We start from the raw sequence: 53,221 nt of genomic DNA, 5'->3' as shown, positions 1-53,221 counted from the left end.
TTTTTTTTGATACTATTAAAAATAATTTTTGCTTTTGCAGATTTGTCTTAACTTTAAGCACTTTAATGTAATTGAAAAAATAAATGAACTATATACTTTTTGACGGAACTGTACGCAATGCGTTATTACCGTTTACGTTTACCCGTCCGGTCGCTGATATTCGTGTAGGTATCCTGACCATCAGAGAAAAGTGGGAAAGGTTTTTAGGCTATACAACGACAACTTTAACAGAGGAGTATTTAATGGATAAATACCCGATGGTAGAAATGGAGGAGAATATCATGATTAACGCTTCTTTTTTTCCGAATGATGTTTTAGTTGAAATGATTCTGAATTTAGAACGCAATCAAGCCATAATTGCCGGAGAAGAGATCATAGCATTTTTTACAGATGATACTCAGGAGGAGATTGATTTTGATGAGTACGAACTATTGGATTATGAGGAAGATTTTATTCGTATTGAAAATACATGGGATATTTTTGCTAAAAATGATTTAGCAATTCGTGAAGACTTTGAACTTTTAACAGAAGGCAGGGTTTCTCAACCTATTCCTAAAAGTGTTAACGTCATTGCTCCGGAGAATATATTTATTGAAGAAGGAGCACAATTAGAATTTGTGACTTTGAACGCTTCGTCCGGGCCAATTTATATAGGTGCTAATTCAGAGATCATGGAAGGATCATTAATTCGTGGACCATTTGCCTTGGGTGAAGAAGCACAGGTAAAACTCGGGGCTAAAATTTATGGGGCAACGACTGTTGGTCCGCATTGTAGAGTGGGAGGAGAAGTAAATAATTCGGTCTTATTCGCATATTCAAACAAAGGTCATGATGGGTTTTTAGGAAATTCTGTTTTAGGAGAATGGTGTAACATTGGAGCAGATAGTAATAATTCAAACCTGAAAAATAATTATGAACCGGTGCGTTTGTGGAGTTATGAGACAGAAAATTTTGCAAAGACCGGCTTACAGTTTTGTGGTTTAATGATGGGAGATCATAGTAAATGTGGTATCAATACAATGTTTAATACCGGAACAGTTGTAGGTGTTTCTACCAATATTTTCGGGAGTGGATTTCCTCGAAATTTTGTGCCAAGTTTTTCTTGGGGTGGAGCTTCAGGTTTTACTACTTATTTGACTAAAAAAGCTTTTGAAACGGCTAAAATAGTTATGGCACGTCGCCATATAGAATTTACAGAACAAGATGCGGCAATTTTAGAACACGTATTTGAAGAAACTAAGAAATACAGAAAAGAATAATGTTTGGGCTTATTTTAATTTATTGGGTAGGAAAATATTTTTACCAATTAGCAGAAAAATATAGCCAAAACAAATGGTTGTATGCTATTTTAGGAATAGTAGTCTACTACGCAGGACAGGCAATTATAGGTTTTACAATAGGACTGGTAACCGTTTTTTTCGATATTTCAATAGATTGGGATAATAAGATAATGATGGCGCTTATCGGCGTACCGGCCGGAGCTTTGTCTGCGTACTTTTTTTATATTCTTTTAGAGAAAAAATGGAAAAATGAAGAAGTAAAAGTCGACTCGATCCAAGATATAGGTAAAGAGATAGAAGATCAACACTAATCAGTTGTAAATGCTGATTAGTGTCGAAATAAGTAGAATAGCTGATAAATATATTACAATAAATAAAATTCTGATTTTATTTCTCTTTTTATTTTCTTTCTGTTTTTGTGATCTTATGGATTCTAATAATTCCGGTGTGGCCTTTATAGAGTCACGTCCAGGTACTTTTTCTTGTCCCGCATAATCTTTCCAGTCTGACTTTTTTGATCTGCGTTGTGCTTTGTTAAATTTTAAGCTCTGAATTGCATTCATCATAAAACCTTCTCCTGCCATAATCTTTTTTGGTAATTATACGCAAGAAATTTTTTAAAAGTTACAGAATTGTTTTAGAAACAACATCAGATTTAAAAATATCTAAGCTTTACAATAGTCTAGATATCTAATTTAATCTTATCTTTGCACTCCTCAATTTTTTGACAACGATTTCATTAATTGAGAGTTATATATGGAAAATAAAAATAAAGTAGCATTCTACACTTTAGGGTGTAAATTAAATTTCTCAGAAACCTCTACAATTGCCAGAAATTTTCAAGACGAAGGCTTTGACCGCGTTGACTTTGATGAAGTAGCTGATATTTATGTGATAAACACTTGTTCGGTTACGGATAATGCCGATAAACAATTCAAACAAATAGTACGTAAAGCGCTAAAAAAGAATGAAAAAGCCTTTATAGCGGCTGTGGGATGTTATGCCCAGTTAAAACCGGAGGAACTAGCCGCAGTTGATGGTGTGGATTTAGTTCTGGGAGCAACCGAGAAATTCAAGATTACAGATTATATCAACGACCTGTCTAAAAACGATATGGGTGAAGTACATTCGTGCGAAATTGAAGAAGCTGATTTTTATGTAGGGAGCTATTCTATTGGTGATAGAACACGTGCGTTTTTAAAAGTGCAGGACGGTTGCGATTATAAATGCACCTATTGTACTATTCCTTTGGCGAGAGGTATTTCTCGTAGCGATACCATGGAAAATGTATTGAAAAATGCTGCTGAAATTTCTGCAAAAGGAATTAAAGAAATTGTATTGACCGGAGTAAATATCGGGGATTACGGAAAAGGAGAGTTTGGTAATAAAAAGCACGAACATACTTTTCTGGAATTGGTTCAGAATTTGGATAAAGTAAAAGGGATTGAACGTTTGCGTATTTCGTCTATTGAACCTAATTTATTGAAAAATGAAACGATTGATTTTGTAGCAAACAGTCGAACTTTTGTGCCGCATTTTCATATTCCGTTGCAAAGCGGAAGTAACGACATTTTAAAGAAAATGAAACGTCGTTATTTACGGGAATTGTATGCAGAGCGAGTGGCGAAAATTCGTGAAGTAATGCCACATGCGTGTATCGGAGTAGATGTTATTGTGGGCTTTCCGGGTGAAACAGATGAACATTTCTTGGAAACCTATCATTTTTTAAACGATTTGGATATTTCTTATTTACACGTGTTTACTTATTCTGAGCGCGATAATACGGAAGCTGTTGCAATGGAAGGAGTGGTGCCAATGAACGTGCGTTCTAAAAGAAGCAAAATGCTTAGGGGGCTTTCGGTTAAAAAGCGTAGAGCTTTTTATGAAAGTCAGATCGGGACAGCGAGAACAGTATTGTTTGAAGGCGAAAATAAAGAAGGCTATATTCATGGATTCACAGAGAATTATGTAAAAGTAAAAACTCCTTGGAATCCGGAATTAGTGAATACACTTCGCCCGGTCAATTTGTCAAAAATTGACGAAGAAGGTGCTGTCAGAATTGAATTTACGGATACTTTAGTATAAAAAAGACAAAACACGCTTTAAGCGTGTTTTTTTATATTTTAATTCCCGGAGGTAGCATATTCTGGTATCTTCTGTTCTTTCTGAAAAAACTGATCAGTTTAGCATGGGTAGGAACAACTCGTAAATTTCGCTCCTCTACCAGGTCTAAAACAGTTTTTATAAATTCTTGATGTACTTTTTCATCTTCACAATCATTTGGGCAGAATTTGGTTAAAAAAATCTTTCTTTCCTGAAGTGAGTATTCAATGGTCAGTAGGCCTTCGTCAGTTTTAACTTCGAATTGTCTTAACAGTTCGTTATCTTTTATTTCCATCTGAAAAATATTTTATGGTAGAACGTGTGTTGATTTCGTTGCGAATCAAAAAAATAATTTTCAATTACTTCTGCAAAGTTAGTGATTTGATTGTCAAATTCAAATCAATATGGCGTTAAACTTTTAAAGTTTCTAACAGAAAGTTAAAATTTATAAATTCTATTTTGAAAAATACAGAAAAGAAAAATAAAATGGTATTTTTATAGTGACTTTACAAAACAGATATAGATTGTATGGCTAAGATTCCTGTTTATTTTATGCCCGGTCTGGCTGCAAGCCCGGCTATTTTTGAGAATATAAAGTTACCGGAAGAGCAATTCGAAATGTTTTTTTTGGAATGGATGGTACCGTTGCCGGAAGAAACTTTGGAACAATATGCCAAGCGAATGAGTGAAAATGTAAAGCATGATAAAGCAGTTTTGATAGGAGTATCTTTCGGAGGGATTTTAGTTCAGGAAATGAAACGGTTTTTGAATGTTTCTAAAGTAATAATCATCTCAAGCGTTAAAACCAATAAAGAACTCCCGAAAAAAATGCAGTTTGCAAAAAAAACTTTGGCCTACAAATTGATACCTACCGGTTTGTTGGCTAATACGGATAGTCTGGTGAAATATTCGTTCGGGAACAGTATTGTTGCTAAACGGATTAAGCTTTATGAAAAGTATTTAAGCGTCAGAGATAAATACTATCTCGACTGGTCAATACAAAATGTTGTCAATTGGTCACGAACAGAGCCGGATGATGAAGTTGTTCATATTCACGGAGATAAAGACGAAGTGTTTCCTATACAATATATTTCAGATTGTATAGTTGTAAAGGGAGGAACACATATTATGATTATAAATAAATTCATGTGGTTAAATCAAAATTTACCCTCAGTAATATTAGAAGAAAAAACAAGAAAACAAGTAGTATGAAAAAGATCGGTGTAATTTTAGGAGTTGTTTTAGTGGCAAGTTTATTTGTTTATGCTACAGCCACCGTTGTGAAAGAATCTGTTTATGTAGACTATCCTAAGCAAATGAATTTTGCTGATGAAGTAGTTCCTTATAAAATAATGGATGTTCAGGAGCGCTTGGATCGTGAAATGGTAACCAATATGAATTATCATTCCAATACCACTTTGGTTATCAAAAGAGCCAATAAAGTTTTTCCGGTGATCGAACCTATTTTGAAAAAAAACGGAGTGCCGGATGATTTTAAATATTTAGCCGTAATCGAAAGTAGCTTGGTCAATGCGGTTTCTCCTGCCGGAGCAAGAGGAGTATGGCAATTTATGCCGGCAACGGCCAAAGAGAACGGGATGGAAGTGAATAGTTATGTAGACGAACGTTATGATCTGGTAAAATCTACCGAAGCTGCCTGTGCTTATTTAAAAGAGGCTTATGCTAAATTCGGAAGCTGGACATTGGCAGCAGCTTCTTATAACGGTGGAATGAATGGGGTTTCCAGAAGATTGGAGGAACAACAAGTTGGCGATTTTTATGATTTACTGCTGCCTGAAGAAACCTCTCGTTATGTTTTTCGTATTCTGGCATTAAAAGAGATCATGCAGAATTCAGCTAAATACGGATTTGCGATCCCTCAGGAAGCATTGTATAAAGAAGTACCGTTTAAGACCATTCAGGTTGATAGTACAATTAATGATCTGGCAGATTTTGCTAAGTCTCAGGGAATCAATTATAAAATCCTAAAATTACATAACCCTTGGCTTCGTGATAAAAGTTTACCGAATAAATCAGGGAAAATGTATGAGTTAGTTATTCCGACAGCCGGTTACTAAAATGAGTAGAATGACACTGCAAATAATACTCTTTTTAATATGTATAGGACTTTTAGCAGGGATACTGAGCGGATTAATAGGTATAGGAGGAGGGATTATAATAGTACCTCTGCTGCTGCTGTTGGGATTTACTCAGCAGGAAGCACAGGGAACCAGTCTGGCAGCGCTATTACCACCGGTAACACTTTTAGCGGTTCTGAATTATCATAAAGAAGGTTTTGTTGATTGGCGTTACGCCGTGATGATTTCTCTCTTTTTTATTGTAGGCGGATTTTTAGGTAGTAAAATTGCCGTTGGTTTAAATGAAAAAGTACTACGCAAAATATTCGGAGTGATACTTTTACTGATCGCCGGAAAGATGATATTCACAAAATAAAAAAATCCCCTGAGTACTCAGGGGATTTTTTTATTAAATCTTTTTCATTTGCTGTTGCATCATTTTAATCTGATCTTTCAGCATATTGTGCTTATCTAACTTCTTTGCTTCATTCAGTAAATTGGTTGCTTCCATTTTACGTCTCTTGGTCATCGCAATTCCGGCCAATTGTAATTTAGCTAAGGCTAAGTCCTGATCCATAGACAAACCTAATTCAATGGCTTTTTTAAAGAATTTTTCAGCCTGAGTTAAATTGGTCTGCGAAACCATGATACCATTAAGATAATTGTAATATCCTTGTTGTTTTTTCACTAATGCAGTTTCCGGATTTTTAATTTTATCTAACCAAACTTTAGCGCCTTCTAAGTCTTGTTTACGTAACTTTAAAAAGGCTAATAAGATTAATTCGTTTTTGAAATATAAAAAGATAAAAATGGAAGAAAATAATAATAAAAATATTCCGTTTCCGATATTGCTTTCAAAGAATTGGTAAATTCCAAAAGCAATAATTAGTCCGGCAATGATTAATTTGATATTTTTGTTAAACATATTCGTATTTTTTAGTGAGTTGCAAAGGTAATAAAATCAATTAAAAATATTTTTAAAAAAGTACTTGCTATTGAAAAAAGTCTTTGTATATTTGCACTCGGTTTTCCAAAAACGGTAACCGCTTATTTTTTTGAGTTTCGATTTTAATTATAGATTTTAAAAATACAAGCAATGAGTAAGAGAACATTTCAACCATCAAAAAGAAAAAGAAGAAACAAGCACGGTTTCATGGAAAGAATGGCTTCTGCTAACGGAAGAAAAGTGCTTGCTCGTAGAAGAGCTAAAGGAAGACACAAATTAACTGTTTCTAGCGAACCTAGACACAAAAAATAATGTTCTTTTACCTAGCAATAATATAAAGGTGTTACTTCTTTTGGGTAACACCTTTTTTTTATATTTTTATGAAGACTTTTTTGTCTAATTATTTGACTACTAATAACACAACAACTTTATAATGCCAAAAGACAATTCAATCAAATCGGTTTTAATTATAGGCTCAGGGCCTATCATCATCGGACAAGCATGTGAGTTTGATTACTCCGGTTCGCAAGCTGCTCGTTCCTTAAGAGAAGAAGGTTTGGAAGTAATTTTAATTAATTCTAATCCGGCAACCATCATGACTGACCCAAAAATGGCAGATCATGTATACTTAAAGCCACTTACAACTAAATCAATTATTGAAATCTTAAAAGCACATCCTCAAATTGATGCAGTTTTGCCAACTATGGGAGGGCAAACAGCTTTGAATTTATGTATCGAAGCGGATGAAAAAGGAATTTGGGATGATTTTAATGTAAAGATTATCGGAGTAGATATCAATGCGATCCAGATCACGGAAGACCGCGATAAGTTCAAACAACTTTTAGCTCAGATCGATATTCCGGTTGCACCTGCAAAAACAGCCAATTCTTTTTTGAAAGGAAAAGAAATAGCGCAGGAATTTGGTTTTCCTTTAGTAATTCGTCCGTCATTTACCTTAGGAGGTACAGGAGCTGCTTTTGTTCATAAAGAGGAAGATTTTGATAAATTATTAACTCGTGGTTTAGAAGCTTCGCCTATTCATGAAGTTTTGATTGACAAAGCTTTGTTAGGTTGGAAAGAATACGAGTTGGAATTGTTACGTGATAAAAATGATAACGTAGTCATCATTTGTACGATTGAAAATATGGATCCGATGGGAATCCACACAGGAGATAGTATTACAGTAGCTCCAGCTATGACATTATCAGATACTACTTTCCAGAGAATGCGTGATATGGCTATCAAAATGATGCGTAGTATCGGAAACTTTGCAGGTGGTTGTAACGTTCAGTTTGCAGTTTCACCGGACGAAAAAGAAGATATTGTAGCTATTGAGATCAATCCTCGTGTATCACGTTCGTCAGCCTTAGCCTCTAAAGCAACCGGTTATCCTATTGCTAAAGTCGCATCAAAATTGGCATTGGGTTACAACTTGGATGAATTGCAAAATCAGATTACAAAGTCAACTTCAGCATTATTTGAGCCAACGCTTGACTACGTAATTGTTAAAATACCACGCTGGAATTTTGATAAATTTGAAGGTTCAGACAGAACTTTAGGTTTACAGATGAAATCAGTAGGGGAAGTAATGGGAATCGGGCGTTCGTTTCAGGAGGCTCTGCATAAAGCAACTCAGTCATTAGAGATCAAGAGAAATGGTTTGGGTGCAGATGGAAAAGGATATAAAAATTACGAGCAGATCATTGAAAAATTAACGTATGCCAGTTGGGACAGAGTATTTGTGATCTATGATGCTATTTCAATCGGTATTCCGTTAAGCCGCATTCATGAGATCACTAAAATTGATATGTGGTTCTTAAGACAATATGAAGAACTTTATCATCTGGAAAAAGAAATTTCGACTTATACTGTAGAAACTTTACCAAAAGAGTTGCTTTTAGAAGCTAAGCAAAAAGGTTTTGCGGATAGACAGATTGCTCACATGATGGGATGTTTGGAGAGCGATGTTCATAAATTACGGGAAGAGAAAAAGATCAATAGAGTATTCAAATTAGTAGATACTTGTGCGGCAGAATTCAAGGCACAGACACCATATTATTATTCAACATTTGAAGCTGAAATTGAAACAGCAGACGGAACTCGTTATGTGGCTAATGAAAGCGCTGTAACTGATAAGAAAAAAGTAGTGGTTCTGGGGTCAGGACCTAACCGAATCGGACAAGGTATTGAATTTGATTACTCATGTGTTCACGGAGTTTTAGCAGCAAAAGAATGCGGTTATGAAACGATCATGATTAACTGTAATCCGGAAACGGTTTCTACCGATTTTGATACGGCTGATAAATTGTATTTCGAACCTGTTTTTTGGGAACATATCTACGATATTATTCAACATGAAAAACCGGAAGGCGTAATTGTACAGTTAGGAGGTCAAACGGCTTTAAAATTGGCAGAGAAGTTATCTAAATACGGAATTAAGATCATCGGAACTAGCTTTGAAGCATTGGATTTAGCAGAAGATAGGGGAAGATTCTCAGAATTATTGACAGAATTGAATATTCCGTTCCCTAAATTCGGAGTAGCAGAAAATGCGGAAGAAGCTTCTGAATTAGCAGATACTTTAGATTTCCCGCTTTTAGTTCGTCCTTCGTATGTATTAGGAGGTCAGGGAATGAAGATCGTGATCAACAAAAAAGAACTGGAAGAGCATGTGATCGAAATCCTGAAGCACATTCCGAATAATAAATTGTTGCTGGATCACTATTTAGACGGAGCTATCGAAGCAGAAGCCGATGCTATTTGTGATGCAGATGGTAATGTGTATATTATCGGAATTATGGAGCATATTGAACCTTGTGGTGTTCACTCGGGAGATAGTAATGCTACTTTACCGCCATTTAATTTAGGTGAGTTTGTGATGCAGCAAATTAAAGATCATACAAAGAAAATAGCCGTAGCTCTAAAAACGGTTGGACTTATCAATATACAGTTTGCAGTAAAAGACGATACTGTTTACATCATTGAGGCTAATCCGAGAGCATCGCGTACCGTTCCGTTTATTGCGAAAGCCTATAACGAACCATATGTGAACTATGCAACTAAAGTAATGTTAGGAGAGAAAAAAGTAACGGATTTTAACTTTAATCCGCAATTGAAAGGATATGCGATCAAGCAACCGGTTTTCTCTTTCAATAAGTTTCCTAATGTTAACAAAGCTTTGGGGCCTGAAATGAAATCAACCGGAGAAAGTATCTTGTTTATTGATGATCTGAAAGACGATCAGTTTTATGAACTATATGCAAGAAGAAAAATGTATCTGACTAGATAATACATAAAAAAAGGAGCTTAATTAAGCTCCTTTTTTTATGTTCCTTATTCTTATTTTTTAATGAAGTTTTTGGTATACTTCTGGTTTTCGTTGGTTTCAATAGTTAAAATATAAACTCCTTTTTGCAATGGGCTAACATTGATAGAATTCGTTAATGAAGTATGGTTCATTACTTCTTGTCCCAATTGGTTGTATATTTTAATACTTTTGATCGTTAAAAGATCGATATTTGAAATATTTAGTACATTGTTAACCGGATTAGGGTAGATGTTGATCTGATCTTCATTGAAATCTGCTAAACTCAAAGGACTTGATCCTTCGACAACCATTAAAGATTGGTTGATGGCAGGGTTTTCAATGACATCAATTGTTCCGGAAGGCCAAATGATATGAACTTCGTCAATTGAGGTTGCCGTTCCTATCCCGAAATGAGCATTCAATGAGCTCATATATCTAAAGCCTTCGCCACTTCTTATGTCTCTGATTTGTTTTCCCCAACTTCCATAGATTTCAACGCGGGCACCGATACCGTTTTTATTACTTACGATACCGTCTAATGTTATTTTTATCCAATTGTTTCCATTAGGTATTGCGTAATGGATATTGTTGTTGTTTTGAATGTCTAGAAAGCCGTCATTGTTTAGGTCACCAATAGCTCCTACACTTAAGCCTGTGTATGGAATAGGATAAAAAGTTCCGTCTCCCTGATTGTTAAACATGATCTTGTTTCCACCTCCTAATACATCGACAAAACCGTCATTGTCAAAATCGTAAGCTACATTGTCTATGTTAGTACTGGAATTGGTGTCCCAGCCTGATCCGGATGTTATTTCTGTATAGGCTTCTTCGACTGAATTACCAGTGTCTAAATTGTTCTGAAAATAATGGTGAACTCCTGAACTTGCTGTAATAATGATATCCATATCACCATCATTGTCAAAATCAGCTACGGCAGACGACCAAGTTTGGATAGGGGTTATATTGATTTGCGCTATAGCGGAAATGTCCGTGTAAATCCCGTTACCGTCATTTCTGTGTAATTCACAAGGAGGTCCTGAACATTTAGAGATAAAGACATCTGTATCTCCGTCATTGTCAAAATCTGTAAATAAAGTAGAATAGTTTCCACCGCCGCTTCCGATGTTCATAGCTCCGGGAGTTACACTACTTTGATAATATGTCAGATTATTGCTGGAGTCATTCAGATAGTAAACATTCGGTGCGATATCATGGCACGAGAAAACATCTAGATTTCCGTCATTGTTGAGGTCAGAAAAGTTTGTTCTTTGGCAAAAAATATACTGACCGGGAGTAAAATTGGAATAAGCAGTGCCGGTATTGTTTGAAGTCCATACGCTTAATCCGTTTCCGCTTCCTAATACAATATCATTATACCCGTCTCTGTTATAATCTCCGGCAGCCATACTCCAGGAAGGCATTTTACTGGTGCCACTGATCGGAATATCTGTAATGGAGAATACCCCGGGAGCGGTTTGATAATGAATTCTAAGATTATTAGCACTGACTCCTACTATATCGTCTTTAAAATCTCCGTTCATATCCACAATACAGATATTATAGGTGCTGTTTAGTGTACCGACAGTTACATCTGAATATGAAATAGGGGAAGCAGGAGGAACGACTATAGGATTTTCAATTACTTCAAACACAAAGCCATTATTGCTCCATCGGTTATCCCAGGCAATATAATAAGTTTCGCCGGCTGAAACATTAAATGTAGCCATAGAAGAGTAGCCTGAACCGCTATCGTCATCACCGGAATAGCAAACTAAATTGTTGCAATCTCCGGTATAAACGTGAAAGCGCGTATCCACTAAAGGACTGTTTGCTGACAGGTAAGATGTTACTGTTACGGTATAATCATCTGACGGAGTATAAGCATACCATTCCCCACGAGGGTCTCCGTTGGTGATCGTTCCGTTTGGTGCACAGAAAATAGTGGGTGCGGTACCGTCAACAGCAGCTACAGTGTAGAAACCTGCTGTTGTAATAGGCAGAGCAGTCTGGCACGTGTCTTGAGCCTTTATGCTACTTACAATAAAAAATATTGAAAGCAGTTGTAAAGTAGTTTTTTTCATGTTGTTGTGGTTTTAGGTTAGTTTTATGGACAAGGCGTAAGGGAATTAATCCATTGCTCAATTAATTCAACACCTTCAGTATGTATAATAGTCCTGCCGTGTAAAGGCATTCTATAACTTTCATCTTCCGTATTTAAACGGTAATACATCATAGATCTGCCGATATTGCCCGGAGTTACAATTTTTGATAATGCCGGCGGAAAATCCTGCATGTCCTCAGTATCGACACATACACCCATATTAGTGTTGTTGTTATAGGTATCACTATAGGCAAAACGCATAGGTCTGTAACTACAATGACCACCAACACTATGGCAGTGAGCGCAATTGATGTCTACATAGGAACGGGCTCTCAGATCAATAGGTAGAGAAGTATCGTGATAATCTACTACAGTGTTTTGTACAGAGGGCAGATTAAAGTTGTTTTCGAGATAGTCTTCTTCTATCCATTTTAATAGTTGATTTTTAGTTCCGTCAGTATAATTGTAATTAAAATTCAGGTTCTGAGGTTTGATTCCTATAGGTGTGTGAGTAGTTATTAAAACATTGTTGACTTCTTGTTCTGATTTGTGGCAGGTTATACATTGTACCTCATTCGGGATCCTGTAGGTAGCATTTTTCAGATTGTTGTTTTCGTCAATCCAACTGATCGGGATATCACTACCGTCTAAATCGAAATAAGCTTCGGTTTGTTCATCGTTCCATACATAATTAGCAAAGATCCACCCGCTTTCTTTGCGAATCATTAGTCTTGTTTCTAAAATGCGGGTTGTGTTTGAAGGCTGTACATTGTCATAATAGAACGTTTTGATAAGTACAGCTCCTACAGGTAGTTCTAAAACTTTTCCATCGCCGTTAAAAGTAGCTTTTGTGTTTTTCGGTAGCCATACAAATCTCTTTTTAAGAGCATAATCTGTAAATAGGGTACTGGCCGGGGTGTAAGGCAGAACATTTAATGAAGGATTTTGGTTTTTTAAAGAACCTTCAAAAAAATGATAGTCAGAAAGTTTTTCATAAGGAACCTGAGTCAGGTCTACAGTTACCGGAGAAATAGGAGTGTACTCGCTACTACTTCCCTGATCGTCTGAACAGGCATAAAATCCTAAAAAAAACAGTAAAATTAAATTAAAAAAAGTGTATTTTTTTGTCATATTGATTGATTTGTTTCTAACAAAAATAACACTTTTTTTAACTTAATGTAATATTATGGTTAAAAATCCATTATTATGTTCTGGAATTTTAATTGTTCTAAGGCTTCTTCGCTTTTATAATCAAAAGTGACTTCCTGCATTTTATAATTTTTCTTGTGGTTGATACGCCTTAAAGAATCAAAAAAGCGACGGACTTCTATCCAACTGCTTAGAGCTAGCGTTGGTACTTTGACATTTTTGCCTTCATTGTCTTTGGCAACCATGGTAAAATAACTGGAATTGCAATGTTTTTCTATTCCGGTCTGTATGTTTTCGGAGGTTACTCTTATCCCAACGACCATAGAGCTATTACCGACATAGTTTACGGAAGCTTTCAGGGTTACTAATTCACCCACTTCGATAGGATTTAAAAAATCAACAGTATCAACAGATGCGGTAACGCAGTAACTCCCGGAATATTTAGAAGCACAGGCAAAAGCAATCTGATCCATTAGGTTTAACAGATAGCCGCCATGTATCTTTCCGCTAAAATTAGAGTGGGAGGGCAGCATGAGTTCCGTTAAAGTAATTTTGGAAGCTTCAACAGTATTAGTTCTCATCATTATTCGGGTTAAAATGCGGTGAATTTTCTTTTTCTACTTTAGTGATATAATAGCGGGTGTCTCCCCACCAGAAAAAGGTACGGTAACGCTCAATATATTCTACTTTTACGTATTTACCTTGGTAATCTTTCAATTGTTGAATAATGTCCTTGTGTTTGTCTTCTACAGAGAAACTAAAGATCTGAGCACCGGAGATCCCCTGACTGATCTCTCCTTCCCAGGTTTTAACTAAATAGCCTTTGTGGCTGATCTTTATTAATTCTCCGGAGCGTACTCCGTTACTGTAAGGGACATAGTAAATGAAACTGATATAGCCTATTGATCCTAGTGATAGTAATAATAGGGCATAGATCACAATTTTTTTTAGAATACTCATAAAAATTAATTTTCAATTAATGAATCGTCGTTATCTGCTCTTTTTAAAATATTTTCCGGTAAGGATTTTTTAGCTTTGGCCCCCATTTTTTTCAAACGTTCTACGCTGGATACCAGATTTCCTCTTCCATCTACCAGTTTATTCATGGCATTGCTATATTCTCCTTTTGCTTCGTCCATTTTTTTACCGATTTTAATCAGATCCTGAACAAAACCTTCAAATTTGTCATACAAAGCTCCGGCCTGACGTGCAATTTCAATAGCGTTTTCTTGTTGCTTTTGATTGGTCCACATGCTGTCGATCGTACGGAGTGTTGCTAAAAGGGTAGAAGGCGTTACTATAACAATGTTTTTTTCAAAAGCTTTATTGTATAAAGTATTGTCTTCTTGCAAGGCAATAGCAAAAGCCGGTTCTATCGGAATAAATAACAAAACAAAATCAGGGCTTCCCATGTGGTAAATATCCTGATAGTTTTTATCCCCCAATTGTTCTACGTGACGTTTAATAGAAGTAACGTGTTCTTTTAAAAAGTTGGTTTTTAAACTGTCGTCGTCTTCATTCACAAAACGCTCATAAGCAGTAAGCGAAACTTTTGAATCAACCACCATCTTTTTACCATCCGGAAGATTCACAATCACATCGGGCTGGATTCTGTTGCCTTCTTCCGTAGTAAAACTTTGTTGTACTTCATATTCACGTCCTTTTTCTAAGCCCGATTTTTCTAAAACGCGCTCTAAAACCAATTCGCCCCAATTTCCTTGCATTTTACTGTCGCCTTTTAACGCTTTGGTCAGGTTTATGGTTTCCTTGCTCATTTGCTCGTTCATTTCCTTTAAGCCTAAAATTTGTTGGCGAAGTGCAGCATGGTAATCAATACTTTCTTTATGGGTATCTTCTACTTTTTTCTCAAACAACTGAATTTTTTCCTGAAGCGGATTCAGGATAGTTTTCATATTCTCTTTGTTTTGTTCCGTGAATTTATTGGTTTTTTCTTCCAGAATTTTATTCGCCAGAAGTTCAAATTCTTTGGTGAATTTTTCCTGAACTTCAGTTAGTTCCTGCTTTTGTTCTTTGTTACGTTCCAGTAAATTATCGAAATCATTCTCTTTTTTAGCCAAGTGAATTGCTAAACTTTCCTTCTCTTTTTGAAGAGTCTCTTTTTCAGTAGTTAAGTTTTCTAAATTTCTTTCCAACTGATTTTTTTCTTGCAGAAACTGCTGCTTTAATTGATCTATTTGGCTCAATAAACCATTAATGCGTTCTTCCAAACCGGAAGTTGTGGATTTTGAGTTTGCTTGTGATAATATTTTTCCAAGATAGAATCCAATTCCAAGAGCAATAATAAACGCTATAATAACTATAATGGCTGTGTTCATTTTTTTAAATTTATTGTAAAGTTAAGATTCATTTTTAACATTTGAAAAATTATATTTTTCTAGAGTTTTTTGTAGAATCTTCCAATGATTTTTGATTTGTTTTTTAATTTCCGGAGCTTCAAGTTCTTCGGATGCTTTATATATATATTTTATATAATTACCTCTAAATTTTTTATCTATATCTTGAACTTTTTGGATACCATTTATATATTCCACTCTTTTAGTTTTCAGAAATCTTTTTTTTACTCCTTTATAGGAATATAGTCTATAAATTTTTCTTTTAAAAATTGGTGCGTCATCTAAAAGATATTTTTCCTTTATTTTTTCAACTCTTTTTGATTTTCTTCTAATTGCTTGCTTCATTTCTCTATAAAAATTTGCAAGGTTTTTAGATTTAACTAAAGTTTTATCGCCATAAAATTCAAAACCAAGATAAATTAAAGGAATATTTTTTTTAATAGAATCTTTTTTAAGATTATAACATTCCATTTTATTGTTATTTTCTTTAAATATTGTTTTTTCGGTCTTTTCTTTTGATATAACAAGTTTAATATCCTTAATTTGATCTAAGATAAAAGATTCAACGAATTCAGTTTGATTTTCTTCACAAATTACAATTATATCATCTGAGTATCTTCTATAGTAGACATTAGATTTTATGCACAATTCGTTATAAACTTCTTTATCAAAAGGTAGCATATACATGTTGGCTAAAAGTGCGCTGATAGGCAATCCTTGAGGAATACCAACAATTTTTCCATCTTTCTTTTTTTGATTTTTATGAATGATGATGTTAGACTCTAAAAGTTCTTTTATATCATTATAAAATGTATGTTTTCCACGTTTTTTTAACTGACTTAATTTCTTTTCATCAAAATGTTTTTGATTTACTTTTAAATCTTTGAGTTTTACATAAGAAAAAAGTGTAGCAGATTTAAAAATATTATAATGGTCTTTGGGTAATGATTTCGTCCCAATAATTTCAGACCAAATTAATTTTAATAATTTATGATTTAACGACGGAAAGAAATTTTCAATATCAAAAGCCAAAACAACACAATTTTTTCTTCTTTTAATTTCATCAAACACATCCTTAGCAAAATGAACATTGTTTTTGTATTTAATTCCATCTTCCGTTAAAATTTGGCGATATGCAGAAATACAATTTGAAAAATCTTTATTTTTATTTATATAGTTTTCATATTTAGGACCAATTATTTTTTGTGTGTAATACGAATAGATATGAGCATCAATATGCGTAGCATACATTATTTCTCTAATCTTGGTATTTGATGAAATAGTTCCTTTTCTGTCTATTTTCTTATGAGATCTTTTTAGTTCTCCGTTAAAATCCGATAGTTTATATCTCCTTTGTTTAATTTCTTTAAAAACTAAAGGTGAAAAGGAATGTTTTGCAATTTTTATGGTATCACTAAGATAACCCTCAATTTCTTTTTTTTTAGAAATAGGAGTTTTATTTGTGAAATGAGGATAGCCCCTATCTTTAAACCAATCTTTTTGTTTTATCATTTTAAAAAAGTAAAAGCAATAGAAGTTCTCGCACGGAATTCTAAGAAATAAAATGTACATCTTTTCAGATTGAGTCATTAGCCGAGTTCTCGACTCCCGTTGGCTTTGTACGTAAATTTGTGTTTAAATTTATCAAATATGACTGAAACGACAACTGCCGCTTTAGAGGCGATTGTAATGATCCTAAATCAATTGGATTTATTCCCAGAAGTTTCTAAATATATAGAAATCTTACTGACAATAATTTGGTTTTCCAAACTTATTTCGAAATCTGTTTGGAAAATCCAAATAAATTACACTTTTCTTAATCAACATATTTATTATCCCAAATTGGTCTTGATTAATTGATCTCTATAAGAAATACAATAACTCAACAAATATTTTATTTCAATAACTAAAGAACTTCTTTGCTTTGTGTAAAAATATTAATAATTTTCAATATTTTCGTAAGTAATAAGTTTAAAAAAGTATGGAAAATAAATTTGAAGTCGGCAAATTGGTTAGTTTTAAATCACATCCTTTGTTAAAAGAAATGTATATTAAAGGAGATGGTAAATATGTACCGCCAATTATGCTAGTTAAAGAAGTTTTTTTTGAGAATAAGAATAAAAAAATATTTGACGAAGCTACAGGAAAAAAAGTAGCTGATAAAATAAAATATATCTGCGTGTATTTTGATGATAATAAGAGTGAATTTATAGAATCGCATTTGTATGAATCCCAATTAGAATCTATTTCTTTAATTAATATTGCAAGGTTTGATGAAGAAAAAGAAGGTTCCCAAAGAAAAACTTTAATAGAGGAAGTTGATGGTTATCCAAACACTTTTGAATATGAATTTGGAAAGATAGTTTATTTTAAATCCAAAAAACTTGAAGCATTTAAGAAAAGAGAATCAACAAAAATTAAGGTACATAAAGATACAGGATTAGAAGAAAAAGAAATTACTAGGCAATATGTAGTTAATTATATAACTCCAGAGTTTGTTTTAAGTGGATTTAAAAAAGAAAGCTATAATGATTTATTTTATGAAAATGGTACCCCTAAAAGATTAGTTTCAACAGATTTTATTAAAGTGAAATGGTTTAATCCCTTTCAACATAAATTTAGTGAGCAATTTTTACCAATTGAATTTTTCATTGATTTTAATCCTTTTAATCGTTAATGAACAACATAATCTGAAAAACGTATTTTTGTGAAAATTTCTACATGGATCATCATCATTTTTTATTGCACAAACCACATGGTTTTTTAAGTCAGTTTATTTACGAAAAGAAACGAACGAAACGTTTGTTAGGCGAATTATATTCTTTTCCGGAAGGAACGATGGCAATTGGTCGTTTAGATGAAGATTCGGAAGGGTTGTTATTGCTGACCACTGATGGGATGATGAGTGAAATAGTACGTGCAAAATCAGTTGAAAAAGAATATTATGCGCAAGTAGACGGTTTAATAACGGACGAAGCCATTGAACAATTGCAAAAAGGAGTAGAAATTGGTTTTAAAGGAATTCGGTATGTAACCAAACCTTGTCAAGCTAAACGAATAATCGAATTGCCAGATTTTATTGGTGCAGGCAGAAAAATTCGCGATGAACGTCACGGACCCACGAGTTGGGTTTCCATAACGGTAACCGAAGGTAAATTTCGACAAGTACGAAAAATGACTGCAGCAGCTGGTTTTCCTACGTTACGTTTAGTTCGCGTTCGAATTGGAAATACTTTTTTAGCAGGAATTTCTGCAGGAGAAGTGAAAGAAGTAACTTCTTTTGATCTGTAAATAGATAGAATTGTCTAAAAAATATAATATTCAATTTCTTGTAAAATCTGAAACCGGTTCAGAATAATTACTACTAGCTATTATAGTTCATTACGTAATTTAATTTTATCAAAGAAATTAAATTTGAAATGTGTTTTTGTAATATCTCCGGGGAATAAGTAGAAATACGTGGTTTTTAAATGGGGTTTTATTCACCTTAAATAGCATTTGCTCTTTAGCTTACTTTGCGGTAGATAACTAAAAACATATTATTATGCCACAAGAACAAGAACAAAGATTCAGAGAACAAGTATTAGTGAACGGAGAACAAGTGATTTCAAATGAAGGAACTATTGAAGAGTTAGGAGAAAAAGCAAGAAAGCAGGCAACAAGTAGTAAATTAAAAGGGTTGACTGCTAAAGGAGGAACTGCTGAGACTGTTATTGAAGTTGCAAAATTTGTCTGGGATATTATAAAAGATTCAAAAGCCTCTGCTGCAACGGAAGAAACCACTTCAAGAGTTTTATCTGTTAAAGATACGAATTGGGAAAATTATGAATTAGCTAAAAATTTTGCTTCAGATGAGATCACCTATAAATTGGATAACTTTGTCGGAGTAAATTGTTATACCGTTAAATTTAAGGTAGCGGGAACTTATAAAGCAGTAAACCCTGATTTCGGTGGAAAATGGATTCCTAACATTCATGTCACTTTTTCCAGATGTGATGCTAATATTCCTTGGGTAATTAACGGAAGTGCCGTTATAGATAGTACTTATGTATCAAACATCGGTACAAAAGAAAACCCGATACCTCAATTGGTATTGAATATCAAAATAAAAACGGATGCTAAATTTGCACTCAACTGGGAAAGCCACGAACGAACATTTGAATTTATACTGAACGGAGAGACTGGTGTTAAATTGATTAACTAAGAATATAAAATCCCTTTTCAAAAGGGATTTTTTTATTAAAATATTTCTTTGAAAAAAGTTTTCATTGCTTTCCAACTTCTTTTATCGGCCAATTCGTTATAAGCAGCTCCTTTACTATTATCCGTATCCAGATCTTTATGCGTAAAGGCATGTACGGCATTCGCATAAAATACCATTTGCCAGTCAGCTTCAGAGGTTTTCATTTCTTTTTGAAAAGCCAGTACTTCACTTTCTGGTACATAAGGGTCATCTGCTCCGTGTAGAACTAATACTTTGGTAGTTATTTTTTCAACTGGTCTTGAAGGATCTTTTCCTAAACCGCCATGAAAGGAAACCACTCCTTTTACGTTAAAATGAGCACGAGCTGCTTCTAAAGCTCCGGTTCCGCCAAAACAATAGCCAATCACTGCAATTTCGTTTTTATCTGCTCCTTGTAGGATCAATTGCTCAATAGCCAATTGAATACGTTTTTGATATTCTTTGTAATGGGTTTTATAATAACCGGCTTTTTGTCCGGCTTCTGAAGGATCTTTCGGTTTATTACCTACTCCGTAAATATCAGCAACAAAAGCGTGGTAACCTAGTTTTGATAAATCTTCGGCGACTTCTTTAGAGTGATCATCAATTCCCATCCAGGCGGGAAGAATAACAATTCCGATATTTTTAGGATTGCTTTTCTGAGCTTTATAAAAAAAACCTTCTAACTTTTGATTGCCATCATTATATATAACGCGGCTTAATTGGGCTTGTGTTGTTAACCCCAATAGGATAACAAAACATGAGATCAGTATTTTCATTTTTCAGGATATTGGTTGTTCTTGTAAAGATACTGATAATCGGTTTTTTAGGAGGTTCCTTTTCAGAACTATTTTTTAATGATCTTAGTTAAATATTCTTTTCGGGAAGTAGTTACTTTTACAAAGTAAGCTCCGCTATCCAGATCAGAAAGGTCTATTTTAAGAGTGTTTGACTCCAAATTGTTTTGATAAACCGTTTGACCTAATAAATTGAAAATAGTGATTTGACCTTGGTTAAAATAACCTTTAGAATCTGTTATCGTTATAAAGTCAGATGTCGGGTTAGGATAAATATTTAATGAATCAGTAGTAAAAGCTTCGTTGTGTAATGTACTGTCCAAATAGGCAATTGCGGCTTGCATATCCGGTATGGGACCAATGTGACCTGCGGTTGTACCGCCCTGAGCAATTCCGGTTGTAATTAAAATGTTTCGGATTTCCTGACCGGTCATATAGTTTCCGGTGTAAAAATGGTAATAGGATTGTAACACCGCAGCACATGAAGCTACAATAGGCGTAGCTGAACTGGTTCCGGAAAAAAGAGTGTAACGTTGGTTAAAATCACCTCCTATCGTGCTATAGTCTCCGTATCCGGAAGAAATTACATTTTGAGCCCAAGCCTGTACATCAACTCTGCTTCCGTAAGTACTGTAATATATTCGTTCGTGGTTTAAATTAGACGTCCCGGCTCCGACTAATATAGCGCCGCTGTCTCCTTTGTTCATGTATGCAGCATATCCGGAAGCATCTAAATTCTGGTTTCCGTTTCCGGCTGCTGCTACCACAATTATTCCGGCATCAGTAGCGGCTTTGGTCAAATCCCAGATCACATCATTGTATTCTGCAGGGACATAGTTGTATGGTCCGGCTCCGATTCCTCCGGTTTGCATTTCATACATTATGATATCGCCAATAGCTGCATTGGCAATAGCCTGTGTAACAGCATAAGCCCGGTTGTATCCGTTTTCTACAGTATATTCAGGATATAAAATAACAGTATCAAGTCCATAAGCCATTCCGGTAACACCATAATTGCCGTTGTCTGCGTAAACTACTCCTAAGGCACCGGTTCCGTGTTCAGTATAGCTTTCGTCTAATGTAGGTTCAACGGTCATTCCGCTTGCAATAGAGATATTTACAGCATTGAACTCTTCGTGGTAAACATTCATGCCGTATTCTACATCAAAAAGAGAAATTCCTACTCCGGTAAAATTTTGATCCCAGGCATATTGCATGTTAACACCGGGGTTACTTTGAATATAAGTCTGTTGGGAAAAATAGTCAGGTGTAGTTGGCGGAATATCAGTTGGCGGAGCAATCGGTTCCGTTTCCATTTTTACACAATATATAATTCCTTTTTGATTCGTTAATTTATCTTTAAGCTCATCCACTGTTGTTGGATTAGTATCAGGGATCAGTATCCTGAAAATATTCTTTAAGCGCAGAACTGATTCATCTGTTCCGGTAACAGATAGAGCTTGCTCTTTCAGAGAAGAGAATTGATCTTCTGACAATCGGATGCCATTTTCAATGGTAGCATTATATACATTCAGAAATTCTTGCAATTCCGAAAAGTTCAATTCCTTTTCATTGATGCGGATATAAAGCGAAACAGTATTGTTGTTTTGAACGCTTTGTTGTGCAGTTATAAATGAAAAGCAAAAAAGAAAGAAAAGAAGTAGTTCTTTTTTCATAGACTGAAAATTAATGCTTTAGCAAATATATCAAATAATTAAATTGGTTTTTGTTATTTTATAATGAACTTTCCTTTTTCGGTATCAAAAGAAATATTTTTATCATCAAATATCTGATTGAATACATTTTGAGCTATCAGATTGCAAGGTTCATCTTTATAAATAGCATTTTCCGTAAAAACGATCATTTCGTCAGTAAGTTGAATAGCCAGATCGAGATCGTGAGTGGAGTACAAAATGGTTTTTCCGGTTTCGTGGGTTAATTTAGAAAGTAATTTGAGTAAAGTTACTTTATGAACCAGATCTAAATGAGTTGTAGGTTCGTCTAAAATGATGATAGATGTATCCTGAGCCAATGCTCTTGCGATCATGGTTTTTTGTAATTGTCCGTCGCTGATTTCATAATGCTTTTTATGGGCAAAATCCGAAATTCCGGTCAGTGAGATGGCTTCGTCAATTTTTTGACGGTCTTCAGTAGTGAGTGTTCCCAACCAATTAGTATAAGGTTGGCGACCTAAAGCAACAATCTCATAGACGGTTAAATTACTAGGAGGAAGACTTTCGGTTAGTACTAAACTCATTTCCTGAGCTAATTCGCTATTGTCGTAATCGGAAAGATCTTTATGATTGATTACAATTGTTCCGGAAAGGGGTTCTAAAATCCCGGTGATTGTTTTTAAAAATGTTGATTTTCCAATACCGTTTTTCCCGATAAGAGCAATGAGCTTTCCTTTTTTCAGACCCAGTGAAATATCACTTTGAATAACAACAGATGATTTTCCTTTAGTGTAACCAATGGATAAATTTTCAGTATGTAGAATAAACGGAACCATCTGTTATTGAATTTTTCGTTTTCTGATTAGGAGCCAAACAATGATCGGAGCTCCGAAAATAGATGTTATAGCATTGATCGGTAGAGTGAGTTCACTATTCGGAACCTGAGCAATACTGTCACAGATCAGCATCATAATACTGCCTAAAAGCAAAGTGCTCATCAATAGAACAAGGTGATTGCTGGTTTTGAAAAGTAGTTTTGCCATGTGAGGAACCGCTAAACCTATAAAAGCGATCGGTCCGACCAATGCTGTTGTGCTTCCTGCTAAAATACTCGTAGCAATAATAATTATTAAGCGTGTTCTTTTAAAATGGATACCGATACTTTTAGCATAGCGTTCTCCTAAAAGAAGGGCATTCAAGGGTTTTATGATTGTGATGCTGAAGATAAGCCCTATAGCTATGAGTATAAATAGCAGTGTAACTTCTTCCCATGATAAATTACTAATGCTTCCCAGTGACCAGAAAGTATATTTTTGCAATTGTTCGGCAGTTGAGAAGTATGTTAAGACTGAAACGATAGCACTTGTAAAACTGCTGAACATTAAACCGACAATAAGGATTGCCATAGTATCTTTTAATCTTTTGGCAACCAGTAAAACGGCGGCAAGTACTAAGAAACTCCCGATTCCGGAAGCTAAAGTTAACCCATAAGTTGACAGAAAAAAGGAAGCGACGGAAACCGGTAGTAAGGCAGAACCTAAAATAACAAAGGCAACACCTAAACTGGCTCCTGAACTTAAACCCAGAACATAAGGACCAGCTAAAGGATTTCGGAACAGCGTTTGCATCAGCAGACCGCTGACTGACAATCCGATCCCGACTAAGATGGCGGTAACAGCTTTAGGCAAACGGAAATGGAACAGGATGATTTCCCAAGTCTCTTTTTCCATTTTGAATCCTAATATGCCTTTGCAAATCTCCGAAACGGGAATAAATACCGAACCTAAACTTATATTGATTAAAAATAAAGCGATGCTCCCTAAAACAAGGATCCCGAAAAGTAGCTTATGTTGGCTTGACATGCTCATTATTCTAAATGTTCAAAGAAGAATAATTCATAATCCGGTAATACTTCCGGGTGTAAGATTTTAATAAGGTCTTTTACCACCAGATCAGGGCGGTTAGGTGCTAACTCATAATAAATTACGCCGCCTGTTTTTCCTTTTTTGTTACTGAAAGAATACACTTTTTTGTCCCGAACAGATCTGAAATAGTTATAGTTCGGATTGCTTTCTAAAATGGCATCTATTGAAGTGAATTGTCCCGGACCTATCCAGTATTCGGCATCTTTTGCTTTGTCTAAAACGCTTTCAAAAGATAAGGAGAGACTTCCGGTTCCCTGAGTATCTTTCCAAAGATAATTGCCATGGGCTTCTTTTAAGAAATAAGCAGCCCAGCTACCCCCTTGAGGCAAAAACCACTGGTCTTCATAAATACTTCCTGCCATGATACTGGGTTCGTTTTGAGTATTTTGTGCCAGAGTAACGGCATTCTGATAATCCGATTTGATCTGGTTGAACAATTTTTCGGCTTCTTCGGATTTGTCAAACAGAACCCCGAAAAATTTAATCCATTCGGCTTTGCCTAAAGGTGTTTGTTCGGTCCAGTCACTGTTTAAAATAATTTTTTGTCCGTTGCGCTCCAAATTTTTATAGGCTTTCATGCTTCCGTTAACACTGAAACCTACAATTACATCCGGCTGAAGCTCTAAAATAACTTCCGTATTCAAATTTTGATTGTTGCCCAGATCACGTATTTTACCTTCATCAATAAGAGCTCTTGTTTTTTCAGACGAAATATAATCAGTGGTAGGAAAAGCAACCAGTTTGTTTTCTTCGCCTAACATTTCGAGTGAAGGAATGTGCGTGGTAGAGGTGACTATGATCTTCTGAACCGGAATTTCTATAGCAGTATATTGGCTTAAACTATCAGGAACAGTAGTTCCCTTTTTATGTAAAACATAATTGTAATTTTCAGTTGCTTCCGGGAATGTATTTGTTATCGTAACCCAGTAAAACGAACCGAAATCTTTAATGGATAGGCCTTCTGAATCCGTAATCAATTCCGTAGCTTTCGGGTTTTCCTGAGCTTGGTTTTCTTGTTTTTTGCATTGAGAAAATAAGAAGAGTAATCCTAAAAAAAAGCTAATCTTAGTAATGAAAGACATACCTGAAAATTTTTAGCAAAAATAGAATTTTGTTTTCATAAAAGCTATTTTGAGTAACAAATGCTACATTTTCATTGGTGATTTCAAATTAACTTAGCTTAAAAAAGATGAGAGACAGCAACACCTTTATGTATATCGTCATTGCAGTAATTGTACTACACTTTGTAGTAGGTTTTATTTGGCTGATAAAAAAAATGAGCGGAAAGAAATAAATTATAGTTTAATGATTTTCTTTCTGAATTCATCATTTGAAGAATCTATAATTTGAAGGATGTAGATACCACTTTCTAAACTATTTATATCAGCATTTAGATTTTCAAAGTCATTGTAATTTTTGACTAATTTACCTTTTATAGAGTATAAATTAATCATTTTTATATCCACATTGCCGGATAAATAGATAGCATCACTAAACGGATTAGGATATATCTCCGGTACTTTTTTGTCAAAAGAAGTTTCGTTTAAAAATACTAAAGGAAAGTATTCAGCAGTGTTGATAACGCTGCTGTAATTTAATAAATCAGTTTTTAAATCAGTAATATTACAATTTGTACATTGTAAAGTATAAGAATTTAGAAACTGTATATAATATTCTAAATATGTAACATTATGGTTTTGAAAAATAGTGTTTAATCCACTGTCATTAGTAATAACAACGCCATTATTATCCGTTCCGGTTTGAACACCGATAGTAGAATCAACTAGGTCAAAAATTAAAATGTCTCCGAATGTTTCAAATTCAGGACAAATAGAAACTTTAGTAACAAAAGAACTGTAATTTTCTAAATCAACAATAAAAGAGGTCAAATCATTTCCTGAATATATAGCAAAAAATGAAGTAGTGTTATCTATAGGATGATAATTACTGGTAATGGAACTGATATTATGATTCTGAAGAATTTGATTCAATCCGGAGTCTGAAGTTTCATTATTGTAAGGGTTAAAAGGATCGTTCGAATTTGTTAAAACGTGGGCGTTCGGATCGTTGGTAGAAATCTGAATAAAATCTTGCCCGAAAGTTAATGTTACAGTGAAAAAGAAGAGTAGAATTTTTTTCATTTGTTTTTCAACGAATATAAAAAAAATAAGTTTACTTTTGCAATCGAATTAAGGTTGAGGTACATATTTTTTGTACTTCATGAAAAGGGAATCAGGTGCTGATTATTTTGTGTCAAAATCCTGAGCTGTACCCGCAACTGTAAGCTAAAAAGCTTGTTATTTACTGCATTGCCACTGAAAATTAATTGATTTTTTGGGAAGGCTAATAACAAGACGCAAGCCAGGAGACCTGCCTGATTCAATAAAGTAAAAAACTTTCGGGAATAAAGGTTTTCAAAATGGTAAAGCAATTACAGGTATTTTTAGTATTTTTTATTGGTCTTGGCGTTTATGCGCAACAAGATACATTGGTACAACTGCAAGAAGTAACAGTTGCCGACCGGCAATTGAAAAAATTCTCGGGGAGTCAAAAACTTATCGTACTGTCTGATAGTATCATTGCTAAAAGCAAAGGATCGCTTACTGATCTACTTCGTAATAATTCCTCTATCTATTTCAAAGAGAATGGTTTTGGTATGGTTTCATCTCCTTCTTTTAGGGGAACCACAGCATCGCAGACTGCTGTAGTATGGAATGGGATCAATATTAACTCACAATTCAATGGACAAACCGACTTTAATACGATCAATGCTACTGATTTTGACAATGTAACGATACGCCCCGGAGGCGGGAGTGTTACGTACGGAAGCGGAGCCATAGGCGGAACGGTGCATCTCAATAATGAAATGAAATTTAAAACTGCTTCTGTTCACGCTGTAAGAGTTAACTACGGAAGTTTCAGTACATACGGAATTCGCTATGGCGGAGTTTTTTCCACTCAAAAATTTTCTTCTACGATCCATTTCAGCCGAAACGAATCTCAAAACGATTACAAATACATTGGCTATGATAAAAAGAATGAAAACGGCTTTTATCAGAATAACAGTTTTAATACGGTTTTCGGATATAAGCTAAATGGCCATAATACGTTGAAGCTCTATACACACTATTTTGACGGTGAGCGTTATTTTTCGGGGACTATTTCTTCGCCATCTAAAAGTAAGTATCTCGATCTCAATATGCGGAATATGGTAGAATGGCAAATGAAGTCGGGAAGATTCACCTCTCAATTGAAAGGTGCTTTTTTGCAAGAGAATTACAAGTATTATGAAAACAGAATGAGTGAAAATTTTACTCACGGAACGGTGGAGAGTACAATTTTTAAGTATGATGTTATTTTTGAGCCCAGTAGAAAAGTTCGATGGAATGTTATATTAGACTACACTCAAAACAACGGAAGAGGATCAGGAATAGCAAAAGCAAAAAGAGAAATTGCAGGCGGGAGTTTGTTGTTTCAACATAAAATAGCAAAAACATTTCAGTATGAGGGAAGTTTTCGTTACGAAGCTACCTCTGTTTACAAAAGTCCTTTATTGTTCTCACTGGGTGGGAAATGGGATGTGACTACTTTTTATGCTATTAAGATCAACGGCTCTAAAAATTATAGAATTCCTACTTTTAATGACTTGTACTGGCAAGGAAGTGGCAACCCGAATCTGAAGCCGGAACATTCTTATCAGGCTGAACTATCACAAATACTGAGCTTTTCAAAGTTTAAATTTACCGCAACAGGCTATTATTACGATATTACAGATATGTTGCGTTGGGTTCCAAATGCAAGTGGGATCTGGACTCCGGAAAATACGGATAAAGTAAGCACGTACGGTGCTGAATTAGGCACTGAATGGCAAAAGAAATTAGGACAAACAAAATTAAGCTTTAATCTGAACTATGCTTATACCGTTTCTGAGAATGAACAAACAAGGAAGCAACTGATCTATGTGCCTTTCCATAAGATCAACGGACAAGTTAATGTAGGCTATCGTAGAGCATCATTATATTACCAGTTTTTGTTTAACGGCAAGGTGTATACCTCAAATGATAATTTTTACGATCTGGAGAGCTATTGGCTATCTAACGCCGGATTGCAATATGATTTGGGTAAAAAGAAAAATATAAATGTTTTGTTTCAGGTTTTTAATCTTGAAAATAAAGCATATCAAAATGTTTTATCACGTCCTATGCCGGGACGAAATTATAATTTGAGTATCAATTTTAAACTTTAATAGAATGTATATTAGAAAAATTTCATTATTAGCGGCAACAATAGCTTTATTTTTTGCTTCGTGTAGCAATGATGACGATAACAATCAGGAACAACCGGAACCGGCTGTTACTTATGAAAATGGAATCTTTATTTTGAATGAAGGGAATTATGGTGTTGATAACAGCACTGTTTCTTTCTTAGCAGATGATTTTTCTTTTTTTCAGGCAGATGCTTATGGAGCGGTGAACAATGAAGGTGTAGGGAATACAGGTCAAAGTATCGGTTTTTACAATACTATGGCTTTTATTGTGGTTAACGGCTCTAACAAGATCGAGATCGTAAACCGTTATACTTTAGAACCTATAGGAACAGTTTCTTCAGGTCTATCCAATCCGCGATACATTGCTTTTGCAAATGATAAAGCTTATGTAACCAATTGGGGAGATGCTTCAAGTGCAACAGATGATTATGTAGCGGTGCTGAATACAACAACCTATGCTGTTGAAGCTACAATTCCGGTAGGAGAAGGTCCGGAAAGAATAGAGGAAGAGAACGGTAAATTATATGTCGCTTTAAAAGGTGGTTGGAATAACGGAAATGCTGTTGTAGTGATCGATTCAGCAACTGATACTGTTACAACAACAATTACTGTGGGAGATGTCCCCAACTCATTGGCAACGGAAAACGGTTATTTATATGTGCTATGCGGAGGAATTACAGACTGGACAGGTGGCGGAGGAGATACTAACGGAGTTTTGGTTACAATAGACCTTTCGGACAATACTTTTACGACACTTGATTTTCCGACAGGTCATCCTGCAAATTTAGATATTGAAAACGGAACAATTTATTATACAATCAATGCTGCTGTATATTCAATGAGTACATCTGCTACTACATTGCCTTCTACGCCTATTTTATCAGTTGCAGATCAGGGAGTATACGGAATTTACGGTTTTCAGGTTGAAGGCGGTAAAGTTTACATAGGAGATGCTGCAGACTACAGTTCAAACGGTTCTATCTATATTTTTAATACAAGCGGAACATTATTATACGAGAACACAGTTAGAGTAAGTCCTAACGGTTTTTATTTTAATAATTAATTCATTCTTTTTGCCCCAAAAAAAGTCCTTCATGTGCAGGACTTTTTTTATTGCGGTAATTCAAGGTACATTTCAGTTTTTAAAATATCCTGATCAAGTGTACTATTAAATGGTTTATAGATTTCAGCCCTTTGAGGAATTGTTGGTCGACCATTCAAGTCAATAAAGTTCAGAGCTGTCTGTAAAAGTGGTTCATTTTGATCTCCGAGTATTCCGAGATTTTCCAGATCTTCTGATTGAGAAACATCAGGAGGTAGTCCATTTGTAGAATAATCAGAAAATCCGTTAACATTTGATATTTTTAAAACAATAGGTTGCATAGCATACCTGTGGTTTGGGTTAACATTGCTTTTAGAAAAAGTAGGAGAGTCATACAAAGTGATGGAGCCAACATTTTTTCCGATAGTGTGATCTCCGATCTGTGTGACATTAATATAGGGCGTAAGACCGTTAATGACCAGCTCACTGGCCGAAGCTGTTTTTTGAGTCGTAATGATGTAAATTTTATCCAGATTCAAATGATTAATTGCAGCTCCGTTTTTTATAGTATTCGTAAAGCGGTTTAACAGTTGTTCCGAATCGCTACCGAAATAGTCTTCTAATTTATAGTTCCATTCCTGACGGGCAAAGATCTCATTGTTGAACTGTCCGGTTATCATACTCGCCAGTCGGGTAGCCGTAGCTACAGCACCTCCCGAATTGTAACGCAAGTCTAAAATTAAATGGGTAATCCCTTCAGCCTGAAAGTAGGCAAAAGCATTGTTTAATTCGTTTTCATAACTTTCATAAAAGCCGTTGTACATCAAATAACCTACATTTTTATTACCGACAGTAAATGTGGTTTTTATATAAACCGGATTTTCCGAATAAGGAGTTTTGTTCAGTGTTACGGCATTTCCGTTGGGAACGATTTGTCCGTTAACTAGATCTGCTAGATATAAAGTATAAGTACTCTGTCCTAGCAATGTTTTATAGTTATTAACGTTTAAAGAGACGCCATCTATGGCATAAAAGACATCTCCTCTGTAAATAGTTTTTGTCGAAGCGTCAGAATTAGGAAGAATATAACGCACCCAACCGAAGATTTCGGTTGAACTATTAGGAGCATAGCGCAGTTCGTAATCAACTCCGTTACTCTCAGAAGTTCCGGTTAGAGCCTGCTCTAATAATGTATAATCCGAATAAAGAACACTAAAGCGGTCTGTAGGGGCTTCCAGTTTTAAATGATCGAATATGTTTTCAGGTGTCGCAAAAGTTTCCAGAAATTGAGTGTATTCGGTTTGTGAATCAAATCGATCATCAGATAGATCCGGACTATCCGTGAGCCAATAATAATATTGGTTCAGACCTTTCCAGATAAAATCATTAACAGAGGCGCTTTGAGGATTGTCATCCCAGTCGTCAGAACAGCTGACTGTCAGCCCGCTTAAAACCAAAACGAGCAACATTTTTAAGGGGAAATATTTCATGCTTTTTTTTATTTTTAAAAATACTTAATTTTTTCGTGTAACAAAAATAAAGTACATTCGTCTGTATCATATAAACCTTTTAAAATGAAGCAACAGGAGTTTATACAGATCATTTCTCCTTTTAAAGACAAACTTTTTCGCTTAGCCAAGCGAATGTTAGTCAGTAGAGAAGAAGCTGAGGATGCTACACAAGAGGTTTTATTAAAATTATGGAATAGAAACGATCATTTAAGAGGTTATAACAGTGTTGAAGCACTGGCCATGACAATGACAAAAAATTACTGTCTGGATCAGTTAAAATCGAAAAGAAGCGGAAATCTGCAACTGGTACACAGTAATTATAAAGACGGTAAACCGGATGTAGAGCAGCAATTAGAAGATAGAGATGCTTTAAACTGGGTAGAGAGAATTATTAATGAATTGCCGGAACAGCAAAGACTCATTGTTCAAATGCGGGATATAGAGGAGTTAGAATTTAATGAGATCGCTTCCGTTTTAGATATGAACGAAACAGCAGTTCGGGTGGCATTATCAAGAGCAAGAAAAACAATAAGAGAAAAAATAACAGCAAAACATAATTATGGAATCAAAACAAGTTAAACAATTGCTGGAAAAATATTTTGAAGGACAAACATCAATAGCAGAAGAGAAGCAATTAAAGGCCTACTTCTCCTCTGAAGATGTGGCACCCGATCTGGTGTCTTATCAGCCGATGTTTGTGAACTTCCGAATGCAAAGAGAAGAACAATTTACTAAAGCACTACCATTACAACCTAGAAAACATAATCATATTGTAAAATGGATAGGCATTGCTGCCAGTTTTGTTGTTCTTTTCGGAGTGTTACAATTCTATTTTTCTGAGAGTCCTAAAGAAGATCTGGGAACGTTCAACAGTCCTGAAGAAGCCTTTGTTGCAACTCAAAAAGCGTTGGACATGGTTTCAAACAGCGTAAATCAGGGGGTAGAAAGTGTAGCTGTTTTAAAAGAGTATGAAAAAACAAAAAAAACAATTTTTAAAGAGTAAAGAAATGAAAAATTTAGCATTTAGTTTCGTTCTGTTTTTAGTGTCAAATGTGATTTTTTCACAATCCGTTTTTGATAAGTTTGAAGATAAGGACGGAGTGACATCTGTAATAGTGAATAAGAAAATGTTTGAATTGATGGGCAAAATGTCTATCGATGCAAAAGAGAAAGATGCCCAACAATATTTGAACCTGCTTAAAAAGCTTGAAAATCTGAAAGTATTCACTACTAATGACGTTAAAGTAGCCGCTGATATGAAAGCAACGGTTATGAGTTATCTGAAATCTAATCCGTTAGAAGAATTGATGCGTGTTAACGACAGCGGTAAAAAAGTAAATATTTATATAAAATCTTCCGGAAACGGAGAGATCGTAAAAGAACTGTTGATGTTCATTGATGAGACAACAGGACAGGAACATCAGACAGTAGTTTTGTCACTTATCGGAAATTTTGATCTGAATGAGATATCAGCTTTAACCGAAAAAATGAGCCTTCCCGGAGGAGATGAATTAAAAAAAGCTTCAAAAAAATAAAAGATGAGAATTGTAGTTATAGTAGCAGTATTTGTTTTAAGCTTGGTTTCTTGCGAAAACAAAGAATCACTTCAAAAATATTTTGTTGAGAATTCTGAATCTCAGGATTTCATAGCATTAGATCTGGCGCCGAGTTTTATTAATACAGAGAAGTTAACCTTGACTTCAGAGGAAAAAGAAGCTTTGTCGTCTTTTAAAAAACTAAACGTTTTAGCTTATAAAAACGATTCGTTACATAAAACCCGATTTGAAGCAGAAAAAAATAAAGTAAAGGGTATTCTGAAAGAAGAAGCGTATGAACCGTTAATGAAATTCGGGAATACTGACAAAGGACTTTCTGTGTATTTGGTAGGAAACGATGAGAAAATTGACGAGTTTGTTTTATTTGCTTCCGGAAAAGAAGAAGGTTTTGTAGTAGCCAGATTGTTAGGAGATAACATGAAGCCGACCGATGTGGTTAACTTAGTTGAGGTCATTCGAAAAGCAGATCTGGATCTGGATCAACTAAAGCCATTGAAAGAAGCTCTGAAATAAGAAATAAGGTTAGTTATTATGAAAAAAAGAGCCTTGGGGTTGTAAAATCCAAGGCTCTTTTTGTTGTGATTCTAAACCGGACTTTGAATTCATAATTTGAGCAGCTTTATAAGCTGCATTTTATTCAAATAGCTTTATGGTATAATCAAATAGTTCCGTTTTACCCCATTGTCCATGACCCGGAATCACAATTTCAGCATTGGGATATTTCTGTTTAATTTTTTTTACAGTAGTTGACCATTCTTTAGTATTAGCATCCCCTAAATATCCTTTACTAGCTCCGACTTCCTTTATCAGGCATCCGCCAAAGATCGCATTGTCATCCGGAAAATATCCGATGATGTTATCTTTTGTATGGCCTTCTCCAAAGTATTCCACATAAACTTTTTTGTTCCCGATGTTTAATGTGAAACTATCTTCAAAATTAGTTATCGGATTAGAAAAATTAATTTTATTTTCTTTTAATAAAGCAATTGTTTGGTTAGTAGCATAAGTCGGAATATCATGTTTTTCAAATTCAGTGATTCCCCCAACACAATCTTCGTGAAAGTGGGTGGGAATAAGTGCAATTATGTTAGTTTTAAGCTCATCAGTAACATAATTTATTAACTCATTTGAACTTTCATTATCTGTTGGGGTGTCAAAAACAATTCCTCTGTTTTCATTTATGACTAACATACCATTGCAGGCTACTTTTCCGAAATTTTCTGTATTCAGATATGAGATATGCTGATAGATGTGATCGGATAATTTTTTGATGATGAGGTTTTTTGTTTCATATACTAATATACCATCTGTAGAATGTGTTTCAAAATTGTCGTTTTCAGTTGTTGGCTCTTTCTGATTTTCTTTAGATGATGATTCTTTGCAGGACACAAAAACTGATCCCGTAAAAAGAGATAGTATTATGAATAGTTTAGTGGTAAATTTCATTTTTTTAATTTATTGATAAGCATGTTTTTATCTAAGTATTTTCGTTTTTTTCTTTCTAATTTTCTGATTTCAATTTTTCAATTTCTTCTTTCCAGATTCGTCTGCCATTAACCACAAATTTTTCGGTTTGACCGTCCGTTGTTTTTATTTCTAGTCCATTGGGAATAAGTCCGAGAGCGTTATAAAAACTTACTTCTTTGATCTGATTGAGATTTATACTCAGTCTGTGATTCTGAACATTGAAATTATGCGATTGAAACTGGAGCTTATCTTTCAGTAAATAAAGTTTTCCGCCTACTGCCTCACCATTTTTAAAATGATTAGCGCCTCCGGAACGAATAACCGTTTCTCCGTCAATATTCTCAATTTGAGTTTGTTTTTTTACGGTCTTGGAACTCGCGAACAAATATAGGATTAATCCGAAAGCAAGTCCGGATATCGGTCCTGCGATCAAGGCATATTTCATCTCAAAACGAATGGCAAGAAAGAATCCGAATAAAAGTCCGAAAGCAATTCCTGCTAAAAAGGAGTTTCTGATTTCATTCATATTTTCAATTGGATTAAATTAATTTTATTGTATGATTCCTATTCTGTAGGTATAGGAAGTTGGTGTTGTCTTAAAAAAGACAATTTGTCCCAATAGCCTCTTTGAAATTTAATTTTTCCCTCTGTGATATGAAAAAAGCCGCAACCTCTTAAGCCCAAAGGATCTTTCCATTCTAAAATGCCCCAATCGTTATCTTCAAAAATGTTTTCAACGATGCAAGTCATTTCAGCCTGACTAAATTCATTTTCAAACATTTCCTGAATGGCTGCTTTTCCTATAACAGGTTCATTTGCCACTTGATGGTTAATAGCGTCTGAATGATAGAAGGATGATATCTTTTCAGCATTACCTTCATTAAATGCTTTTACCCATTCTTCAACTAGTTCTTTTGGTTTCATATTCTGTTTTTGTATGCGTTTCTATAGTAATTCATATTCTTTTTTGAAAATAAATTCAACAGGCTTTTCAGTGGATCTCATTCCGGAATATTCAAACAGCATTTCATTTGTTTCGTAAGTACCGATTTCACCGAAAAGAAATGTAATAAAAGTAAAGGTATTCAGGTCTTTCTTTTTTAATTCCGAAATCAGTTCTTCAAAGAAGTATTGAGAGTCCGGTAAAACATCTTGATTCTGAATGATATTATTGATCTCTAATTTTTTAAACCACCAACTTTCAATATAATCTTCGTCATAATATTCCAGCTCAACATCTTTTCCGAATTGTGATGTAGGCTCATCCTCGTTTTCATAATCAAATTTTAAATACTCCTGATAAAATTCTTTTTCTGAATTATAGGTTCCGATCCAAACGCAGATTATCTTTTTTGTGGTCATTTTTTAATGGTTCTTCTTAATGTTATAACTGTTTTATAAAGAGTAGTCAGTTAAAACAAATATAATGTAAACTTTTAATTTTAGAAGGTATGAGTAGAGTAACTGGTTAAACAAAAGGGAAGTTCTCAGAACCTGAGTACATGTTAGTCGCTTTTAATTTTTATTCAAATATTTTGTCTTTATAAAATTACAGTGATGTAAGTTATGACCTACTGTCATAAAACCAAGTGTCCTCGCTGTGAAATCAACCTTGTTTGCCGATCCTTTAAAATCTAACATTTCGTTTGTCATTGTCTTAAACAATACAATTGTTGATTTTCTAATATTTTCATACTCCTCTTTTAAGTCAGATAAATGGAGTGTTTTTCCTTTCACAGCTTCGATATATTTATTTTCGTCAAATCCCGGAAGCTCAGTATTGTCAAATCTTGAAAAGCGAAATGCTCTGTATGTATAAACTCTTTCACAATCAATGATATGTCGTATAACTTCTTTTGTGGTCCATTTGTCAGGCTGGTAAGAAAAATTCTCTTTTTCAGGTGTGATCCGCTGAAATAATTCGTTTGTTATTTGATAACTCTTATAGAGCTCGTCCAGTAGGTTGTCCGTTTTAACTAAATCAAAAAAGTAATGACAATAGTCTGGAGCATCCTTGTAAATGGTTTTGTCAGTCATAGTTAAAATTTTCTATAAGATAATTGAATACTTAATGTTATAAGCTTTAGAGATCAAATATACAAGTACCTCTGGGCTTTCGGAGGCACAAACAAAGCGAATTGCTAGTACAAAATTAGAAATATAGACAACAGAGAGTGTTTCTATTCGTTTTTATTGGCTTCTATGAGTTTATACATATTCGAATTAAAGTCAGAAAGTTTGTCTCCAATACTTGAGAAAAATTCAATGTCTGCATTTTCGATTTTTGTCAGTGCCAATTGTAATACTTTTTCGCCATGAGATGTTAATCTGACAATTTTTGCTCTGGTGTCGGTTTCGTGCTCTTGTCTTATTATTAATTTTTTGGTTTGTAGAGTTCGAAGAACCTTAGATACCATCATTCGGTCAAAATTATTCAGATTGGCAATTTCCACTTGTGTTACATTATCACTTTTGTTTGTTAACCAGGCGATTGAAGAAAGTAAGACAAATTGTGTTTGTGTCAGATCTAATGGATCTAAAACCTTTTTATGTTTACGCTGCCAAAGTAACATCAGTTGGGCCAACAAATATCCGGGACTCTCTTCCGGACTTTTAAATAGAAAATTAATTTTATCAGACATATTCTTTTTTTAGCATTATAGACGAAATTAAATCAAAATCATGTTTGTTGATCTCCAAAACTCCAAAACGAAACGGATAACCCCAACTTTGTTTGTTCTGGATAAATTGTAAATCATTTATCAGGGGTAAAATGGAAATGTCATGGTGCTCGAAAAACTCAATATTTCGTCTGAATGGACAAAAATCGTCTGTCATTTGAAACGGATATACCTCTTCATCTTTGACTTTTCCGATAGCTGTAAATTTTTGGCATTTGTCTGTTTTGTCCATTGTCTGTTTGCTCGAATAATAGATTACAAAATCGCCTTTTAGCATTCTTTTTAACGGAGCGGCTTTTCCGTGGCAGGCTTGTGCAATTCCTTCCGAAACACCTGTTCTTACATGGTCTTTGGATGCTACGAAAATCCAATATTTTGTTTCTCTTTCTTTCATTTTAGTTGTTCAGTTGTAGAAAAGTAAGCACGTAACCATCAGGATCTTTCACCATTAAAGTCTTTCCGAATGGAGTATTGTTTATTGTTCCTAAAATTAGAACTTCTTTTTCTGTCAGACCTTTTTGAAACTCTTCAATTGTGCCGTCAATGGCGAACCAAGGTGAAACACCGATTCCTAATTCTTTACCGTCAATATTTCCGATAGGTTTTCTAATGGCAAAACTTGCTTCACCTTTATTGTATTTAAAAACGTATGCGTCAGGATTAGGTATTCCTGCAAGTTCAAAACCTAATTTTTCCGTGTAGAAGTCTTTTGATACTTCTAAATCTCTTACTTGAAGAGATATAAATTCTAATTTTCTCATTATTTTAATTTTGTTGTCACAAATATAATATATACGACAATAAAAATACAAATATTTTTTACTTTTTATTTTTGAACGACTAAAAAAGTATGTTGTAAGCTGTTCTGTAAAAGTTTGGTTGGTGTTATGTCAAGATTGAGTAAAATAGATAATTCAAACTTTTGAATTTTCGGATAAAATTTGGAAGTGGGTGAAAAGCCATAATGCTGGCTGACCAATGTTGTAGAACATTTTTTATTAAACCGTTATAATATTGACTTTTGTTCCGTCCTGCAAATCTTGGATTTGTTTATGAATTTGTTGACTTAATTCGAAATGAACTTCGATATCTGTTAATTCAAAATTCTCTGGCTCTTATTTTCCGCCTAAAGCTGGCAATTTTTTATACTGCTTATAAAAAAATCCCCAAATCTTTTTTGTATAAAGTCTTGGGGATCTTAACAGTGACCACGATCAGATTCGAACTGACACGTCTTGCGACACCACCCCCTCAAGATGGCGAGTCTACCAATTTCTCCACGTGGCCTAAAAGTATTTAGCAAAAAAAAGCTATCATAAGATAGATAACTTTTGTATAAAACAAGAAAGCTTATTCCTGCTTTTGCGAGCAGCAAATGTATAGCCTTTTTTTGAATTGACAAGTTTTGAAAAGAAAAACAGGGATAGTAGATTGAGTTCCTGAAAGACTTTTCATTCTTATTGTAAAGAAAAAAACGTATCTTTAAAGAACGAAACCCAGCTATACATTATATGCCGAAAACAAGTACCATATTCAGAAAAGCAGGGGATTTTCTTCAGCTTACAGGCGAGTTAACCGGTTTTGCCGGGAGGTTCTTTATTGAAACATGGAAGTCGCCCTATGAGTTTGAAGAACTATTTCGCCAATGTTACCGGGTGGGAAACAGATCTTTTCCTTTAGTCGGACTTACCGGTTTCATTATCGGACTTGTACTTACGTTACAAACAAGACCCACTTTACAAGAGTTTGGTGCCGTATCATGGATGCCTTCCATGGTAGGAATATCTATTATCAGAGAGATAGGACCTGTAATTATAGCGCTTATCTGTGCAGGTCGGATAGCATCAGGTATTGGAGCCGAACTGGGGTCTATGAAAGTAACCGAACAAATCGATGCAATGGAAGTTTCGGGAACAAATCCTTTTAAATTTTTAGTAGTAACCAGAATAATGGCTACAACGCTCATGATTCCTTTATTGGTGATTTTAGGAGATGTACTGGCACTCTACGGTTCTTTCCTGATAGAAAATATAAAGGGGAATGTTTCTTTCTATCTGTATTTTAGTCAGGTATTCAGATCGTTGGAGTTTAGTGACCTTATTCCGGCAACGTTAAAAACCTTTTTCTTCGGGTTTGCTATTGGACTGATAGGGTGCTTTAAAGGCTATAACTGTAAAGGAGGAACTGCCGGTGTAGGCGTAGCTGCTAATACAGCTGTAGTAATGGCTTCAATTTTTATTTTTGTGCTAGATTTTGTAGCCGTTTTGGTAACAGATATATTTTATGGGCTATGAAGGAAGAAAGAGGTATAAGAGGTAATTATACGAGAACTCAAAGTACTAATGAGATCGTTATTCAGATTAAAGACTTGTACAAAAGTTTTGATGAGAACAAGGTACTCAATGGTTTTAATATGCTACTTTACAAAGGAGAAAACCTAGTGATTATGGGAAAATCCGGCTCCGGAAAAACAGTAATGATCAAGTGCTTGGCGGGATTGATGCAACCCGATAGCGGAAGTATTGAAGTTATGGGGAGAGAAATCACACAATTAGGGCATAAAGATCTGGATGATCTCCGGGCAGATATCGGATTCCTTTTTCAGGGAAGTGCGCTTTATGACTCTATGACCGTACAGGAAAATCTTGAATTTCCTTTAAGAAGACACAAGAGAAAACAGAAGAACAGAGGAAACACAGATGATCTGGTTAGGGAAGCTTTGGAAAATGTCGGACTTGCCCATACAGTGAACTTAATGCCGGTAGAGCTTTCGGGGGGAATGAAACGACGGGTTGCTTTGGCAAGAACCCTAATCATGAAGCCTAAAATTATTCTGTATGATGAACCGACCAGTGGACTGGATCCTATAACCTCCAAAGAAATAGTTGAACTGATGAGAACTATTCAGAAAAAATACGATACTTCGTCGATCATCATTACACACGATGTGGATTGCGCCAGAGTTATTTCTGATCGAATGATCTTATTGGTAGACGGAATTAACTATGCAGAAGGAACGTATAAAGAATTATCGGAAGCTTCAGATCCTAAGATCAAAGCTTTTTTTAAATAACAGATTATGACAAAGACATCTTCAGAAAATATCCGATTAGGCATTTTTGTTATCATAGGCAGTTTGTTTCTGCTGTTAGCGATTTATTTTATAGGGAATTACAAAGGGATAATAGGAAAAACGTTTACTATTAATGCTGTGTTTACCAATGTGAACGGCTTGCAAAAAGGAAATAATGTCCGTTTTTCAGGTGTAGACATAGGAACCGTGGGAGACATAGAAATGGAAAGCGATACAACAGTCCGGGTGCACATGGTTATAGATGAAAAAATGATGAAACATATTAAAAAAGATGCCATTGCTACAATTGGCTCCGACGGATTGGTCGGAAATATGATCGTAAATATCATTCCAGGCAGAAATTCCCAAGAATATGTACAAAACGGTGATCAGATCATATCCTACACCAGAATAGGAACAGAGGAGATGTTGAATACATTGAATGTTACTAATGAAAATGCCGCCCTGCTCACGGCAGACTTGTTAAAAGTAGTTCGGTCACTAACGCAAGGAAAAGGAACATTCGGTAGGCTGCTCAATGATACCCTAATGGCAGACGATCTTCAGGTAGCGATCAGAAATTTAAAACACACAAGCAGCCGCGCAGATAAGACTGTGTTAGCATTAGAAAATATGGTAGAACGCATCTCTTTTGAAGAAAGTGTTGCCGGAGTATTATTGACAGATACAGTTTCCGGAAATAAAATGAGACATCTTATTACAGATCTTGAAGCATCCGGTAAAGAAATAAGTCAAATGACAAAGGATCTGAATGATTTTGTGGCTCTCTTAAATGAACGTAAAGGAACGGTTAACTATTTAGTACAAGATACTGCATTGGTAAAACAATTGGAAAACATAGTAAAAAATGTAGACGAAGGTACCGGGAGATTTAATGAAAATATGGAAGCGCTAAAGCATAATTTCCTGTTCAGAGGCTATTTTAAAAAGAAAGAAAAAGAAGAAAAGAAAGAGAAAACAAAGTAATAAAGAGATCTTCTCCTGATAGAGAGAATGTATAAAACAAAAAAAAGGGACAAGTCTTTTTTTTTAGACTTGTCCCTTTTAAGTGACCCCGCTGGGGCTCGAACCCAGGACCCCTACATTAAAAGTGTAATGCTCTACCAGCTGAGCTACGGAGTCAATGCGCTAATAAGTGAAAAAAAATTGTGACCCCGCTGGGGCTCGAACCCAGGACCCCTACATTAAAAGTGTAATGCTCTACCAGCTGAGCTACGGAGTCAATTCATTTCCTTATTGCGGGTGCAAATATAAGACCTTAAATTTATTTTTCAATGCTTTTTTGTTATAAATTTGCTTTTTTTTACAAATTATTTTTTAAGTTATTAATTATTAGAACTTTATTTTTACATGGAAATTATCTTGATTGGTTACATGGGATCAGGGAAATCTACGATCGGTAAAATTTTATCAGAAAAAACTGAAATACCTTTTTTTGATTTGGATCAGATTATTGAAGAAAAAGAAAAAATGACTGTGAAAGAAATCTTCCAGAGAAAGGGTGAAATTTATTTCAGAAAGGTAGAGAGCCTGTATTTCAATGACTTCATGGCTAATAATGATCATTATATACTTTCGCTGGGAGGCGGAACACCTTGTTATGCTAATAATCATGAAAAATTGCAACTTCCGGAAATAACATCTTTTTATTTAAAAGTGCCTATAGCGGATTTGGTAAAACGTTTAACGGAAGAAAAAGAAAACCGCCCGTTGGTAGCTCAGTTGAATGTTGAAGAACTGGAAGATTACATACGCAAGCATTTATTTGATCGCAATTTCTATTACCATAAGGCAAAACATACTATTAATGCCAGTCAACCGACAGATGAGGTTGTCGCGGAGATTTTAAAAAAATTAGCTTAAATAAGCATAATCGTTTTCATCTTCAAAAACTACTTGTACGTGTTCTTGAAGGGAGGTAGATAAAGAAAGCCCTTTAAAATCGGCTTTAACAGGGAATTTTTTGTGATTTCGGTCTACTAAAACAGCCGTTTTGAATTTTTTAAGCGGTACATCTAAAAAGTGTTTCACACCATATATTAAAGTAGTTCCTGAATTTAATACATCATCTACCAGAACAATTCCTTTGTTAGCGTATTCTTCTTTTTTCAGTGACGTTTCAATAGGTTTTTGTGGTTCTGGTTTGTCAATGAAAACTTCACAAAGTACAACTTTTAAATCGGAGATCTTTTGAACTTCAGCAACAATTTTTTGAGCCAGAATAAAACCGTTTTTACTGATTCCGGCTATGATGATTTCTTCTTCATCAATAAAAGTTTCCAAAATCTGATAGCTGATACGGGTTATCTTATTTTTAATCTCCTGATGATTTAAAATGATGTTTTTCATGTTGTGCGGTTATTTTTTTCAAAGATAATAAACAGTTCTCTTCCTGCTCTTGGTTTTATGGAATTATTAGCGTTCTCTAATGTTTTGATCATGAAATGATTGCAGAATAAATCCAGATATTCTTCCTTAGAGCCACCGAAAGGAGGACCATCTTCCGTTAGTGGGAATTGAAAAAGCAATCCGGCTATTTTTCCGTTCTGGTTTAATAGACTGTGCATCTTTGAAACATAATCTTTCCGCAAGTCAGGATTTAAAGCGCAAAAAAATGTTTGCTCCAGTATTAAATCATATTGTCCTTGGTGATCAAAAAAATTCCCTTGTATTATTTGATGAGAATAATCCGGATGCAAGTCGCTGATTCGTTTTAAAGGTGTAGGTGCTAAGTCAACAACAAAAGTATTGCGGAAACCATTTTGAATCAGGTAATTGAATTCGTGTCCGTTTCCTGCACCGGGGATTAAAATCTTAAGTTCCTTATTGTCGATCTGGTCAATATATTCTTTTAAAGGAGTTGTTATGCCTCCGGTGTCCCAACCGATATCATTATTCAAATATCGGTTTTCCCAATAGTCGCTATTCAAGTTCATGGTCTGAAAAATCGGTTTCGTCTGAATAATTCTCTATATCTCTTCTGTCCTTTTTGGTAGGTCTGCCCGTACCTTTGGCGCGGTAATGTTCTTTACTGAGTTTTAACATTTCTAGGTGTGCAAAGGCTTCCTGCGGCGTTTCGTCTTTTCTGTAAATATCAACCAATTTAGCCCCAACACGGCTTTGCGGAATATCTAATATTGTCAACAAATAGTTGATCTGGTCTCTTCTGACTGAGACTTTGTCCATTGGGTAAATTTCCCGGGAAGGTTTGGCTACCTGTCCGTTTACCGTAACATGTCCCTTTTTAATGGCTTCACTAGCCATGTTTCTTGTTTTGTAATAGCGTATAGCCCATAAATATTTATCTATCCTCATGAAAAATCAAAAAACAATGTTAATAAACATACAAAAATAAAGGAAAATTGTATCTTGCGCACAAAATTTAATTGCATGAAATCAAAAATTTATTGGTTAGGAGTTTTGGCAATAGTGCTGTTACAATCTTGTAATAAGAGTGATGATAGTTCAACTACGGTCCGAAACAGACAAAAAGTGTATGACGAAAATATCGTAGAGATAGAAGAATATTTGCAGGCTTGTTTCATGACTGTGGATTCTGATATGAATGTAACAGTGGACTCTATCGAGAACGGTGAAACATCAATTTGGGACCAAACAAATTATCCTTTACAATACATTACGGTAAAGAACGATACACGGGAAACTTTGTATACAGATGGAAGAATTGATGATGATGTTGATTATAAATTGTATTATGTGGTTTTAAATGAAGGGGGAGGAGTAACTCCTACCAGTGTAGATTCCACTTTTGTGGGCTATAAAGGTTGGAATCTGAAAAATGTAGTATTTGATCAGAATGATTTCGGAATGTGGTTCACTTTTCCGGCCATATATTCTTCAGATGCTGTTTCTATATCCGGATTCAGACAGATATTATCTGTAATAAAAACAGAAGCATCTGCAGTTGAGAACGGAGATGGAACGATTACTCATAATGATTATGGGAATGTTCTTGTATTCATTCCTTCCGGTTTGGCTTATTTTAGTAATGTAGCTACTAATATATCACAATATGCACCTATTGCTTTTCAGATAAAATTATATTCAAGAGAAGAGCGTGATCATGAAGGAGACAAAGTTCCCTCATATATGGAAGATCTGAATGGAAACAATGATTATTTTGATGATGATACAGATGGGGATTTATTACCTGATTTCTTGGATTATGATGATGATGGAGATGATTTTTTAACAAAAGATGAGATCAATGTAGACGCAAGTGGTGATTTGTTGTTGCCGTTTCCGACTTGTACAAGTGGAACGCCTAAGTATTTGGATTCCAGTTGTCATTAATAAGAAAGTTAATTGAAATAAAAAAACCACGCTTAGCGTGGTTTTTTTATTGTATATATATCACAATTATTTTTTTCTGGCAATAGCTTTTTCGGTTGCTTTAATAATTGAATCGGCATTTAATCCATATTTTTCCATTAGCTGAGCCGGAGTTCCGCTTTCTCCGAAACTGTCGTTTACAGCTACAAATTCCTGAGGAACCGGATTGTTTTGAATCAATGTACGAGATACGCTTTCACCTAAACCTCCTAAAATATTGTGCTCCTCAGCAGTTACTACACAACCTGTTTTAGCAACGGATTTTAAAATTGCTTCTTCGTCTAATGGTTTAATAGTATGGATGTTAATTACTTCGGCAGAAATGCCTTTTTCTTCTAATTTTTCTGCTGCAACTAAAGCTTCCCAAACTAAGTGACCTGTCGCAAGAATGGTTACATCAGTGCCTTCGTTTAGCATTACTGCTTTACCAATTACAAACTCTCCGTTTTCAGGAGTGAAGTTCGGTACACTTGGACGTCCGAATCGTAAATAAACCGGACCGTGGTGTTCGGCAATAGCAATAGTAGCTGCTTTAGTTTGATTGTAATCACATGGGTTGAGAACAACCATTCCCGGTAACATTTTCATCAAACCGATGTCTTCTAAAATTTGGTGTGTAGCGCCGTCTTCTCCTAATGTTAATCCGGCGTGTGAAGCACAGATCTTTACATTTTTATCAGAATAAGCTACTGATTGACGGATTTGATCGTAAACACGTCCTGTTGAAAAGTTTGCAAATGTTCCGGTAAAAGGAATTTTTCCGCCAATTGTTAAACCTGCAGCAATACCGATCATATTAGCTTCAGCAATTCCTACCTGAAAGAAACGTTCCGGATGATTTTTCTTGAAATCATCCATTTTAAGAGAACCGATTAAATCAGCACAAAGTGCTACTACATTTTCGTTCTTTTGTCCTAATTCGGTTAAACCGGCACCAAAACCTGAACGAGTATCTTTATTTCCTGTATTTTCGTATTTTTTCATTGTTGCGTTGTGTTGAATTAATAATCTCCTAAAGTTTCAGGGTTTTGAGCTAAAGCTTTTTCTAATTGTTCATCGTTCGGAGCTTTTCCGTGCCAAGCATGGGTGTGCATCATGAAATCTACACCATTACCCATTTCTGTATATAATAACACACAAACAGGTTTTCCTTTTCCGGTTCTTGATTTCGCTTCGGTCATGCCTGCAATGATAGCTTCAATGTTATTTCCTTCTTTAACTTCTAAAACATCCCACCCGAAAGCCTCGAATTTAGCTTTTAAGTTTCCTAAAGAAAGTACATCTTCTGTAGTACCGTCTATTTGTTTCCCGTTGTAATCAACAGTTGCAATATAATTATCTACTTTTTTTGCAGAGGCATACATGGCAGCTTCCCAAATTTGCCCTTCCTGTAATTCGCCATCACCGTGTAAGCTATAAATTAAATGATTGTCACCATTTAGTTTTTTAGCTAAAGCAGCTCCGATTGACACACTCATTCCTTGTCCTAACGAACCGGAAGCCATTCTGATACCAGGTAAACCTTCGTGAGTTGTAGGGTGCCCTTGTAAGCGGGAATTTATTTTTCTAAAAGTTGCCAGTTCAGAAACAGAGAAATAACCACTTCTGGCCAAAACGCTGTAGAATACAGGAGAAATATGTCCGTTTGACAAGAAGAAAAGATCTTCTCCGATCCCGTCCATATCAAAACCTTCTTTGCGTTCCATTAAATATTGATATAATACGACTAAGAATTCAGTACAGCCTAGTGATCCTCCCGGATGCCCTGAGTTAACGGCATGAACCATTCGTAATATATCACGTCTTACCTGAATGGTTAAATCTTGCAATTGTTGTGTGTTAGGTTTCATTTATTTTGATTAAAATTTCTGCAAAAATAATTTTTAATTTTGCTTCCAACAAACCTTTTATCAGGAACTTATTAAAGTTATCCGTTAATTATCCACAAAATAAATCCTAAATCTATTTTAAATTTTTTAGACAAGTACTTTCAAGTGGTTCATTTCCTTTATATTTGCCGTGTAAATTTTGTTTATGAAGTTTGATTTAATTAAGAAAGACGAGAAAAGTAAAGCAAGAGCAGGTATTGTTACTACAGATCACGGAGTGATTGAAACTCCTATTTTTATGCCTGTGGGAACTGTTGCTTCTGTAAAAGGAGTTCACCAAAGAGAATTAAAAGACGATATTAATCCTGATATTATTTTAGGAAATACCTATCATTTATACCTACGGCCACAGACTGATATTTTAGAGAAAGCCGGAGGCTTACATAAATTTATGAATTGGGATCGGAATATTTTGACGGATTCCGGTGGATATCAGGTCTATTCTTTGTCGTCTAACAGAAAGATCAAAGAAGAAGGAGTCAAGTTTAAATCGCATATAGATGGATCGTATCATTTCTTTTCGCCAGAAAATGTAATGGAAATTCAGCGTACGATTGGGGCTGATATTATTATGGCATTTGACGAATGTACACCATACCCTTGTGATTACCGTTATGCGAAACGTTCTATGCACATGACGCACCGTTGGTTAGACCGTTGTGTAGATCATTTGGGAAAAGTTCCTGCGAAATACGATTACGAACAAACCCTGTTTCCTATTGTTCAGGGAAGTACATATAAAGATCTACGTCAGCAATCGGCAGAATACATAGCAAATGTCGGGGCAGAAGGTAATGCTATAGGAGGCCTTTCTGTAGGAGAACCTGCTGAGGAAATGTATGCAATGACTGAAGTAGTAACTGCAATTTTACCGGAAGATAAACCAAGATATCTAATGGGAGTAGGAACTCCGGTGAATATCTTAGAAAATATAGCATTGGGTATTGATATGTTTGATTGTGTTATGCCGACGCGTAATGCCAGAAACGGAATGTTATTCACGGCAAACGGAATCATCAATATTAAAAATAAAAAATGGGAAGCTGACTTTAGTCCGATCGATAGCATGGGGCATACCTTTGTAGATTTAGAATATTCTAAAGCATATCTTCGTCATTTATTTGCGGCTAATGAATATTTAGGAAAACAGATAGCAACAATCCATAATTTAGGATTCTACTTGTGGTTAGTCCGTGAAGCAAGACGTCAGATCTTAGCCGGTACGTTCCGTGAGTGGAAAGATAAAATGGTAATACAACTGGCACAAAGATTATAAGTATGCTGAAAATAATCGACATTTATATACTACGCCGTTATCTCATGACTTTTACTGTCATGTTATTAATGTTTATTCCTATCGGGATCGTTATTGATGTTTCGGAGAAGGTCAATAAAATGATCGAGAAGAATATTGCGATCGGGGATATCTTAGTATATTATGTTGACTTCACCATTTATTTTGCCAATTTACTATTTCCTATTTTCCTTTTCTTATCGGTGATCTGGTTTACATCTAAGTTAGCTAATAATACAGAGATCATAGCAATATTAAGTTCAGGGATCTCTTTTCAACGATTTTTAAAACCATATTTTATCGGGGCAACAATAGTTTCTATTTTCGCTTTGATTATGGGTTTTTTTCTGGTTCCTAAGGCAAGTAAGGGTTTCAATGATTTCAGGTATGAGAACCTAAAAGGGAGTAATAAAACGAGAGAAACATCAGATATTTTCAGACAGATAAACAAAGACGAATATATTTATGTAAGTAACTATAATTACCTGTCTAAAACCGGATTCAATTTTGTACATGAAAAATTCAACGGGACACAATTGGTTGAGCGAGTAGATGCAAATCGTATCAGGTATAATGAAGAAACAAAATCATACACACTCTATAATTACAACAAGAGAACTATCGGTGAGTTTAACGATGTGTTAGAATCGTCGTCGAAAGAAATTAAAGAATACAATTTTGAACCGGATGATCTGACGCCGGTTATTTATGTTGCCGAAACGATGACCATAGGGCAATTGAATGATTTTATTAATAAGGAAAGAAAGAAAGGAAATGCCAATATCAATACTTATCTGGTCGTGTTTTATAAAAAATTCAGTTTGCCGGTATCGGCATTTATCCTGACGATCATTGCAGTTGCTGTTTCTTCCATGAAAAGAAGAGGAGGTATGGGAGTGAACTTAGCCATAGGAATATGTATTGCTTTTACGTTTATTTTCTTTGACAAAGTTTTCGGAACAATGGCTGAGAAGTCGAGTATTTCTCCGTTAATAGCGGTTTGGTTTCCGAATACGGTTTTTGGTATTTTAGCTTTTTACTTGTTGCGCAATGCAAAACGATAATTTCAAAAGTTATTTACATCTTCATTTAATAGTTTTTATCTGGGGATTTACAGCGGTTTTGGGAGCCTTGATCTCACTGGAAGCCTTACCGTTAGTTTGGTGGCGCATGGCGATAGCTACAGCTATTATATTACTTTTTATCTTTTGGAAGAAGATCCCTTTGGCACTAACCAAGCGAGCCGTTTTTTTTATGGTGTTGGCAGGTTTGGTCATTGCCCTTCATTGGCTGACCTTTTTTAAAGCGATTAAAGTTTCTAATGTTTCGGTTACTCTGGCCTGTTTGTCTACAGGAGCTTTTTTTACCTCATTTTTAGAACCGTTATTATACGGAAAAAAAATAGTTTGGTACGAAGTGCTGTTCGGATTAATTGTTATTCTGGGATTGTATATCATTTTTAATGTGGAAGGCGATTATGTGTTGGGGATAATTTTAGCTTTGACTTCCGCTTTCTTATCAGCATTGTTTTCTGTGATAAACGGGAAATTTGCGAAGGAATACCATCCGGCAACGATTTCATTTTATGAATTATCAGGAGGTGTTCTCTTTTTGTCGATCTATCTTTTATTTACTTCGGGTTTTACCACAGCATTCTTCCGGTTATCGCTTCCCGATTTGGGATGGCTATTTGTTTTAGCATCTGTTTGTACAGCCTATGCTTTTATAGCTTCTGTAGCCGTGATGAAACATTTAAGTCCATATACAGTGATGCTTACAATCAATCTGGAGCCTATTTACGGAATTATTTTAGCAGTTATAGTGTTTCAGGAAAAAGAAAAAATGAATCCGTCTTTTTATGTTGGAGCATTGATTATTTTGTCGACAGTGATCCTGAATGCAGTCGTTAAAAATTATCAGAAAAAGCAAAAACTGAAAAATAACTTGAATTAATATTATTGAAAATTTTATCTTTGTATTGGTAAACACTAACCAAATTAGAAACCTATGGAATATTTAGATTTTGAACTACCGATTAAAGAACTTGAAGATCAGTTGGATAAATGTGTGGTGATAGGGCAAGAGTCGGATGTTGATGTTTCAAATACGTGTAAACAGATTGAAAAAAAACTGGAAGAAACTAAAAAAAATATATACAAAAACTTAACGGCTTGGCAAAGAGTCCAATTATCAAGACATCCGAGTCGTCCATATACGATGGATTACATCAAAGCACTTTGTGGAGATAGTTTTTTAGAACTTTTCGGAGACAGAGGTGTAAAAGATGATAAAGCAATGGTTGGCGGGTTAGGAAAGATCGGAGATCAATCTTTTATGGTAATCGGACAGCAAAAAGGATTCAATACTAAAACACGCCAATACAGAAATTTTGGTATGGCTAATCCGGAAGGATACCGCAAGGCTTTACGATTAATGAAAATGGCTGAAAAATTCGGATTACCTGTTGTAACATTTATCGATACACCGGGAGCCTATCCGGGATTAGAGGCAGAGGAAAGAGGACAAGGAGAAGCAATTGCCAGAAATATCTTTGAAATGTGCCGACTTAAAGTGCCGATCATCTGTGTAATTGTAGGTGAAGGAGCATCAGGAGGAGCATTAGGAATTGGAGTCGGAGATAAGGTATTTATGTTGGAAAATACTTGGTATTCTGTAATTTCACCGGAATCATGTTCGTCTATTTTATGGAGAAGCTGGGAGTTCAAAGAGCAAGCAGCAGAAGCGTTGAAATTGACTGCTCCGGATATGAAAAAACAAAAACTAATTGACGATATTATTCCGGAACCTCTTGGAGGAGCTCACTATGACAGAGAGACTACCTTTAAAACCGTTGAAAAGTTCATTACAAAATCATATAAAGAATTAAAAGATTTATCAACAGCTGAACTTACGGCTAAAAGAATGGATAAATACTGTAATATGGGAGAATTTAAAGAATAATCCCATAAAAAGCTTGAAAATTATCCGAAGCCTTAACGTTTCGGATTTTTTTTATCTTATTAACAAAATAAAGTGACTTATAAACAGGTTATTAACGTGTGTTGTTTAATAACTTGAAAATAAAGCTATTAATTTTTGGTTACCTTAGCATAATGGAAAATATCAAGAATATAAACCCTATTAAGGTAGATAAAACTACCGTCATTAATTTAGAAAAAGGAAAATTGCCCCCCCAAGCTGTTGATTTAGAGGAAGCTGTGTTGGGTGCTATGATGATTGATAAAAAAGGAGTAGACGAAGTTATTGATATTTTACAACCAGATGCCTTTTACAAAGATGCCCATAAATATATTTTCGAAGCTATAGTTGAGCTATTTAACGATACCCAGCCTATTGACTTATTAACCGTTTCAGCTCAATTGAAGAAAAACGGAAAATTAGAGTTGTCAGGAGGTGATTTTTATCTGATCCAGCTAACGCAAAAAATTTCATCCTCAGCGCATATTGAATTTCACTCAAGAATTATTTTGCAAAAATATATTCAGCGAAGTTTGATTAAAATTTCAAATGAAATTATCGAGGAGTCTTATGATGAAACTACCGATGTTTTTGATTTATTAGACAAAGCCGAATCAAAACTGTATGAAGTAACTCAGGGAAATATTAAACGGAGTTCTGAAACTGCTCAAAGTTTGGTTATTCAGGCTAAAAAACGAATTGAAGAGATATCAAATAAAGAAGGTCTAAGTGGAATCCCGACAGGTTTTCATGATCTGGATAAATTAACTTCAGGTTGGCAGCCATCCGATTTGATTATTGTGGCAGCACGTCCGGGTATGGGTAAAACCGCTTTTACATTGTCAATGGCTCGTAATATGGCGATCGATTATCAGGCGCCGGTTGCTTTTTTCTCTTTAGAGATGTCATCGGTACAGTTGATTACTCGATTAATTTCGTCTGAAACCGGATTGTCATCTGAAAAACTAAGAACCGGAAAATTAGAAAAACACGAGTGGGAACAATTATCAATCAAAGTAAAGGATTTAGAAAAAGCGCCTTTATATATCGATGATACTCCGTCATTGTCAATTTTTGATTTAAGAGCAAAAGCACGTCGTTTAGCGTCTCAATACGGAATCAAAATGATTGTTATTGATTACCTTCAATTAATGACGGCCGGAGGTAATGGTAAAGGTGGAGGAAACAGGGAGCAGGAGATTTCGACCATTTCGCGTAATCTAAAAGCTTTGGCAAAAGAATTAAATGTTCCGGTTATAGCCTTATCACAGTTGTCGCGTGCTGTAGAAACTCGTGGTTCAAGTAAAAGGCCCTTACTTTCGGATTTGAGGGAATCAGGAGCTATTGAACAGGATGCAGATATTGTATCATTTATTTACCGTCCGGAATATTATAAAATAGACGAATGGGACGATGAAGAACGTTCACCAACTCAAGGACAGGCTGAATTTATTGTAGCAAAACACCGTAACGGTGGTTTAGATAATATTCGTTTAAAATTTGTCGGAAGTTTAGGTAAGTTTGACAATCTGGATGATTTTAGTTCTCCTTTTGATGAATTGCCTTCTAAAATGAACTTGGATGACAGTAATCCGTTTATTACGCCAAATTTACCATCGCCTAATGAAGCTTTTGGTAGTAATATGAATAGTTCAGATGATGATTCAGATGTACCGTTTTAAAAATTAAGAAAGAAAAGAGATAAAATAAAAAGAGCGATTCAATTTTGAATCGCTCTTTTTTTGAATGAATTAGTTGTTTATAATTAGCTTTTGGCCTTTCGATGAATTATGTATATCGATGATCAGATAAATACCTTCTGATAAATTACTTATATTGATAGTGTTCTCAATAGAAGATAATGCTTTGAATTTTTTAACGGTCTGCCCCAGTTGATTGATAATAACCAACTCTTTATCTGTTTTCGTTTTTATATAGAGTGTGTGTTGGGCTGGGTTAGGATACATTACAAAATTGTCGTTTCTTTCAAAATCTTCAGCGCTAAGAACTGTGGTACAAATAGACTCAACAGTACACGATCCGACAGTAATTTCAACTTTGTAATCTCCGTCAACTGTTGGTGTATAACTTTGATTGGTTTCTCCGGTCAAGATCGTATTCGGACAACTGTACCATTGATAGGTAGCACCTGATTGATTAGCAGTTAAAACACCTAAATTTTCAGTTACTGTATCATCAATAGCAGTCGGTTCAGTAATAGTAAAGTTAGTGGAAGTAGTACATCCATTGGCATCTGTTACGGTACAAGTCCATGTTCCTGCAGTTAATCCAGTTACGGAAGTTGTTCCGTCCCCAGTGGGGTTCCCCGGAGTCCAATTATAGGTATATCCTCCTGCACCACCAGTAGCTGCATTAACAGTAGCAGCTCCGGTTGAACCACCGTTACAAGCAACATCGGTCTGTGAAGATTGGGTTAAGGCCAAGGCAGTCGGTTCAGTAATAGTAAAGTTAGTGGAAGTAGTACATCCGTTGGTATCGGTTACTGTACAAGTGTAAGTACCGGCAACAAGACCTGTAGCTGTTGTACCAGTTCCGCCAGAAGGTGACCAAGAATAGGTATATCCTCCTGCACCGCCGGTAGCTGCATTAACAGTAGCTGCTCCTGTTGAACCTCCATTACAAGCGATGTTGGTTTGTGAAGATTGGGTTAAGGCTAAGGCAGTTGGTTCGGTGATGGTAAAGTTAACAGAATCAGTACATCCATTGGCATCCGTTACGGTACAAGTGTAAGTACCTGCAACAAGACCTGTAGCTGTTGTGCCAGTTCCGCCGGAAGGTGACCAAGAATAGGTATATCCCCCTGCGCCGCCAGTAGCTGTATTAACAGTAGCTTCCCCTGTTGAACCTCCGTTACAAGCGATGTTGGTTTGTGAAGCCTGTGTCAAGGCTAAGGCAGTTGGTTCGATGATGGTAAAGTTAGTGGAAGTAGTACATCCGTTGGCATCCGTTACGGTACAAGTCCATGTTCCTGCAGTTAATCCAGTTACTGAAGTTGTTCCGTCCCCAGTTGGGTTCCCCGGAGTCCAGTTATAGGTATATCCTCCTGCACCGCCGGTAGCTGCATTAACAGTAGCTTCCCCTGTTGAACCTCCGTTACAAGCGATGTTGGTCTGTGAAGATTGGGTTAAGGCT

The 53,221-nt window shown here is 35.3% G+C and carries 57 protein-coding genes, 3 tRNA genes and 1 riboswitch; of the genes, 27 read left to right on the top strand and 33 right to left on the bottom strand.

The features are described from left to right. Nucleotides 1–83 precede the first annotated feature (83 nt). On the top strand, nt 84–1,259 hold the full coding sequence (locus tag NHF50_RS02915) for a GlmU family protein (protein ID WP_252775003.1): 1,176 nt from the start codon (nt 84–86) through the stop codon (nt 1,257–1,259). Next, a complete protein-coding gene (locus tag NHF50_RS02910; RefSeq protein WP_252775002.1) occupies nt 1,259–1,591 on the top strand; it encodes a hypothetical protein in 333 nt (110 codons plus the stop codon). The genes NHF50_RS02915 and NHF50_RS02910 overlap by 1 nt, the downstream gene beginning before the upstream one ends. Here the strand turns inward: NHF50_RS02910 and NHF50_RS02905 are convergent, their stop codons facing one another. Then, complete coding sequence (locus NHF50_RS02905; RefSeq protein ID WP_252775001.1) at nt 1,592–1,864, bottom strand: hypothetical protein; 273 nt, start codon at nt 1,862–1,864, stop codon at nt 1,592–1,594. A gap of 172 nt (nt 1,865–2,036) precedes the next feature. On the opposite strand from NHF50_RS02905, the gene mtaB reads away from it, so the two are divergent. Then, complete coding sequence (gene mtaB / locus NHF50_RS02900) at nt 2,037–3,365, top strand: tRNA (N(6)-L-threonylcarbamoyladenosine(37)-C(2))-methylthiotransferase MtaB (protein WP_109568258.1); 1,329 nt, start codon at nt 2,037–2,039, stop codon at nt 3,363–3,365. Nucleotides 3,366–3,396: 31 nt separating this feature from the next. On the opposite strand, the gene NHF50_RS02895 is transcribed toward mtaB, so the two are convergent. Beyond that, on the bottom strand, nt 3,397–3,678 hold the full coding sequence (locus NHF50_RS02895; protein ID WP_109568257.1) for a GNAT family N-acetyltransferase: 282 nt from the start codon (nt 3,676–3,678) through the stop codon (nt 3,397–3,399). Between the two features lie 233 nt (nt 3,679–3,911). Between NHF50_RS02895 and NHF50_RS02890 the strand changes: the two genes are divergently transcribed. From NHF50_RS02890 to NHF50_RS02880, 3 genes are read left to right on the top strand one after another with little or no spacing between them, the layout of a single operon-like run. Then, nucleotides 3,912–4,595 carry an alpha/beta hydrolase gene (locus tag NHF50_RS02890; RefSeq protein WP_252775000.1) on the top strand — a complete coding sequence of 228 codons (684 nt, stop codon included), beginning with the start codon at nt 3,912–3,914 and terminating at the stop codon, nt 4,593–4,595. After that, entirely contained in the window at nt 4,592–5,461 is an 870-nt protein-coding gene (locus NHF50_RS02885; protein ID WP_252774999.1) for a lytic transglycosylase domain-containing protein, read from the top strand. Before NHF50_RS02890 ends, NHF50_RS02885 begins: the two co-directional genes overlap by 4 nt. A 10-nt stretch (nt 5,462–5,471) precedes the next feature. After that, the gene (locus NHF50_RS02880) at nt 5,472–5,837 is read left to right on the top strand and encodes a sulfite exporter TauE/SafE family protein (protein WP_109570582.1); all 366 of its coding nucleotides are present in this window, start codon (nt 5,472–5,474) and stop codon (nt 5,835–5,837) included. Nucleotides 5,838–5,870: 33 nt separating this feature from the next. Here the strand turns inward: NHF50_RS02880 and NHF50_RS02875 are convergent, their stop codons facing one another. Beyond that, nucleotides 5,871–6,386, bottom strand: coding sequence for a hypothetical protein (locus NHF50_RS02875; RefSeq protein WP_109568255.1), 516 nt, complete (start codon nt 6,384–6,386; stop codon nt 5,871–5,873). A gap of 171 nt (nt 6,387–6,557) precedes the next feature. Here NHF50_RS02875 and rpmH point away from each other — a divergent pair, with 171 nt between their 5' ends. Next, nucleotides 6,558–6,719: a 50S ribosomal protein L34 gene (rpmH, locus tag NHF50_RS02870; RefSeq protein WP_026979292.1), complete on the top strand. Its 162-nt coding sequence runs from the start codon at nt 6,558–6,560 to the stop codon at nt 6,717–6,719. Nucleotides 6,720–6,840: 121 nt separating this feature from the next. Beyond that, nucleotides 6,841–9,696, top strand: coding sequence for a carbamoyl-phosphate synthase large subunit (carB, locus tag NHF50_RS02865; RefSeq protein WP_252774998.1), 2,856 nt, complete (start codon nt 6,841–6,843; stop codon nt 9,694–9,696). Nucleotides 9,697–9,746: 50 nt separating this feature from the next. On the opposite strand, the gene NHF50_RS02860 is transcribed toward carB, so the two are convergent. Genes NHF50_RS02860 through NHF50_RS02835 form a run of 6 tightly spaced genes read right to left on the bottom strand, consistent with a single transcriptional unit; the run spans nt 9,747 to nt 16,830 of the window. Next, nucleotides 9,747–11,795 (bottom strand): FG-GAP-like repeat-containing protein, encoded by a 2,049-nt coding sequence (locus NHF50_RS02860; RefSeq protein ID WP_252774997.1) that lies wholly within the window; start codon nt 11,793–11,795, stop codon nt 9,747–9,749. Nucleotides 11,796–11,818: 23 nt separating this feature from the next. Next, nucleotides 11,819–12,946: a hypothetical protein gene (locus tag NHF50_RS02855; protein ID WP_109568252.1), complete on the bottom strand. Its 1,128-nt coding sequence runs from the start codon at nt 12,944–12,946 to the stop codon at nt 11,819–11,821. 59 nt (nt 12,947–13,005) lie between these two features. Next, entirely contained in the window at nt 13,006–13,548 is a 543-nt protein-coding gene (locus tag NHF50_RS02850) for an acyl-CoA thioesterase (RefSeq protein ID WP_252774996.1), read from the bottom strand. Next, nucleotides 13,535–13,924: a 6-phosphogluconate dehydrogenase gene (locus tag NHF50_RS02845; RefSeq protein ID WP_252774995.1), complete on the bottom strand. Its 390-nt coding sequence runs from the start codon at nt 13,922–13,924 to the stop codon at nt 13,535–13,537. The genes NHF50_RS02850 and NHF50_RS02845 overlap by 14 nt, the downstream gene beginning before the upstream one ends. Nucleotides 13,925–13,929: 5 nt before the next feature. Continuing rightward, on the bottom strand, nt 13,930–15,300 hold the full coding sequence (gene rmuC, locus NHF50_RS02840) for a DNA recombination protein RmuC (protein ID WP_252774994.1): 1,371 nt from the start codon (nt 15,298–15,300) through the stop codon (nt 13,930–13,932). A 21-nt stretch (nt 15,301–15,321) separates the two neighbouring features. Then, nucleotides 15,322–16,830: a reverse transcriptase domain-containing protein gene (locus NHF50_RS02835; RefSeq protein WP_252774993.1), complete on the bottom strand. Its 1,509-nt coding sequence runs from the start codon at nt 16,828–16,830 to the stop codon at nt 15,322–15,324. Nucleotides 16,831–17,299: 469 nt separating this feature from the next. Between NHF50_RS02835 and NHF50_RS02830 the strand changes: the two genes are divergently transcribed. The 3 genes from NHF50_RS02830 (at nt 17,300) to NHF50_RS02820 (ending at nt 19,522) form a co-directional block, all read left to right on the top strand. Beyond that, nucleotides 17,300–17,995 (top strand): hypothetical protein, encoded by a 696-nt coding sequence (locus tag NHF50_RS02830; RefSeq protein WP_252774992.1) that lies wholly within the window; start codon nt 17,300–17,302, stop codon nt 17,993–17,995. Between the two features lie 44 nt (nt 17,996–18,039). After that, nucleotides 18,040–18,609, top strand: a complete 570-nt coding sequence (locus NHF50_RS02825) for a pseudouridine synthase (protein WP_252774991.1) — start codon at nt 18,040–18,042, stop codon at nt 18,607–18,609. A 253-nt stretch (nt 18,610–18,862) separates the two neighbouring features. Then, entirely contained in the window at nt 18,863–19,522 is a 660-nt protein-coding gene (locus NHF50_RS02820) for a hypothetical protein (protein WP_109568249.1), read from the top strand. Nucleotides 19,523–19,557: 35 nt separating this feature from the next. Here the strand turns inward: NHF50_RS02820 and NHF50_RS02815 are convergent, their stop codons facing one another. The 6 genes from NHF50_RS02815 to NHF50_RS02790 all read right to left on the bottom strand — a co-directional run bounded on the left by NHF50_RS02815 (nt 19,558) and on the right by NHF50_RS02790 (nt 26,076). Next, entirely contained in the window at nt 19,558–20,319 is a 762-nt protein-coding gene (locus tag NHF50_RS02815; protein ID WP_109568248.1) for a dienelactone hydrolase family protein, read from the bottom strand. 68 nt (nt 20,320–20,387) lie between these two features. Then, on the bottom strand, nt 20,388–22,013 hold the full coding sequence (locus tag NHF50_RS02810; RefSeq protein WP_252774990.1) for a S8/S53 family peptidase: 1,626 nt from the start codon (nt 22,011–22,013) through the stop codon (nt 20,388–20,390). Nucleotides 22,014–22,066: 53 nt separating this feature from the next. Then, nucleotides 22,067–22,846, bottom strand: coding sequence for an ABC transporter ATP-binding protein (locus NHF50_RS02805; RefSeq protein WP_252774989.1), 780 nt, complete (start codon nt 22,844–22,846; stop codon nt 22,067–22,069). A gap of 3 nt (nt 22,847–22,849) precedes the next feature. Next, a complete protein-coding gene (locus NHF50_RS02800; RefSeq protein WP_252774988.1) occupies nt 22,850–23,878 on the bottom strand; it encodes an iron ABC transporter permease in 1,029 nt (342 codons plus the stop codon). Then, complete coding sequence (locus NHF50_RS02795; RefSeq protein ID WP_252774987.1) at nt 23,878–25,017, bottom strand: ABC transporter substrate-binding protein; 1,140 nt, start codon at nt 25,015–25,017, stop codon at nt 23,878–23,880. Before NHF50_RS02795 ends, NHF50_RS02800 begins: the two co-directional genes overlap by 1 nt. 213 nt (nt 25,018–25,230) lie before the next feature. Next, the gene (locus NHF50_RS02790; protein WP_252774986.1) at nt 25,231–26,076 is read right to left on the bottom strand and encodes a T9SS type A sorting domain-containing protein; all 846 of its coding nucleotides are present in this window, start codon (nt 26,074–26,076) and stop codon (nt 25,231–25,233) included. Between the two features lie 34 nt (nt 26,077–26,110). After that, a riboswitch (cobalamin riboswitch) is annotated at nt 26,111–26,328 on the top strand. 26 nt (nt 26,329–26,354) lie between these two features. Here NHF50_RS02790 and NHF50_RS02785 point away from each other — a divergent pair. Both NHF50_RS02785 and NHF50_RS02780 read left to right on the top strand, forming a co-directional pair. Further along, nucleotides 26,355–28,181: a TonB-dependent siderophore receptor gene (locus NHF50_RS02785; RefSeq protein ID WP_252774985.1), complete on the top strand. Its 1,827-nt coding sequence runs from the start codon at nt 26,355–26,357 to the stop codon at nt 28,179–28,181. 4 nt (nt 28,182–28,185) lie between these two features. After that, entirely contained in the window at nt 28,186–29,265 is a 1,080-nt protein-coding gene (locus NHF50_RS02780) for a DUF5074 domain-containing protein (RefSeq protein WP_245896503.1), read from the top strand. Nucleotides 29,266–29,312: 47 nt separating this feature from the next. On the opposite strand, the gene NHF50_RS02775 is transcribed toward NHF50_RS02780, so the two are convergent. Next, entirely contained in the window at nt 29,313–30,734 is a 1,422-nt protein-coding gene (locus tag NHF50_RS02775) for a S41 family peptidase (RefSeq protein ID WP_252774984.1), read from the bottom strand. 84 nt (nt 30,735–30,818) lie between these two features. Between NHF50_RS02775 and NHF50_RS02770 the strand changes: the two genes are divergently transcribed. From NHF50_RS02770 to NHF50_RS02755, 4 genes are read left to right on the top strand one after another with little or no spacing between them, the layout of a single operon-like run. Beyond that, complete coding sequence (locus NHF50_RS02770; protein WP_252774983.1) at nt 30,819–31,334, top strand: RNA polymerase sigma factor; 516 nt, start codon at nt 30,819–30,821, stop codon at nt 31,332–31,334. Then, nucleotides 31,315–31,758 carry a hypothetical protein gene (locus NHF50_RS02765; protein ID WP_252774982.1) on the top strand — a complete coding sequence of 148 codons (444 nt, stop codon included), beginning with the start codon at nt 31,315–31,317 and terminating at the stop codon, nt 31,756–31,758. The genes NHF50_RS02770 and NHF50_RS02765 overlap by 20 nt, the downstream gene beginning before the upstream one ends. Before the next feature lie 4 nt (nt 31,759–31,762). Then, a complete protein-coding gene (locus NHF50_RS02760; protein WP_252774981.1) occupies nt 31,763–32,290 on the top strand; it encodes a DUF4252 domain-containing protein in 528 nt (175 codons plus the stop codon). 3 nt (nt 32,291–32,293) lie between these two features. Next, nucleotides 32,294–32,824 carry a DUF4252 domain-containing protein gene (locus NHF50_RS02755; protein WP_252774980.1) on the top strand — a complete coding sequence of 177 codons (531 nt, stop codon included), beginning with the start codon at nt 32,294–32,296 and terminating at the stop codon, nt 32,822–32,824. A gap of 120 nt (nt 32,825–32,944) precedes the next feature. Here the strand turns inward: NHF50_RS02755 and bla are convergent, their stop codons facing one another. From bla to NHF50_RS02710, 9 genes are all read right to left on the bottom strand, one after another. After that, the gene (bla, locus tag NHF50_RS02750) at nt 32,945–33,757 is read right to left on the bottom strand and encodes a subclass B1 metallo-beta-lactamase (RefSeq protein ID WP_252774979.1); all 813 of its coding nucleotides are present in this window, start codon (nt 33,755–33,757) and stop codon (nt 32,945–32,947) included. Between the two features lie 55 nt (nt 33,758–33,812). Next, nucleotides 33,813–34,304 carry a GRAM domain-containing protein gene (locus NHF50_RS02745; RefSeq protein ID WP_252774978.1) on the bottom strand — a complete coding sequence of 164 codons (492 nt, stop codon included), beginning with the start codon at nt 34,302–34,304 and terminating at the stop codon, nt 33,813–33,815. A 38-nt stretch (nt 34,305–34,342) separates the two neighbouring features. After that, the gene (locus tag NHF50_RS02740; RefSeq protein ID WP_252774977.1) at nt 34,343–34,702 is read right to left on the bottom strand and encodes a nuclear transport factor 2 family protein; all 360 of its coding nucleotides are present in this window, start codon (nt 34,700–34,702) and stop codon (nt 34,343–34,345) included. 21 nt (nt 34,703–34,723) lie between these two features. Next, complete coding sequence (locus NHF50_RS02735) at nt 34,724–35,140, bottom strand: immunity 22 family protein (protein WP_252774976.1); 417 nt, start codon at nt 35,138–35,140, stop codon at nt 34,724–34,726. A gap of 153 nt (nt 35,141–35,293) precedes the next feature. Then, nucleotides 35,294–35,815 (bottom strand): DinB family protein, encoded by a 522-nt coding sequence (locus tag NHF50_RS02730; RefSeq protein ID WP_109568231.1) that lies wholly within the window; start codon nt 35,813–35,815, stop codon nt 35,294–35,296. Nucleotides 35,816–35,958: 143 nt separating this feature from the next. Beyond that, nucleotides 35,959–36,420, bottom strand: a complete 462-nt coding sequence (locus tag NHF50_RS02725) for a MarR family winged helix-turn-helix transcriptional regulator (RefSeq protein ID WP_109568230.1) — start codon at nt 36,418–36,420, stop codon at nt 35,959–35,961. After that, nucleotides 36,413–36,853: an EVE domain-containing protein gene (locus tag NHF50_RS02720; RefSeq protein WP_109568229.1), complete on the bottom strand. Its 441-nt coding sequence runs from the start codon at nt 36,851–36,853 to the stop codon at nt 36,413–36,415. Before NHF50_RS02720 ends, NHF50_RS02725 begins: the two co-directional genes overlap by 8 nt. Nucleotide 36,854: 1 nt before the next feature. Then, nucleotides 36,855–37,220: a VOC family protein gene (locus NHF50_RS02715; RefSeq protein ID WP_109568228.1), complete on the bottom strand. Its 366-nt coding sequence runs from the start codon at nt 37,218–37,220 to the stop codon at nt 36,855–36,857. A 444-nt stretch (nt 37,221–37,664) separates the two neighbouring features. Continuing rightward, a tRNA-Leu gene (locus NHF50_RS02710) sits at nt 37,665–37,746 on the bottom strand. Between the two features lie 224 nt (nt 37,747–37,970). Between NHF50_RS02710 and NHF50_RS02705 the strand changes: the two genes are divergently transcribed. Genes NHF50_RS02705 through NHF50_RS02695 form a run of 3 tightly spaced genes read left to right on the top strand, consistent with a single transcriptional unit; the run spans nt 37,971 to nt 40,519 of the window. Continuing rightward, entirely contained in the window at nt 37,971–38,753 is a 783-nt protein-coding gene (locus tag NHF50_RS02705; protein WP_109568227.1) for an ABC transporter permease, read from the top strand. Next, complete coding sequence (locus NHF50_RS02700; protein WP_252774975.1) at nt 38,750–39,532, top strand: ABC transporter ATP-binding protein; 783 nt, start codon at nt 38,750–38,752, stop codon at nt 39,530–39,532. The genes NHF50_RS02705 and NHF50_RS02700 overlap by 4 nt, the downstream gene beginning before the upstream one ends. A 6-nt stretch (nt 39,533–39,538) precedes the next feature. Beyond that, nucleotides 39,539–40,519: an MlaD family protein gene (locus NHF50_RS02695; protein ID WP_252774974.1), complete on the top strand. Its 981-nt coding sequence runs from the start codon at nt 39,539–39,541 to the stop codon at nt 40,517–40,519. Nucleotides 40,520–40,602: 83 nt separating this feature from the next. Here NHF50_RS02695 and NHF50_RS02690 read toward each other — a convergent pair. Both NHF50_RS02690 and NHF50_RS02685 read right to left on the bottom strand, forming a co-directional pair. Beyond that, nucleotides 40,603–40,675 (bottom strand) — tRNA-Lys (locus NHF50_RS02690). Between the two features lie 27 nt (nt 40,676–40,702). After that, nucleotides 40,703–40,775 (bottom strand) — tRNA-Lys (locus NHF50_RS02685). Nucleotides 40,776–40,903: 128 nt separating this feature from the next. On the opposite strand from NHF50_RS02685, the gene NHF50_RS02680 reads away from it, so the two are divergent. Continuing rightward, nucleotides 40,904–41,416 carry a shikimate kinase gene (locus NHF50_RS02680; RefSeq protein ID WP_252774973.1) on the top strand — a complete coding sequence of 171 codons (513 nt, stop codon included), beginning with the start codon at nt 40,904–40,906 and terminating at the stop codon, nt 41,414–41,416. On the opposite strand, the gene NHF50_RS02675 is transcribed toward NHF50_RS02680, so the two are convergent. The 3 genes from NHF50_RS02675 to NHF50_RS02665 are packed head-to-tail and all read right to left on the bottom strand — an operon-like array spanning nt 41,408 to nt 42,868. Then, nucleotides 41,408–41,902, bottom strand: coding sequence for a phosphoribosyltransferase family protein (locus tag NHF50_RS02675; RefSeq protein ID WP_109568223.1), 495 nt, complete (start codon nt 41,900–41,902; stop codon nt 41,408–41,410). The genes NHF50_RS02680 and NHF50_RS02675 overlap by 9 nt on opposite strands. Next, nucleotides 41,899–42,489, bottom strand: a complete 591-nt coding sequence (locus NHF50_RS02670; RefSeq protein WP_109568222.1) for a methyltransferase domain-containing protein — start codon at nt 42,487–42,489, stop codon at nt 41,899–41,901. The genes NHF50_RS02675 and NHF50_RS02670 overlap by 4 nt, the downstream gene beginning before the upstream one ends. Further along, complete coding sequence (locus NHF50_RS02665) at nt 42,476–42,868, bottom strand: RNA-binding S4 domain-containing protein (RefSeq protein ID WP_109568221.1); 393 nt, start codon at nt 42,866–42,868, stop codon at nt 42,476–42,478. The genes NHF50_RS02670 and NHF50_RS02665 overlap by 14 nt, the downstream gene beginning before the upstream one ends. A gap of 75 nt (nt 42,869–42,943) precedes the next feature. Here NHF50_RS02665 and NHF50_RS02660 point away from each other — a divergent pair, with 75 nt between their 5' ends. After that, the gene (locus NHF50_RS02660; protein ID WP_252774972.1) at nt 42,944–43,867 is read left to right on the top strand and encodes an FKBP-type peptidyl-prolyl cis-trans isomerase; all 924 of its coding nucleotides are present in this window, start codon (nt 42,944–42,946) and stop codon (nt 43,865–43,867) included. 66 nt (nt 43,868–43,933) lie between these two features. Here the strand turns inward: NHF50_RS02660 and NHF50_RS02655 are convergent, their stop codons facing one another. Both NHF50_RS02655 and NHF50_RS02650 read right to left on the bottom strand, forming a co-directional pair. Next, nucleotides 43,934–44,890, bottom strand: coding sequence for a transketolase family protein (locus tag NHF50_RS02655; RefSeq protein WP_252774971.1), 957 nt, complete (start codon nt 44,888–44,890; stop codon nt 43,934–43,936). A 17-nt stretch (nt 44,891–44,907) separates the two neighbouring features. After that, nucleotides 44,908–45,756, bottom strand: a complete 849-nt coding sequence (locus NHF50_RS02650; RefSeq protein WP_109568217.1) for a transketolase — start codon at nt 45,754–45,756, stop codon at nt 44,908–44,910. Between the two features lie 184 nt (nt 45,757–45,940). On the opposite strand from NHF50_RS02650, the gene tgt reads away from it, so the two are divergent. The 5 genes from tgt (at nt 45,941) to dnaB (ending at nt 51,750) form a co-directional block, all read left to right on the top strand. Further along, nucleotides 45,941–47,071, top strand: coding sequence for a tRNA guanosine(34) transglycosylase Tgt (gene tgt / locus NHF50_RS02645; protein ID WP_252774970.1), 1,131 nt, complete (start codon nt 45,941–45,943; stop codon nt 47,069–47,071). Between the two features lie 2 nt (nt 47,072–47,073). Continuing rightward, nucleotides 47,074–48,153 (top strand): LptF/LptG family permease, encoded by a 1,080-nt coding sequence (locus NHF50_RS02640; protein WP_252774969.1) that lies wholly within the window; start codon nt 47,074–47,076, stop codon nt 48,151–48,153. Next, nucleotides 48,140–49,042 carry a DMT family transporter gene (locus NHF50_RS02635; RefSeq protein ID WP_109568214.1) on the top strand — a complete coding sequence of 301 codons (903 nt, stop codon included), beginning with the start codon at nt 48,140–48,142 and terminating at the stop codon, nt 49,040–49,042. The genes NHF50_RS02640 and NHF50_RS02635 overlap by 14 nt, the downstream gene beginning before the upstream one ends. Before the next feature lie 54 nt (nt 49,043–49,096). Next, nucleotides 49,097–50,050, top strand: a complete 954-nt coding sequence (locus NHF50_RS02630) for an acetyl-CoA carboxylase carboxyltransferase subunit alpha (RefSeq protein ID WP_252774968.1) — start codon at nt 49,097–49,099, stop codon at nt 50,048–50,050. Nucleotides 50,051–50,202: 152 nt separating this feature from the next. After that, nucleotides 50,203–51,750 (top strand): replicative DNA helicase, encoded by a 1,548-nt coding sequence (dnaB, locus tag NHF50_RS02625; protein WP_252774967.1) that lies wholly within the window; start codon nt 50,203–50,205, stop codon nt 51,748–51,750. Nucleotides 51,751–51,819: 69 nt separating this feature from the next. Here dnaB and NHF50_RS02620 read toward each other — a convergent pair. Beyond that, the coding region (locus NHF50_RS02620) for a T9SS type A sorting domain-containing protein (RefSeq protein ID WP_252774966.1) at nt 51,820–53,221 on the bottom strand (1,402 nt) is incomplete at its 5' end.

The sequence above is a fragment of the Flavobacterium sp. NRK F10 genome (genome assembly GCF_024054235.1).
GTDB lineage: Bacteria > Bacteroidota > Bacteroidia > Flavobacteriales > Flavobacteriaceae > Flavobacterium > Flavobacterium sediminis.
Note: the sequence above shows the minus strand (reverse complement) of the source record. Positions and strands in the feature narration are given on the sequence as shown.

Excerpts from the sequence above, each read along its gene's own strand:
- NHF50_RS02915 (WP_252775003.1), top strand. The coding sequence starts at position 84 with ATGAACTATATACTTTTTGACGGAACTGTACGCAATGCGTTATTACCG.
- NHF50_RS02910 (WP_252775002.1), top strand. The coding sequence starts at position 1,259 with ATGTTTGGGCTTATTTTAATTTATTGGGTAGGAAAATATTTTTACCAA.
- NHF50_RS02905 (WP_252775001.1), bottom strand. The coding sequence starts at position 1,864 with ATGGCAGGAGAAGGTTTTATGATGAATGCAATTCAGAGCTTAAAATTT.
- mtaB (WP_109568258.1), top strand. The coding sequence starts at position 2,037 with ATGGAAAATAAAAATAAAGTAGCATTCTACACTTTAGGGTGTAAATTA.
- NHF50_RS02895 (WP_109568257.1), bottom strand. The coding sequence starts at position 3,678 with ATGGAAATAAAAGATAACGAACTGTTAAGACAATTCGAAGTTAAAACT.
- NHF50_RS02890 (WP_252775000.1), top strand. The coding sequence starts at position 3,912 with ATGGCTAAGATTCCTGTTTATTTTATGCCCGGTCTGGCTGCAAGCCCG.
- NHF50_RS02885 (WP_252774999.1), top strand. The coding sequence starts at position 4,592 with ATGAAAAAGATCGGTGTAATTTTAGGAGTTGTTTTAGTGGCAAGTTTA.
- NHF50_RS02880 (WP_109570582.1), top strand. The coding sequence starts at position 5,472 with ATGACACTGCAAATAATACTCTTTTTAATATGTATAGGACTTTTAGCA.
- NHF50_RS02875 (WP_109568255.1), bottom strand. The coding sequence starts at position 6,386 with ATGTTTAACAAAAATATCAAATTAATCATTGCCGGACTAATTATTGCT.
- rpmH (WP_026979292.1), top strand. The coding sequence starts at position 6,558 with ATGAGTAAGAGAACATTTCAACCATCAAAAAGAAAAAGAAGAAACAAG.
- carB (WP_252774998.1), top strand. The coding sequence starts at position 6,841 with ATGCCAAAAGACAATTCAATCAAATCGGTTTTAATTATAGGCTCAGGG.
- NHF50_RS02860 (WP_252774997.1), bottom strand. The coding sequence starts at position 11,795 with ATGAAAAAAACTACTTTACAACTGCTTTCAATATTTTTTATTGTAAGT.
- NHF50_RS02855 (WP_109568252.1), bottom strand. The coding sequence starts at position 12,946 with ATGACAAAAAAATACACTTTTTTTAATTTAATTTTACTGTTTTTTTTA.
- NHF50_RS02850 (WP_252774996.1), bottom strand. The coding sequence starts at position 13,548 with ATGATGAGAACTAATACTGTTGAAGCTTCCAAAATTACTTTAACGGAA.
- NHF50_RS02845 (WP_252774995.1), bottom strand. The coding sequence starts at position 13,924 with ATGAGTATTCTAAAAAAAATTGTGATCTATGCCCTATTATTACTATCA.
- rmuC (WP_252774994.1), bottom strand. The coding sequence starts at position 15,300 with ATGAACACAGCCATTATAGTTATTATAGCGTTTATTATTGCTCTTGGA.
- NHF50_RS02835 (WP_252774993.1), bottom strand. The coding sequence starts at position 16,830 with ATGATAAAACAAAAAGATTGGTTTAAAGATAGGGGCTATCCTCATTTC.
- NHF50_RS02830 (WP_252774992.1), top strand. The coding sequence starts at position 17,300 with ATGGAAAATAAATTTGAAGTCGGCAAATTGGTTAGTTTTAAATCACAT.
- NHF50_RS02825 (WP_252774991.1), top strand. The coding sequence starts at position 18,040 with ATGGATCATCATCATTTTTTATTGCACAAACCACATGGTTTTTTAAGT.
- NHF50_RS02820 (WP_109568249.1), top strand. The coding sequence starts at position 18,863 with ATGCCACAAGAACAAGAACAAAGATTCAGAGAACAAGTATTAGTGAAC.
- NHF50_RS02815 (WP_109568248.1), bottom strand. The coding sequence starts at position 20,319 with ATGAAAATACTGATCTCATGTTTTGTTATCCTATTGGGGTTAACAACA.
- NHF50_RS02810 (WP_252774990.1), bottom strand. The coding sequence starts at position 22,013 with ATGAAAAAAGAACTACTTCTTTTCTTTCTTTTTTGCTTTTCATTTATA.
- NHF50_RS02805 (WP_252774989.1), bottom strand. The coding sequence starts at position 22,846 with ATGGTTCCGTTTATTCTACATACTGAAAATTTATCCATTGGTTACACT.
- NHF50_RS02800 (WP_252774988.1), bottom strand. The coding sequence starts at position 23,878 with ATGAGCATGTCAAGCCAACATAAGCTACTTTTCGGGATCCTTGTTTTA.
- NHF50_RS02795 (WP_252774987.1), bottom strand. The coding sequence starts at position 25,017 with ATGTCTTTCATTACTAAGATTAGCTTTTTTTTAGGATTACTCTTCTTA.
- NHF50_RS02790 (WP_252774986.1), bottom strand. The coding sequence starts at position 26,076 with ATGAAAAAAATTCTACTCTTCTTTTTCACTGTAACATTAACTTTCGGG.
- NHF50_RS02785 (WP_252774985.1), top strand. The coding sequence starts at position 26,355 with ATGGTAAAGCAATTACAGGTATTTTTAGTATTTTTTATTGGTCTTGGC.
- NHF50_RS02780 (WP_245896503.1), top strand. The coding sequence starts at position 28,186 with ATGTATATTAGAAAAATTTCATTATTAGCGGCAACAATAGCTTTATTT.
- NHF50_RS02775 (WP_252774984.1), bottom strand. The coding sequence starts at position 30,734 with ATGAAATATTTCCCCTTAAAAATGTTGCTCGTTTTGGTTTTAAGCGGG.
- NHF50_RS02770 (WP_252774983.1), top strand. The coding sequence starts at position 30,819 with ATGAAGCAACAGGAGTTTATACAGATCATTTCTCCTTTTAAAGACAAA.
- NHF50_RS02765 (WP_252774982.1), top strand. The coding sequence starts at position 31,315 with ATGGAATCAAAACAAGTTAAACAATTGCTGGAAAAATATTTTGAAGGA.
- NHF50_RS02760 (WP_252774981.1), top strand. The coding sequence starts at position 31,763 with ATGAAAAATTTAGCATTTAGTTTCGTTCTGTTTTTAGTGTCAAATGTG.
- NHF50_RS02755 (WP_252774980.1), top strand. The coding sequence starts at position 32,294 with ATGAGAATTGTAGTTATAGTAGCAGTATTTGTTTTAAGCTTGGTTTCT.
- bla (WP_252774979.1), bottom strand. The coding sequence starts at position 33,757 with ATGAAATTTACCACTAAACTATTCATAATACTATCTCTTTTTACGGGA.
- NHF50_RS02745 (WP_252774978.1), bottom strand. The coding sequence starts at position 34,304 with ATGAATGAAATCAGAAACTCCTTTTTAGCAGGAATTGCTTTCGGACTT.
- NHF50_RS02740 (WP_252774977.1), bottom strand. The coding sequence starts at position 34,702 with ATGAAACCAAAAGAACTAGTTGAAGAATGGGTAAAAGCATTTAATGAA.
- NHF50_RS02735 (WP_252774976.1), bottom strand. The coding sequence starts at position 35,140 with ATGACCACAAAAAAGATAATCTGCGTTTGGATCGGAACCTATAATTCA.
- NHF50_RS02730 (WP_109568231.1), bottom strand. The coding sequence starts at position 35,815 with ATGACTGACAAAACCATTTACAAGGATGCTCCAGACTATTGTCATTAC.
- NHF50_RS02725 (WP_109568230.1), bottom strand. The coding sequence starts at position 36,420 with ATGTCTGATAAAATTAATTTTCTATTTAAAAGTCCGGAAGAGAGTCCC.
- NHF50_RS02720 (WP_109568229.1), bottom strand. The coding sequence starts at position 36,853 with ATGAAAGAAAGAGAAACAAAATATTGGATTTTCGTAGCATCCAAAGAC.
- NHF50_RS02715 (WP_109568228.1), bottom strand. The coding sequence starts at position 37,220 with ATGAGAAAATTAGAATTTATATCTCTTCAAGTAAGAGATTTAGAAGTA.
- NHF50_RS02705 (WP_109568227.1), top strand. The coding sequence starts at position 37,971 with ATGCCGAAAACAAGTACCATATTCAGAAAAGCAGGGGATTTTCTTCAG.
- NHF50_RS02700 (WP_252774975.1), top strand. The coding sequence starts at position 38,750 with ATGAAGGAAGAAAGAGGTATAAGAGGTAATTATACGAGAACTCAAAGT.
- NHF50_RS02695 (WP_252774974.1), top strand. The coding sequence starts at position 39,539 with ATGACAAAGACATCTTCAGAAAATATCCGATTAGGCATTTTTGTTATC.
- NHF50_RS02680 (WP_252774973.1), top strand. The coding sequence starts at position 40,904 with ATGGAAATTATCTTGATTGGTTACATGGGATCAGGGAAATCTACGATC.
- NHF50_RS02675 (WP_109568223.1), bottom strand. The coding sequence starts at position 41,902 with ATGAAAAACATCATTTTAAATCATCAGGAGATTAAAAATAAGATAACC.
- NHF50_RS02670 (WP_109568222.1), bottom strand. The coding sequence starts at position 42,489 with ATGAACTTGAATAGCGACTATTGGGAAAACCGATATTTGAATAATGAT.
- NHF50_RS02665 (WP_109568221.1), bottom strand. The coding sequence starts at position 42,868 with ATGAGGATAGATAAATATTTATGGGCTATACGCTATTACAAAACAAGA.
- NHF50_RS02660 (WP_252774972.1), top strand. The coding sequence starts at position 42,944 with ATGAAATCAAAAATTTATTGGTTAGGAGTTTTGGCAATAGTGCTGTTA.
- NHF50_RS02655 (WP_252774971.1), bottom strand. The coding sequence starts at position 44,890 with ATGAAAAAATACGAAAATACAGGAAATAAAGATACTCGTTCAGGTTTT.
- NHF50_RS02650 (WP_109568217.1), bottom strand. The coding sequence starts at position 45,756 with ATGAAACCTAACACACAACAATTGCAAGATTTAACCATTCAGGTAAGA.
- tgt (WP_252774970.1), top strand. The coding sequence starts at position 45,941 with ATGAAGTTTGATTTAATTAAGAAAGACGAGAAAAGTAAAGCAAGAGCA.
- NHF50_RS02640 (WP_252774969.1), top strand. The coding sequence starts at position 47,074 with ATGCTGAAAATAATCGACATTTATATACTACGCCGTTATCTCATGACT.
- NHF50_RS02635 (WP_109568214.1), top strand. The coding sequence starts at position 48,140 with ATGCAAAACGATAATTTCAAAAGTTATTTACATCTTCATTTAATAGTT.
- NHF50_RS02630 (WP_252774968.1), top strand. The coding sequence starts at position 49,097 with ATGGAATATTTAGATTTTGAACTACCGATTAAAGAACTTGAAGATCAG.
- dnaB (WP_252774967.1), top strand. The coding sequence starts at position 50,203 with ATGGAAAATATCAAGAATATAAACCCTATTAAGGTAGATAAAACTACC.